The sequence below is a fragment of the Streptomyces marincola genome (genome assembly GCF_020410765.1).
Classification (GTDB): domain Bacteria; phylum Actinomycetota; class Actinomycetes; order Streptomycetales; family Streptomycetaceae; genus Streptomyces; species Streptomyces marincola.
This window is the reverse complement of sequence record NZ_CP084541.1, coordinates 5235784-5292351: the sequence shown is the minus strand read 5'-3', so window position 1 is coordinate 5292351 and position 56568 is coordinate 5235784. Positions and strand designations below refer to the sequence as shown.

The 56568-nt window shown below is 74.1% G+C and carries 47 protein-coding genes, 2 pseudogenes and 1 riboswitch (2 of these 50 cut by a window edge); of the genes and pseudogenes, 21 read left to right on the top strand and 28 right to left on the bottom strand.

The window, feature by feature from the left end; genetic code table 11:
- Positions 1–324, bottom strand: the 5' end (the start) of a protein-coding gene (locus LC193_RS23390) for an SDR family oxidoreductase (protein WP_226077201.1). Its footprint begins 363 nt before the window's first position; only the first 324 of its 687 coding nucleotides appear in the window; it begins with the start codon at positions 322–324; its stop codon lies off the left edge, out of view.
- A gap of 43 nt (positions 325–367) precedes the next feature.
- Here LC193_RS23390 and LC193_RS23385 point away from each other — a divergent pair, with 43 nt between their 5' ends.
- On the top strand, positions 368–1168 hold the full coding sequence (locus tag LC193_RS23385) for a carbon-nitrogen hydrolase family protein (protein WP_226077199.1): 801 nt from the start codon (positions 368–370) through the stop codon (positions 1166–1168).
- Positions 1169–1301: 133 nt separating this feature from the next.
- Here the strand turns inward: LC193_RS23385 and mnmA are convergent, their stop codons facing one another.
- Complete coding sequence (gene mnmA / locus LC193_RS23380) at positions 1302–2459, bottom strand: tRNA 2-thiouridine(34) synthase MnmA (protein WP_226077197.1); 1158 nt, start codon at positions 2457–2459, stop codon at positions 1302–1304.
- A 60-nt stretch (positions 2460–2519) separates the two neighbouring features.
- Positions 2520–3689 (bottom strand): cysteine desulfurase family protein, encoded by a 1170-nt coding sequence (locus LC193_RS23375; RefSeq protein WP_226077195.1) that lies wholly within the window; start codon positions 3687–3689, stop codon positions 2520–2522.
- 79 nt (positions 3690–3768) lie between these two features.
- Here LC193_RS23375 and LC193_RS23370 point away from each other — a divergent pair, with 79 nt between their 5' ends.
- Entirely contained in the window at positions 3769–4434 is a 666-nt protein-coding gene (locus LC193_RS23370; RefSeq protein ID WP_226077193.1) for an N-acetylmuramoyl-L-alanine amidase, read from the top strand.
- 81 nt (positions 4435–4515) lie between these two features.
- Here the strand turns inward: LC193_RS23370 and LC193_RS23365 are convergent.
- Positions 4516–5130, bottom strand: a pseudogene (locus LC193_RS23365) (N-acetylmuramoyl-L-alanine amidase); the annotation flags it as partial.
- A gap of 234 nt (positions 5131–5364) precedes the next feature.
- Between LC193_RS23365 and LC193_RS23360 the strand changes: the two are divergent.
- From LC193_RS23360 to LC193_RS23340, 5 genes are all read left to right on the top strand, one after another.
- Entirely contained in the window at positions 5365–5706 is a 342-nt protein-coding gene (locus LC193_RS23360; protein ID WP_226077191.1) for a small secreted hydrophilic protein, read from the top strand.
- Positions 5666–7171 (top strand): sensor histidine kinase, encoded by a 1506-nt coding sequence (locus LC193_RS23355; RefSeq protein ID WP_226077189.1) that lies wholly within the window; start codon positions 5666–5668, stop codon positions 7169–7171. The genes LC193_RS23360 and LC193_RS23355 overlap by 41 nt, the downstream gene beginning before the upstream one ends.
- The gene (locus LC193_RS23350) at positions 7168–7830 is read left to right on the top strand and encodes a response regulator transcription factor (RefSeq protein WP_226077187.1); all 663 of its coding nucleotides are present in this window, start codon (positions 7168–7170) and stop codon (positions 7828–7830) included. The genes LC193_RS23355 and LC193_RS23350 overlap by 4 nt, the downstream gene beginning before the upstream one ends.
- A 74-nt stretch (positions 7831–7904) precedes the next feature.
- A complete protein-coding gene (locus tag LC193_RS23345) occupies positions 7905–9317 on the top strand; it encodes an SLC13 family permease (protein WP_226077185.1) in 1413 nt (470 codons plus the stop codon).
- Between the two features lie 13 nt (positions 9318–9330).
- A complete protein-coding gene (locus LC193_RS23340) occupies positions 9331–10518 on the top strand; it encodes a glycerate kinase family protein (protein ID WP_226078859.1) in 1188 nt (395 codons plus the stop codon).
- Positions 10519–10655: 137 nt separating this feature from the next.
- Here LC193_RS23340 and LC193_RS23335 read toward each other — a convergent pair whose 3' ends face one another.
- A complete protein-coding gene (locus LC193_RS23335; RefSeq protein WP_226077184.1) occupies positions 10656–10862 on the bottom strand; it encodes a hypothetical protein in 207 nt (68 codons plus the stop codon).
- Between the two features lie 71 nt (positions 10863–10933).
- Positions 10934–11521, bottom strand: coding sequence for a hypothetical protein (locus LC193_RS23330; RefSeq protein WP_226077182.1), 588 nt, complete (start codon positions 11519–11521; stop codon positions 10934–10936).
- 109 nt (positions 11522–11630) lie between these two features.
- Between LC193_RS23330 and LC193_RS23325 the strand changes: the two genes are divergently transcribed.
- Together LC193_RS23325 and LC193_RS23320 are read left to right on the top strand one after the other, a co-directional pair.
- The gene (locus tag LC193_RS23325; protein WP_226077180.1) at positions 11631–11927 is read left to right on the top strand and encodes a hypothetical protein; all 297 of its coding nucleotides are present in this window, start codon (positions 11631–11633) and stop codon (positions 11925–11927) included.
- Positions 11924–12709 carry a sulfite exporter TauE/SafE family protein gene (locus tag LC193_RS23320; protein ID WP_226077178.1) on the top strand — a complete coding sequence of 262 codons (786 nt, stop codon included), beginning with the start codon at positions 11924–11926 and terminating at the stop codon, positions 12707–12709. Before LC193_RS23325 ends, LC193_RS23320 begins: the two co-directional genes overlap by 4 nt.
- Before the next feature lie 17 nt (positions 12710–12726).
- Here LC193_RS23320 and LC193_RS23315 read toward each other — a convergent pair whose 3' ends face one another.
- The 6 genes from LC193_RS23315 to LC193_RS23290 form a co-directional block, all read right to left on the bottom strand.
- The gene (locus tag LC193_RS23315) at positions 12727–14193 is read right to left on the bottom strand and encodes a hypothetical protein (RefSeq protein WP_226077175.1); all 1467 of its coding nucleotides are present in this window, start codon (positions 14191–14193) and stop codon (positions 12727–12729) included.
- A complete protein-coding gene (locus tag LC193_RS23310; RefSeq protein ID WP_226077173.1) occupies positions 14190–15578 on the bottom strand; it encodes a KGGVGR-motif variant AAA ATPase in 1389 nt (462 codons plus the stop codon). Before LC193_RS23310 ends, LC193_RS23315 begins: the two co-directional genes overlap by 4 nt.
- Positions 15575–16054, bottom strand: a complete 480-nt coding sequence (locus LC193_RS23305) for a HEPN domain-containing protein (protein ID WP_226077171.1) — start codon at positions 16052–16054, stop codon at positions 15575–15577. Before LC193_RS23305 ends, LC193_RS23310 begins: the two co-directional genes overlap by 4 nt.
- 295 nt (positions 16055–16349) lie before the next feature.
- Complete coding sequence (locus tag LC193_RS23300; protein ID WP_226077169.1) at positions 16350–16823, bottom strand: Dps family protein; 474 nt, start codon at positions 16821–16823, stop codon at positions 16350–16352.
- A 128-nt stretch (positions 16824–16951) separates the two neighbouring features.
- Complete coding sequence (locus LC193_RS23295; protein WP_226077167.1) at positions 16952–17731, bottom strand: enhanced serine sensitivity protein SseB C-terminal domain-containing protein; 780 nt, start codon at positions 17729–17731, stop codon at positions 16952–16954.
- A gap of 146 nt (positions 17732–17877) precedes the next feature.
- Positions 17878–18645 carry an enhanced serine sensitivity protein SseB gene (locus LC193_RS23290; protein ID WP_226077165.1) on the bottom strand — a complete coding sequence of 256 codons (768 nt, stop codon included), beginning with the start codon at positions 18643–18645 and terminating at the stop codon, positions 17878–17880.
- 156 nt (positions 18646–18801) lie between these two features.
- Positions 18802–18891: riboswitch (glycine riboswitch) on the top strand.
- A 161-nt stretch (positions 18892–19052) separates the two neighbouring features.
- Between LC193_RS23290 and gcvT the strand changes: the two genes are divergently transcribed.
- The 6 genes from gcvT to LC193_RS23260 all read left to right on the top strand — a co-directional run bounded on the left by gcvT (position 19053) and on the right by LC193_RS23260 (position 26831).
- The gene (gene gcvT / locus LC193_RS23285; RefSeq protein ID WP_226077163.1) at positions 19053–20195 is read left to right on the top strand and encodes a glycine cleavage system aminomethyltransferase GcvT; all 1143 of its coding nucleotides are present in this window, start codon (positions 19053–19055) and stop codon (positions 20193–20195) included.
- An 86-nt stretch (positions 20196–20281) separates the two neighbouring features.
- Positions 20282–20665, top strand: coding sequence for a glycine cleavage system protein GcvH (gcvH, locus tag LC193_RS23280; RefSeq protein ID WP_226077161.1), 384 nt, complete (start codon positions 20282–20284; stop codon positions 20663–20665).
- 7 nt (positions 20666–20672) lie between these two features.
- Positions 20673–22040, top strand: coding sequence for an L-serine ammonia-lyase (locus LC193_RS23275; RefSeq protein WP_226077160.1), 1368 nt, complete (start codon positions 20673–20675; stop codon positions 22038–22040).
- Entirely contained in the window at positions 22034–23050 is a 1017-nt protein-coding gene (locus LC193_RS23270; protein WP_226077158.1) for a phosphotransferase family protein, read from the top strand. The genes LC193_RS23275 and LC193_RS23270 overlap by 7 nt, the downstream gene beginning before the upstream one ends.
- Positions 23051–23307: 257 nt before the next feature.
- Entirely contained in the window at positions 23308–24999 is a 1692-nt protein-coding gene (locus LC193_RS23265; protein WP_226077156.1) for an AMP-binding protein, read from the top strand.
- Positions 25000–25355: 356 nt separating this feature from the next.
- The gene (locus LC193_RS23260; RefSeq protein ID WP_226077155.1) at positions 25356–26831 is read left to right on the top strand and encodes an RICIN domain-containing protein; all 1476 of its coding nucleotides are present in this window, start codon (positions 25356–25358) and stop codon (positions 26829–26831) included.
- A gap of 64 nt (positions 26832–26895) precedes the next feature.
- On the opposite strand, the gene LC193_RS23255 is transcribed toward LC193_RS23260, so the two are convergent.
- The 8 genes from LC193_RS23255 to glgX form a co-directional block, all read right to left on the bottom strand.
- Complete coding sequence (locus LC193_RS23255) at positions 26896–27666, bottom strand: class I SAM-dependent methyltransferase (protein WP_226077154.1); 771 nt, start codon at positions 27664–27666, stop codon at positions 26896–26898.
- Positions 27667–27814: 148 nt separating this feature from the next.
- On the bottom strand, positions 27815–29200 hold the full coding sequence (locus LC193_RS23250; RefSeq protein ID WP_226077153.1) for an acetamidase/formamidase family protein: 1386 nt from the start codon (positions 29198–29200) through the stop codon (positions 27815–27817).
- Positions 29201–29441: 241 nt separating this feature from the next.
- Positions 29442–30485 (bottom strand): methyltransferase domain-containing protein, encoded by a 1044-nt coding sequence (locus tag LC193_RS23245; RefSeq protein ID WP_226077152.1) that lies wholly within the window; start codon positions 30483–30485, stop codon positions 29442–29444.
- A 360-nt stretch (positions 30486–30845) separates the two neighbouring features.
- Positions 30846–31826 (bottom strand): pectate lyase family protein, encoded by a 981-nt coding sequence (locus LC193_RS23240; protein WP_226077151.1) that lies wholly within the window; start codon positions 31824–31826, stop codon positions 30846–30848.
- Between the two features lie 448 nt (positions 31827–32274).
- Positions 32275–34167, bottom strand: a complete 1893-nt coding sequence (locus tag LC193_RS23235) for a TerD family protein (protein WP_226077149.1) — start codon at positions 34165–34167, stop codon at positions 32275–32277.
- Positions 34168–34303: 136 nt separating this feature from the next.
- Positions 34304–34882 carry a TerD family protein gene (locus LC193_RS23230; RefSeq protein ID WP_226077148.1) on the bottom strand — a complete coding sequence of 193 codons (579 nt, stop codon included), beginning with the start codon at positions 34880–34882 and terminating at the stop codon, positions 34304–34306.
- A 192-nt stretch (positions 34883–35074) separates the two neighbouring features.
- Positions 35075–36781, bottom strand: coding sequence for an AMP-binding protein (locus tag LC193_RS23225; protein WP_226077147.1), 1707 nt, complete (start codon positions 36779–36781; stop codon positions 35075–35077).
- 65 nt (positions 36782–36846) lie between these two features.
- Positions 36847–39072: a glycogen debranching protein GlgX gene (gene glgX / locus LC193_RS23220; protein WP_226078858.1), complete on the bottom strand. Its 2226-nt coding sequence runs from the start codon at positions 39070–39072 to the stop codon at positions 36847–36849.
- Positions 39073–39353: 281 nt separating this feature from the next.
- Between glgX and LC193_RS23215 the strand changes: the two genes are divergently transcribed.
- Positions 39354–40538 (top strand): L,D-transpeptidase, encoded by a 1185-nt coding sequence (locus LC193_RS23215; protein ID WP_226077146.1) that lies wholly within the window; start codon positions 39354–39356, stop codon positions 40536–40538.
- Between the two features lie 122 nt (positions 40539–40660).
- Positions 40661–41140 (top strand): ATP-binding protein, encoded by a 480-nt coding sequence (locus tag LC193_RS23210; protein ID WP_226077145.1) that lies wholly within the window; start codon positions 40661–40663, stop codon positions 41138–41140.
- A 39-nt stretch (positions 41141–41179) separates the two neighbouring features.
- On the opposite strand, the pseudogene LC193_RS23205 reads toward LC193_RS23210, so the two are convergent.
- Positions 41180–42115, bottom strand: a pseudogene (locus tag LC193_RS23205) (cupin domain-containing protein); the annotation flags it as partial.
- 136 nt (positions 42116–42251) lie between these two features.
- Here LC193_RS23205 and LC193_RS23200 point away from each other — a divergent pair.
- Entirely contained in the window at positions 42252–43154 is a 903-nt protein-coding gene (locus LC193_RS23200; protein WP_226077144.1) for an NAD(P)H-binding protein, read from the top strand.
- 60 nt (positions 43155–43214) lie between these two features.
- Here LC193_RS23200 and LC193_RS23195 read toward each other — a convergent pair whose 3' ends face one another.
- Positions 43215–43562 (bottom strand): hypothetical protein, encoded by a 348-nt coding sequence (locus LC193_RS23195; protein WP_226077143.1) that lies wholly within the window; start codon positions 43560–43562, stop codon positions 43215–43217.
- A 57-nt stretch (positions 43563–43619) separates the two neighbouring features.
- On the opposite strand from LC193_RS23195, the gene LC193_RS23190 reads away from it, so the two are divergent.
- The 3 genes from LC193_RS23190 to LC193_RS23180 all read left to right on the top strand — a co-directional run bounded on the left by LC193_RS23190 (position 43620) and on the right by LC193_RS23180 (position 47986).
- Positions 43620–44156: a GNAT family N-acetyltransferase gene (locus LC193_RS23190; RefSeq protein ID WP_226077141.1), complete on the top strand. Its 537-nt coding sequence runs from the start codon at positions 43620–43622 to the stop codon at positions 44154–44156.
- A gap of 150 nt (positions 44157–44306) precedes the next feature.
- Positions 44307–46139 carry an ABC transporter ATP-binding protein gene (locus LC193_RS23185; RefSeq protein WP_226077139.1) on the top strand — a complete coding sequence of 611 codons (1833 nt, stop codon included), beginning with the start codon at positions 44307–44309 and terminating at the stop codon, positions 46137–46139.
- Positions 46136–47986: an ABC transporter ATP-binding protein gene (locus tag LC193_RS23180; protein ID WP_226077137.1), complete on the top strand. Its 1851-nt coding sequence runs from the start codon at positions 46136–46138 to the stop codon at positions 47984–47986. Before LC193_RS23185 ends, LC193_RS23180 begins: the two co-directional genes overlap by 4 nt.
- A gap of 56 nt (positions 47987–48042) precedes the next feature.
- Here LC193_RS23180 and glgP read toward each other — a convergent pair whose 3' ends face one another.
- The 6 genes from glgP to LC193_RS23150 form a co-directional block, all read right to left on the bottom strand.
- The gene (gene glgP, locus LC193_RS23175; protein ID WP_226077136.1) at positions 48043–50607 is read right to left on the bottom strand and encodes an alpha-glucan family phosphorylase; all 2565 of its coding nucleotides are present in this window, start codon (positions 50605–50607) and stop codon (positions 48043–48045) included.
- 101 nt (positions 50608–50708) lie between these two features.
- Complete coding sequence (locus LC193_RS23170) at positions 50709–51833, bottom strand: ABC transporter ATP-binding protein (RefSeq protein WP_226077135.1); 1125 nt, start codon at positions 51831–51833, stop codon at positions 50709–50711.
- On the bottom strand, positions 51830–52888 hold the full coding sequence (locus LC193_RS23165; RefSeq protein ID WP_226077134.1) for an ABC transporter ATP-binding protein: 1059 nt from the start codon (positions 52886–52888) through the stop codon (positions 51830–51832). Before LC193_RS23165 ends, LC193_RS23170 begins: the two co-directional genes overlap by 4 nt.
- Before the next feature lie 6 nt (positions 52889–52894).
- Complete coding sequence (locus LC193_RS23160; protein WP_226077133.1) at positions 52895–53848, bottom strand: ABC transporter permease; 954 nt, start codon at positions 53846–53848, stop codon at positions 52895–52897.
- Between the two features lies 1 nt (position 53849).
- Positions 53850–54854 (bottom strand): ABC transporter permease, encoded by a 1005-nt coding sequence (locus LC193_RS23155; RefSeq protein WP_226077132.1) that lies wholly within the window; start codon positions 54852–54854, stop codon positions 53850–53852.
- Between the two features lie 104 nt (positions 54855–54958).
- Positions 54959–56568, bottom strand: partial view of an ABC transporter substrate-binding protein gene (locus LC193_RS23150; protein ID WP_226077131.1) — the 3' portion only. It continues 61 nt past the right edge of the window; only the last 1610 of its 1671 coding nucleotides appear in the window; its start codon lies beyond the right edge, outside the window; the stop codon is at positions 54959–54961.

The window sequence follows — 56568 nt, the reverse complement described above, 5'->3', positions numbered from 1 at the left end:
GGGGGCCACGAGGTTGGTCGCGAGCGTGGCCAGCCAGATCTTCGGGGTCAGCTCCCCGACGCCGCCGAGGTCGACGACGCCCGCGCTGTGCACGAGCGAGTCGATGCGGTCGGGCGGCGACTGGTGGCCCAGCGCCCAGGACAGGCGCTCGGGCTCGCCCAGGTCCCCCACCAGCGTTCGCGCGCCGGGGAACTGCTTTTCGAGCTCCCGCGCGCGTGCCGCGTCGCGCGCCCACAGCCACACCTCGTCGCCGCGCTCCGCGAGCCGGCGCGCGACCGCCGCGCCAATACCCGAGCCCGCACCTGTGATCACATGTGTTGCCATACGACCATGGTCTCCCACACCCGGGAACGAAGGAGATCTCCCCGTGCGCATCGCAGTGAGTCAACTGGCGTCCGGCGTCTCGCCGGAGGAGAACCTGGCGGCCGTCGCCGAGCAGACGGCGCGGGCGGCGGCGGAAGGCGCCGACGTGGTGGTGTTCCCCGAGGCGGCGATGGCGAGGTTCGGCATCCCGCTGGGGCCGCTGGCCGAGCCGCTCGACGGTCCCTGGGCGACGCGGGTGCGCGCCGCCGCCGAGGCCGCCGGGGTGCTGGTGGTGGCCGGGATGTTCACGCCGTCGGGCGACGGGCGGGTGCGCAACACGCTGCTGATCACCGGCCGGGGCGTGGACACGCACTACGACAAGCTGCACGTGTTCGACGCGTTCGGCTTCACCGAGTCGGCGACCGTCGCGCCGGGCGACCGCGCGGTGACGGCCGCGCTCGACGGCGTGGTGCTCGGCTTCGCGACGTGCTACGACGTGCGGTTCCCCGGCCTGTTCACGCGCCTCGCGGACGAGGGGGCACGGGTGGTGCTGCTGCCCGCGTCCTGGGGCTCGGGCCCGGGCAAGGCGGAGCAGTGGGAACTCCTCGTCAGGGCCAGGGCCCTGGACAGCACGTGCTGGGTGGTCGCGGCGGGGCAGGCGGACCCGGCGACCGTGGGCGAGGTGCCCGCGACGACCGCGCCCACGGGGATCGGGCACAGCATGGTGGTGTCCCCGTTCGGCGAGGTGCGCGGGCGCCTGGGCGCCGAACCCGGCCTGCTTCTGGTCGACGTGGACCCGGCCGAGGCCGACGAGGTGCGGCGCACGCTGCCGGTGCTCGCCAACCGCAGGCGCGACGTCGTGTGAGCCGGCGCGGGCCCACCGCGCCGGCGCGCGGGCGAGCGGCGCGCCGGGCGGCGTGACAACGCGCCGCGTGCCCGAGGAACGCGCCGCACACGCGCCGAACGCACCGGCGTGAACGGCGCCGGAGCGGGCGCGGTCAGCCCACGGGCGCGCCCGCGCGCTCCGTCGCGGCGATGGTCGCGGAGCCCACGACGCGCGTTCCGTCGTAGAGCACGATCGCCTGGCCGGGCGCGACCCCGCGCACCGGCTCGGCGAAGGCGACCCGCAGCGTGTCGCCCTCCGGCTCCGCCGTGACCGGCGTCTCGCCGCCGTGCGCGCGCAACTGCGCGGTGTAGCGTCCTGGCCCGGTCGGCGCCGCGCCGCACCAGCGCGGCCTGATGGCGGTCAGGGCCACGACGTCGAGTGCCTCGGCGGGGCCGACGGTCACGGTGTTGGCGACGGGCGAGATGTCCAGCACGTAGCGCGGCTTGCCGTCCGGGGCCGGGTGGCCGATGCGCAGGCCGCGCCGCTGCCCGATGGTGAAGCCGTGCGCACCGCTGTGGGTGCCGACCTTCCGGCCCTCCTCGTCGAGGATGTCGCCCTCGGCCGAGCCGAGGTGCCCGGCGAGGAAGCCCTGGGTGTCGCCGTCGGCGATGAAGCAGATGTCGTGGCTGTCGGGCTTGCGCGCCACGGCCAGGCCGCGCCGTTCCGCCTCGGCCCGGATCTCCTCCTTGGTGGCCCGCGTGTCGCCGAGCGGGAACATCGCGTGCGCCAGCTGCCGTTCGTCCAGGACGCCGAGCACGTAGCTCTGGTCCTTGCCCAGGTCGGCGGAGCGGTGCAGCTCCCGGTGCCCCTCCGGCGTGCGCACGACGGTCGCGTAGTGGCCGGTGCAGACGGCGTCGAAGCCCAGCGCGAGCGCCTTGTCGAGGAGCGCGGCGAACTTGATCTTCTCGTTGCAGCGCAGGCACGGGTTGGGGGTGCGGCCCTCGCGGTACTCGGCGATGAAGTCCTCGACGACGTCCTGGCGGAAGCGTTCGGCCAGGTCCCACACATAGAACGGGATGCCGATCACGTCGGCCGCGCGGCGGGCGTCGCGCGAGTCCTCGACGGTGCAGCAGCCGCGCGCTCCGGTGCGGAACGATTGGGGATTCGCCGAGAGGGCGAGGTGGACGCCGGTCACCTCGTGGCCGGCGTCGACGGCGCGGGCGGCGGCGACGGCGGAGTCCACGCCGCCCGACATCGCGGCCAGCACGCGCAGGCGGCGCCCGGGTCCGCCGGCGGGGCCGGAGGGGGAGCCGGGGAGGGAGTCAGTCATCACTCCACCAGGGTAGTCCCAGGGCGGCGCGTGGCGCGCGGGCCCCGCGCGCCTGGCGGGCTACGTGAGCCCGGCCGTCCTGGCCCGCAGGACCGCGGGGCCGATCGCCTCGGCGACGGCCGCCACGTCCGCCCGGGTCGAGGTGTGCCCGAGGGTGAAGCGGAGCGTGCCCCGGGCGAGTTCGCGGTCCGCGCCGGTGGCCAGCAGCACGTGGCTCGGCTGGGCCACGCCCGCGGTGCACGCCGAGCCGGTGGAGCACTCGATGCCCTGGGCGTCGAGCAGCAGCAGCAGGGAGTCGCCCTCGCAGCCGGGGAACGCGAAGTGGGCGTTCCCCGGCAGCCGCCCGGCCGGGTCGGGGTCGCCGCCGAGCACGGCGTCGGGCACGGCCGCGCGCACCGCGGCGATCAGCTCGTCGCGCAGCGCGGCGATGCGGGCGGCGCTGTCCGCGCGGCGCTGCGCGGCCAGCTCCGCGGCGACGGCGAAGGCGGCGACGGCCGGGACGTCGAGCGTTCCGGAACGGATCTCGCGCTCCTGGCCGCCGCCGTGCAGCACGGGCGTCGGGGTCACGTCCCGGCCGAGCAGCAGGGCGCCGATGCCGTAGGGGCCGCCGATCTTGTGGGCGGAGACGGAGAGCGCGGCCAGGCCCGAGGCGCCGAAGTCGACGTCGAGCTGCCCGACGGCCTGCACCGCGTCCGCGTGCATCGGGATGCCGAACTCCGCGCAGACGGCGGCGAGCGCGGCGACCGGGAGCACGGTGCCGATCTCGTTGTTCGCCCACATCACGGTGACCAGGGCGACGTCGTCGGGGTCGCGTTCGATCGCCTCGCGCAGCGCGTCGGGGGCGACGCGGCCGTACGCGTCGACGGGCAGCCACTCGACGCGGGCGCCCTCGTGGTCGGCGAGCCACTGCACCACGTCGAGCACGGCGTGGTGCTCCACCGGGCTGGACAGGACGCGCGTGCGGCGCGGGTCGGCGGCCCTGCGGGCCCAGAAGAGTCCCTTGACGGCCAGGTTGTCGGCCTCGGTGCCGCCCGAGGTGAACACGACCTCGCTGGGGCGCGCGCCCAGCGCGGCGGCCAGCACCTCGCGCCCCTCCTCGACCGTGCGCCTGGCCCGCCGCCCCGAGCCGTGCAGTGCGGACGCGTTCCCCGTGGCGGCGAGGTGGGTGGTCATCGCCGCGATGGCCTCGGGGAGCATGGGAGTGGTGGCGGCGTGGTCGAGATAGGGCATGGTGAGCCGATTCTACGAGCCGGTCAGGAACCGGTGATGGGCGCTCGCGCGTTCGGTCGGGGACCGGAGGAGTTGGGTGATGGGTGAGCATTCCGCAACGGGCGGCCCTCGGGGGCCGGGGCGGCGGCTGCTGCTCGCGGGTGGTGCGGCCGGTGCGCTGGGCGTGGGCGCGTACGCGACGCGGGACACGCTCGCGCGGTGGTGGTGGCGGTACTCGGGGTCCGAGACGCCGCGCGAGGAGGGTGAGGTCGATCACACAGGGGCGGAGTGGATACCGGCCTCCCCGGCGAACTACCGGCGCGCCAGCCGGCCGAGGGACTACACCATCGACCGGGTGGTGATCCACATGCCGGAGGCCACGTACCCGATCACGCTGCGGGTCTTCCAGGACGCGGGGCACGGGGCGGCGACGCACTACGTGGTGCGCTCCTCCGACGGGCACGTGGCGCAGCTGGCCAGGGAACTGGACGTGGCCTACCACGCCGGGCACCGCGGCTTCAACGAGCGCAGCATCGGCATCGAGCACGAGGGGTGGGCGGACCGGCCCGAGTTCCTGACGGACGCGATGTACGAGTCGTCGGCGCTGCTGGTCGCCGGGATCTGCGGCCGGTACGGCATCCCCGTGGACCGCGAGCACATCGTGGGGCACAACGAGGTGCCGGACGTGGTGCGGGTGTGCCCGGGGCCGCACTGGGACTGGGAGCGCTACCTGGAGCTGGTGCGGCGGGCCGCGGGCGCCGCGTGACGGCGGGGCGCGCCCCGCTCCGGCCGGGTCCGCCCGTCCGGAGCGGGGTCGCGGGAGTCCTCACGCGCCGCGCGGGGTCCAGTCGGCGGCGTGGCCGAGGCGGTCGGTGACGCGCTCGCGGATGTCGCCGATGGACATGCCGGGCCCGCGGGGGTCCACCTTGCCCGGCTGCCACTCGCAGTGGCCGATCACGGACGTCCCGCCGTTCTTGCCCCAGCCGTGCGCGCGGCACAGGGCGGCGCAGGCCCTGACCACCGCCTCGATCTGCTCCTCGGGCCAGGCGTCGTCGCCGTCGCCGAGGTTGACGCACTCGAAGCCGTAGAAGTGGGGGTTGCCGTCGGTGTCCGCGTTCCTGTCCTTCGGGAGGGAGCGTTCGGCGATGACGGCGTCGAGGACCGCGCCGTCGCCCGGTCCCGCGTGGTTGGCGCGCCCGTGGCCGACGAGGTGGACCGTGCCGCTCTTGTCGATGACGCCGTGGCACAGCGGCCCCGGCAGGTCGGAGCGCCCCTTGTAGCACAGGTCGACCGAGCTGTCCGTGCCCGAGGTCGCGGTGTGGTGGATCATCACGCCGTGCACCGGGCCCCAGGCGCCGGCTCCGTCGCGGTTGTTGTCGCGCCAGTCGCGGTGCTCGACGACGTCGAGCCCCTCGTCCTTGAGCGCCTTCAGCAGTGCGTTCGCGGAAAGTGGTGTAGCCATATACGACTTGTACGATGAGTCCGAACTGAGACACAAGTGCCTCGGGCGCGCCGTGCCCCCCGCAGCGGCCCCCGGCGCGACTTTTGCGGCCCAACGCCCCACACAACGCGCGTAGTTGACGGTTTCGCCGGGAACCTGATGAATCTTCCCGCCCGAGCGACCGCTTTCAACAATTAAGATTCCTTCATCCTGCTTTCATGAAGGCCACCACCGTCCGGCCGCAGCCTTGTCCGCATGGCTTTCTCGCACCGCATGGCAGCACTCGCCGCCGTCGTCCTGATACCCGTGGGCATCGCCGGGACGAGTTACCTGCTCAGCGACGACCCGGCACCGCCCGCGGTCCCCTCGGACGTGGAGCTTGAGGAACCGTCGCCGCCCAGCACGCCGCCTCGCGAAGAGGTGGCGCCCCGGCCCGACCCGACCGAGGGACCCATCGATGAGAACCACCCGCAGAATCCGGATTCCGCGACGGGCGGCGGGCAGCACGGCGGCGACGACGACTTCGACGACGACGGCCCGGACGACGACGGTCCTGATGACGACGACGGCGAGGGAGGGGACGACCTCGACGACTGACCGCGGCGCGACGGCCGCGGACGGCGCCCGGGCGCCGTCCCGCGTCTCCGCCCGGTTCCGCATCCTGCTGTGGCTCGTGGTCGTCATGGCCGTCGCGCTGGCCGCCGTCGTGGTCACCACCCGGTCGATCCTGCTGCGCGACGTCGAGGAACGCACCTCGCAGATACTGAGCCAGGAGAGCTCCGAGTTCCGCAACTTCGTGGCCCGTGGCCGCGACCCGGAGACCGGGGAACGCTTCTCCGACGCGCGCCGGCTGCTCAATGTCTACCTGGAGCGCCAGTATCCGGAACCCGCCGAGGAGCTGCTCGGTTACATAGTGGAGTCGCCGTCGCCCATCGTCATCAGGCAGCAGCGCGACATCCCCTCCCGGCTGCCGCTGCACCGCGACGCGGGCTCGCTGGAGCGGATCGCCGCCGCCCCCGAGCGCGCCGGCACGCTCGACCGCGCGGAAGGCGAGGTCAGGTGGGCGAAGGTCCCCATCATGCCGAACGGCGACGACCCGCAGGCCATGTTCGTCGTCGCCTTCCACGCCGACCGGGCGCAGTCCTCGGCGCACAACGTGGTCGGCATCCTGCTCGCCATCTCCGGCGTCGCGCTGCTGCTGACCTGCGCGGTCGGGTGGGCGGTCGCGGGCAGCATCCTGGCTCCGGTCCGCCTGGTGCGCGCCACCGCGGCCCAGCTGACCGAGCAGGACCTCACCCGGCGCATCCCGATCAGGGGCCGCGACGACATCTCGGCCCTCGCGGAGACGTTCAACGCGATGCTCGACCGGCTGGAGCGGGCGTTCGGGGCGCAACGGCGCTTCGTGGACGACGCGGGCCACGAGCTGCGCACCCCCATCACCATCGTCCGCGGCCACCTTGAGCTGATGAGCGAGGGCGAGGGCCCCGAGGCCGTCGCGGAACGGCGGGAGACGATACGGCTGGTCACCGACGAACTCGACCGCATGAGCCGCATCGTCGAGGACCTGCTGCTGCTCGCCAAGGCGGAGCGGCCCGACTTCGTGCAGCCGGCGCCCGTTCAGCTGGCGGAGCTGACCGCAGACGTGTTCGTCAAGGCGCGGGCGCTGGGCGACCGGCGCTGGGAGCTGCCCGAGGTGGCCGAGTGCGAGGCCGAGCTCGACGCGCAGCGCATCACCCAGGCCATGGTGCAGCTGGCGCAGAACGCCGTCGAGCACACCAGGCCGGGCCAGGCCGTGCGCATCGGCTCCCGGGTCGCCGAGGGCCGGGTGGAACTGTACGTCGCCGACTCGGGACCCGGGGTGCGCCCGGACGAGGCCGACGTGATCTTCGAACGCTTCCGCCGCGGCGACGCGCGCCGCGGCGGCAGGACCGGCGGGAGCAGCGGCGCCGGACTCGGCCTCTCCATCGTCAAGGCCATAGCCGAGGGCCACCACGGCCGCGTGGATCTGCGCCCCACCTCCGGCGGGGGCGCCACCTTCGTACTCGTACTGGAGACCCCATGAACCGCATCCTCATCGCCGAGGACGAGGAGCGCATCGCCTCCTTCGTCGAGAAGGGCCTGCGGGCCAACGGCTTCACCACCACCGTGGCCGCCGACGGCGACGCGGCGCTCGACTACGTCCACACCGGCGGCTACGACCTGGTGCTGCTCGACATCGGCCTGCCGGGCCGGGACGGCTTCACGGTGCTGCGCGAGATGCGCGAGGCGCGCGTCAGCGTGCCCGTCATCGTCCTCACCGCGCGGGACTCGGTGCGCGACACCGTCGCGGGACTCGAAGGCGGCGCGGACGACTGGATGACCAAGCCGTTCCGCTTCGAGGAACTGCTCGCCCGCGTGCGGCTGCGCCTGCGCACCGCGGCGCGCGCGCCCGAGGTCACGGTGCTGCGCAGCGGCGACCTGAGCCTCGACCTGCGCACGCGCCGGGCGCGCGCCGGCGAGGATCTGGTGGATCTGACGGCGCGCGAGTTCGTCCTGCTCGAACTGTTCCTGCGCCACCCGGGACAGGTGCTGTCCCGTGAGCAGATCCTCTCCCACGTCTGGGGGTACGACTTCGACCCCGGTTCGAACATCGTGGACGTGTACGTGCGCGCCCTGCGCAAGAAGCTGGGCGCCCGCCGCGTCGAGACCGTGCGCGGCATGGGGTACCGGCTGCCGCAGTGAGACCGGCTCCCTCCATGAAGCCTCCCTCATAATCGGTTCATCGAACGCTCACCCGACGTTCGGACACTGGCTGGGTGACACTCACCCTCCGTCAGACCGTCGCGTTGTGCGTGACGCTGAGCTTCTGCGGGCTGCTGCTCGTTCCGCGCAACTTCCCGGAACTGTCCGGCGACGCACGCGTGACCCTCATCGTCTTCGCCCTCGCGACCTGTGCGTGGATCGCCTCGCCGATCGACGACACCTACGTGGCGCTCGGCGCCGGTCTCGCGTTGACGGTGACCGGTGTCACCAGCGCGGACGCCCTGTTCGGCACCCTGGGCGACGCGACGATATGGCTGCTGATCTGCGCTTTCGTGCTGGCCGCCGCGGTCGGGGCGAGCGGCCTCGCGGGCCGGGCCGCCGTGTTCCTGGTCAGCGGCGCGCGAACGGTGCGGCAGCTGGTGCACCTGACGACGGCCGCCCTGGTCGTCTCGGCCTTCGCGGTGCCCGCCACCTCGGGCCGCGCGGCGCTCGCGCTCCCGGTGTTCCTGGCCCTGGCCAAAGCCCTGGCCGACCGCAAACGGCTGGTCGTGGCCATGGCCCTGCTCTTCCCCACCGTCATCCTGCTCTCCGCGGTCGCCACGCTCATCGGCGCCGGCGCCCACCTGATCACCGTGTCCGTGCTGTGGGAGACCACGGGGGAACGCGTCGGGTTCCACGACTGGCTGCTGCTCGGCCTGCCGCTCGCCGTGGTGTCCTCGCACCTGGCCGCCGAGGCCGTGCTGCTCACCACCACCCGCAGGGCCGACCGGCGCGGCCCAGTCCACGTCGACGCCGAGGAGATCCAGCGGCACTCCGACCGGCCCGTGACCGGCCGGCTCTCGCAGACCGAGATGCGCGTGGCCGCGCTGCTGGCGACCGTGGTCGCCCTGTGGTGCAGTGAACCGCTGCACGGCGCGTCCCCCGCCGTCGTCGCCCTGATCGGCGCCGTGGTCGTCACCGCCCCCGCGGTGGGCACGATACGGCTCAAGGACGCGCTGGCCACGGTGCCGTGGTCGCTCCTGCTGTTCATGGCCGCGACCATGGCGATGGGGGTGGCGCTCGCCGACTCGGGCGCCGCCGCCTGGCTCATCTCCGGGCTGCCGCAGGACGCCGTGCCCGCGTGGGCGTTCCTCGGCGTCGTCGTCGCCGTCAGCACCGCGGCCCACCTGGTGCTCCAGTCCCGCTCCGCGCGCTCCAGCGTACTGGTGCCGCTCGTGGTGGCCGCCGCCCTGGCCACCGGGGTCGACCCGGTCGCCGCCGCGCTGGCCTCGACTGCGGCGGCCGGCTTCTGCCACACGCTGCCCGCCTCCGCCAAACCGGTCGCCCTGTTCGCCGACGTGCCGGGCACGCCGACGTACACCCCGGGTGACCTGCTGCGCCTGTCCGCGGTGCTCGCGCCGCTGACGGCCGCTCTCGTCCTGCTGTTCGCCCTGGCCGTCTGGCCGGTCTTCGGCGTCACCCCCTGAGGAGTAGCCCGTGATCCCCCCTTACCGTTTCGCCGTGGCGCCGAGCGGCCTCAAGGAGTCGCTGTCCGCGTCGGCCGCCGCCGACGCCATCGCCGAGGGGCTGCTGCGCGCCGCGCCGGGCGCCGAGATCGACCTGCTGCCGCTCGTGGACGGCGGCGAGGGAACCGCCGAGGCCCTGGCGGCCGCGTCGGGCGGCCGGCTCGTGCCGCGCGTGGCGACCGGGCCCGTCGGCGTGCCGGTCGCCAGCCACTTCGCCCTGCTGGACGGAACGGCCGTGGTCGAGATGGCCGCGGTCGCGGGCCTCTCCCTGGTGCCCCGGGAGCAGCGGGACCCCGGCGCGACCACGACCTACGGCGTCGGTGAACTCATCGCCGCCGCGCTCGACACGGGCGTGCGGCGCATCCTCATCGGCTGCGGCGACTCCGGCACCTCCGACGGCGGCGCGGGCGCGCTCCAGGCGCTCGGCGCGCGGCTGCTCGACGCGCAGGGGCGTGAACTGCCGCGCGGCGGGAGCGCGTTGCGGCGCCTGCACCGCATCGACGCCCGGGGGCTCGACCCCCGGCTGGCCGAGGCCGAGATCCTGGTCGCGTGCAACCCGTTCAACGTGCTGTGCGGCCCGCGCGGCGTCGCCCGCGTCTTCGGGCCGCAGAAGGGCGCGGGCCCCGCCCTGGTCGAGCAGTTGTCCGAGGCCCTCGACCACTGGGCCGACGTCCTCGCGCGCGACCTGGGGCCCGTGGGCATCGACCTGCGCACGGGCGCGGGGACCGGCGCGTCCGGCGGGCTGGGCGCCGGCCTGGCCGCCGTGGGCGCCCGCCTGCTGCCGCGTTTCGACGTCCTGCTCGACCACGTCGACCTCGACGCGCGCCTGGCCCGCGCGGACCTCGTGGTCACGGCGGAGGGAGCGCTCGACCGGCAGTCCTCGCGGGGGAAGATCCCCGGTGAGGTGGCCCGCCGCGCGAAGGCCCTGGGCACACCGGTGCTCGCCCTGGCCGGAACCATCGGCGAGGGCGTCCACGAGGCGCGGCTGATCGGCGTGGACGCGTGGAGCGGCATCCTGCCCGCGCCGGTCGCGCTGCCGGAAGCCCTCGCGCGCGGCGGCGAGTTCCTGGCCGACGCGGCGGAACGGGCCCTGCGCATGGTGCTGCTCGGCAGCCGCCTGGCCCGCGCCGCGGGCCCCGCCCCCTCGCCCGCGCACCCCTGAGGCACGGGCGGGACCAGCGGGGCCGCCGGGGCCGCGACCGGGCGCACGGCGGCTCGGGACGGCGCGCGGGCGCGGGACGGTCGGGACGGCTCGGGACGGCGCGCGGGCGCGGGAGGCTCGGGGGTGGCGCGCGGGCGCTACTCCCAGATGTCGGGACCGCCCCCGCGCCACTCGAACAGCTCGGGGTCGCGCAGGTCCACGTCCTCCGGGTCGAGCCCGGCGCGGCGCAGGAATTCGAGCAGTTCGCCCAGTGACCTGGCCCGGCCGAGGATCTCGCCGTTCGCGCGCACCCGGCGGCCCCCGCCTCCGGTGAGGGGGTAGACGATGATGCGCACCCTGGTCATGCGCCCAGCGTGCACCCCCGCGCGCGCCCGCGCAGCCCCGACGACGCAGCCGAGTGGGGGCGCGAGGCGGCTCAGGGCCTCCTGGGGCCCTGTCGCCGAGCACGGTCCTGGGCGGCCCGGGGCCAGACCGGGCTCAGTTCCACGTCTGCGCCGAGCAGCGTGGCCAGGCGTTCGGCCATCGGGCCGTTCCAGTACACGACGCACGGGGACTGCGGAACGCGGAACGCCGGCAACCCCGCCGGCAGCGCCTCGGGCCGGAACGCGGCCCGGTGGATCACGCGCGGCTGCTCCCGCGACAGCAGGGACGCCGACACGTCGAGGCAGTCCGCCACCCGGTCCACGACATACAGCACGTACCCCTCGGCGTCCGTGCCGTTGATCACCACCGGCCTGAGGCTGCCGGCGGCCAGCAGGTCCTCGCCCACCGCGTCCGCCACCCGAGGCCCGAGCACCGGGGCGCCGGGGTCCCCCGAGGGGAACGCGGACGGGCGCGCCCCCGGGTCGCCCCGCCACTCGCCCTCGAAGACGGCGGGCAGCGGTCCCGCCTCGCGCCAGCCGTAGTACTGCCAGGTCATCAGGCGGTCGAGCGAGGGCCCGAGGGAGAGGTGCCGGGCGCCGGTCGGGCGCGGCAGCAGGCGGTACACCGCGGCAGGGGACACCCGTTCAGGCTACGCAGGCGCGTCCCCTGCGGCAGCCGTCCAGCCCGGACCGGCGCGCGCAGCTCGTCATCCTCTGCTGGTCCTGCCGCGGCGCGGATAGCCTGGCGCCATGGAACGAGACGCACCGGCGAGTGCCCGGCGATCCGCGCCACCGGCCGCCGACCTGCCCGTGCTCGCCCAGCTGCGCGGGCAGCTCGCGGGAACGCCCCGGCCGGGACAGCGCACCCACATGCGCTACCCGACGGCGCTCTCCCGGCTGCGCGGCTCCGAGACCGTCGACTCGGGGACCGCGTCGCCGCCCGACGGCACACCCGTGGCCACCGTCACCAGTGCGGTCATGACCCTGCGCGGCGACCGCGCCACCTGGCGGTGGCGGCCGGTACGGCGGAGGCGGGTGAGGCGTTGACCGCCTGGTGGGAGGCGCCGGCCGTCCTGGGCGCCGGCTTCTGGGCCGGGATGATCAACGTGGTGGTGGGCTCGGGCACGCTGGTGTCCTTCCCCGTCCTCCTCCTGTGCGGGTACTCGCCCCTGGTCGCCAACATCTCCAACACGATCGGTCTTGTCGGCGGCAGCCTCTCGGGCACCATCGGCTACCGGCGCGAACTGCGCGAGAGCCGCACGGCCGCCCGCGCCCTCCTGCCGGCGTCGATCGCGGGCGGCATCACCGGCGCGCTGCTGCTGCTCGCCCTGCCGTCCGAGGCGTTCGACACGATCGTGCCCGCCCTGATCGGCGCGGGACTGCTCATGGTCGTCGCCGGGCCCTTCGTGCAACGCGGGCAGGCGCGCCGCGCGGGCACCGCCGGTTGGGCCGAGGGGCTGTCCTCCCGCCGGCTGGCGGGCATCGCGGCCGGCGTGTTCCTGCTGGGCGTCTACGGCGGCTACTTCGGTGCCGCGCAGGGCATCCTGATCGTCGGCCTGCTCGGCCTCGTGACGACCGCGTCCGTGCAGTCGCTCAACGCGCTCAAGAACCTGCTGGTGATGACCGTCAACCTGATCGCCGCGATCGTCTTCATGATCGTGGCGTGGGACTCGATCGACTGGACGGCCGTGCTGCTCATCGCGGCCGGCGCCACGGCGGGCGGAGTCGTGGGCGCCCGCGTCGGCCGCCGGCTCCGGCCGGCCCTGCTGCGCGCCCTGATCGTGGTCATCGGGCTCGCGGCGATCGGCCACATGCTGTTCGTCCGCTGAGCGGCCGGGGGCGAAGGCTAGTCCACGACGCGGAGAACGCCTCCCTTACGGCCGATGTTGAAGGCGATGCGGTACACATCGGGCAGGTCGATGCGGCCGTCACGGCGTCGGCGCATCACGCCGAGACTCATCAGCTCCTCGATGAGGCTCTCCGGGTCCCCCGGGTACCGCGGTCCGGAGCGCACAACGGTCTCCTCGTCCTCGGTCCCGTACCGTTCCGCCTCCCGCCGCAGCTCGTCGGACAATTTGGCTTCCTGCCACAGTTCGAGGACCGCGCTCTGATCGATGGGCACCTGTTTGCCCACGAGTGGGCGGACGGCCAATTGGACCCAGGGCATGTCTTCACCGACCTCGCGCACCCGTGTCTCGGACGCCGTCTGCACACCTCGGCGAATGCCCTCGTGATGAATCGCGAACTCGTGGCCCGCATACTTGCCGCGCGTTTCCGCGACCGCCTTGTCCAAAGCGCTCAGGAAACTTCGCGGGCTTACTTGCTCCACGCCGTCCATCAGGTGGTTGGGCAGCCAGGTATAGGTGTTTCCCTTGCGGTAGTTGGCCCCCATGTACGGCCCGGCGATGCGCGTGAAATGTTCGCCCTGGAAACGCTCGTCGCCGCGCAGCAAGGCAGGCGGAGTGTACCGCTGCCCATCGATCTCCGTCTGCCAGTCACCGCTGATGCGACGAAACCGAGCCGCGTATTCGTTGTCCATGTTGCCGAGGTAGTGGAAAAGGAGACCGTACAGATTGGCGCGGGACCAGGTGAGGGCCGCCGCGTTGGCGGTCAGCTTCGAGGCGTCGGGGAAGTGGAGCAGCGCACCGTCGAACATGTCAGGGCGAATGAAGACCTTGCACCGGATGTTGCGTGTCCCCAGGCGCATCGCGAGGGCCAGTTCCAGGATGCCCCCGACGAGGCGATCGGCCTGGGAACGGACGCGGTGCAGGTGTTCCAGGGCGTCGAAGAGGACCAGATGGATGACGCCCTCCTCCTGTGCCTGCCGGTCGGCCCGCTGGATCGTGCGTTCCGCGGCACCGGGATTGGCGCGGACCCAGGCGGCACGGTCGTGCCATTCCCTGTCCCGGAGTTCGGGCTGACCGAGAGCCGAGAGCAGCACGGCGTGCCACAGGTCGTAGGGCCTTACCCCCTCCTCCGTCAATTGCCGGAGGACGCCGGGCCCCGGGTACAACTCGGGCTGGATCGACGCCCCGTAGCCTTGGTGGACGATGAGACGGCGCAATCGCTCGATGCCGTATTCCTCGGCTGCGACGCGGCGCAAGGTGTCGTCGAGAAGCGAGCGGTACCAAAAGGTCTTGCCGACCCCTCGCCCACCGCGCACCACGGTGCTGTCCACGTACAGCGCCGCGCGGTGGCTGTCCGGAGTGAACAGTGTGTGCAGATCGGGCAGGATGGTGTCGGCGTCCGTGGCTTGCGGCAGGGCTGCCGCGAAGAGCTCACGGTACTCCTCGGCCGTCAGTGCGGTGGTCATCGTTCTCCTCCGCCCTCGGGGATCGCAGTGATCAGACGGGTCGTCTTCGCAAGGAATTCCTGATAAGCCGCCTGCACAAAAGCGCGTTCCTGCCAGCCCGGCGCACCATCGGCATCCAGGCCGACAAGGCCGGGCTCGAAGAGAATAGGGATCGGGTAGTGCGGGGCCGAATCGTCCTCCGGCGTGGGGAAGAAGGCTCCGGGAATGAGCTCCCCCGTGTCCGGTTCGGGCGCATCATCATCGTAGAGAATGGAGAACGCTTCCCAGGAGTGTTCACGGAACGAGTCCAGATACGTTCTCAGTGGCTGTTGCGGAGAATCCGGCACCATGGAGGCCACCATGCGCAACTTCTCCCTGATCGCCCGGGCCTGTCCTGAAGCGTGCCAGGCCGCGAACAGATCCCCGTACCCACTCCATGTCTGCCGGTTGTCCGCGCCGAACAGCAGGGCGAGGTCGCACAGCCGGGAGATCGCGACGGCGGCGATGTCGTGGATTCCTGCCCTGCTGTCCAGGAGGACCACGTCCGGTCTGCGCCCGCTCTCACCGTCACGCTCGACAGCGCGCTCGCACGCGCGCACGGAGTTCTCCAGCCGATCGCCGAAATGCGCACCCGGAGTATCGGCGTAGACCCTGTTGAGCTTGTCCACATAGGAGTACGGGACGCCCTCGGCACGCTGGCGGCCCCTCGCGGGAGCCACCCAGATCTCGCCCCGGCCGGAGGCCGGGGTGTAGCCGGTCATCGCCACCAGGTCCAGACCGTCCGCGTTGTCGACGGCGGATTCGACGAGATGATCGACAAGGCCATGGAAGGGCATGTGGGCTTCCCCCGCGAGGAGCGGGCCCACACCCGGCGATTCGAGGTCGAGGTCCACGACGAGGACGATGTGCCCCTGGTCGGCGAGGTGGCGAGCGAGAACGGCGGTGGCTGTCGTGCGCCCCACACCGCCCTTGAAACCGTAGAGAGCGGTGCGGTGCGTCAGTGAGCCGTCGGCGCTGGGAGCGGGCGCGGAGACCCGCGCCCAATCCTCCCCGACCACGGTGTTGTCCAGAAGTCGGACGCTTCCCACGCCACCGCGTGGCCGTGGGACCGGGTCGGGGAAGGCCCGAGCGGAACGCAGCAAGTCCTCCGCCGAGAAGAGGCCGGAGGCGAGAACTACTGGCCGGTCGCCGACGTACTGCCGAAGTTCCTCGGCCAGGTGACGCCCCCATGCGTCCTCCCGGCCGACAGGAACCGCCCGTTCGCGATCGTCGATGAGAAGGGTGAACCGGCCCGTCACATCGCGCACGAGCAGCACGTCCAGTCCCTCCGCCGCCACCTCGCGTGCGACGGCCATGGCTCGGGGGCGGGCGTCATCGAAGCGAACGGGGTCGGAGCTGAGGGTCACGGAGACCTTCCGGTGATCAGGGCGTGTTCATGCACGGAGATGATCTCTCCGGCTACGGTACGCCGACGCGCCACATCCTGTACCACCACGTCGGAAGCGTCGAGGTAGCGATCGTGGACCGACCAGGAGTCGAACGCGGAGAGCTGTCCGAGCGCGGCGCCGAGACGGGTCGCCGACCTGCCATGGGTCAGGAGTGACACATCGGTCGCGACCCACGGAAGATGGCTGTAGGTATGCACTTTTCCTGTGACCGGGTCCTGCGCCCAGGGCATCGTCGCGGGCTTCGCGCTGGCCTGCCTGGGACGCATGCTGACGGCTGTGAACCTGATGAGCAGGCTCTTCAAGGCGCACTCGACGGCTATGCCGAAGTGGTGGTCGGCATTCGCCAGACGTCCGTCCTGGTGGAGATAGAGGGCGTCCCGGTAGTGCCGCTCGGCGGCGCGGGCAAAGTGGTGCTCCGGTGGCTTCCCCGACATGACGGGGATCTTAGAGGGGTGATCGGTTCGACCGCCCGGCCGGAAGGCGGCTCGTCCGCCCGTTCGATGAGTCTTCCGGGAGTTCCGTACCCACGGCGGCCGTACGCACGCGCGCGCGGGCCCCGGCCGCCCCCTCCGGGAGGGGCGGGCCGGGGCCTGCCGCTTTCCGGAATCCTTCCGGTCGGGCGGCGAATTCCGGCGTTCTTCCGTCGCGTTCCGGGTAAACGACGGCACGCCACGTCACGTGGCGTGACGGCTGTCTTCCCAGGCCGGACAGTGTTTCAGGGCTCTGACCTCAGCCCTCGTTCTCGGCCTGGAACATCCAGTGGTGCTTCTCCAGGTCCTTGGTGATCTGGATCAGCACGTCCTCGCTCACCGAGTCGACCGGGCCGACCTCGTCCAGGCGTTCCCGCATCCGGACGATGACCGCGCCGAGCGCGTCGACCAGGGTGCGGACGGCGTCGGTGTCCTTCTGCCAGCCCTCGGGCACCGCGCCGATGCCGGTGCCGGAGGCGACCGTGGCCGCGCGGCCGTCGGGCGAGAGGCCGAGGGCCGCCGCGCGCTCGGCCACCGTGTCGGAGTGCGAGCGCGCGATGTCCACGACCTCGTCGAGCTGGAGGTGGACCGAGCGGAACCTGGGACCGAGAACGTTCCAGTGGGTCTGCTTGGCGATCAGGGAGAGGTCGATCAAGTCCACCAGCGCGCCCTGAAGCGCCTCCCCCACCGTCTTCAGCGTGGCGTCCGGCAGCGTGCTCTTGATGGCGTACATGCAGCGTCCCCTCTCGGAGCTTCTCGGGGCTGTAGGACTTTCGGGTACCCAGGGTGCCCGGCCGAAACCCCCCGGCCTCCGGTGTCCGCCGGGCCGCCGACCCCGGCCGCGGGCCACGCGGCGTGACGTCAGTAGGGCCGCGGGTAGCCGTAGCCGTGCGGCCGGGGCCCGTCCTGGCCGGGCCCGTCACCGCGGGCCGGCGCGTCGCGGTCGTAGAACGGCCGCGCGTTGGCCCGCAGCCACATCGCGACCGGGTCGAACGCGTCCGCCATCGCCACCGTGCCGACCGGCAGCCCGTCCGGCACCGCCGCCACGGCCTGCCGCATCATGTCCCGCACCGTTTCGGCCGTGCGCTCCCCCGCGTCGTCCACGTCCAGGCCGATCACCAGGTACGCGGGCCCGACCGCCGGGCGCACCCAGGCGCGGCGCAGGCTGCGCAGCACCGGCGTGCGCCGGGCGTGCGCCGTGAGCCGCGCGTAGAACGCGTCCGCGCGGACGCTGGGCTCGCTGATCCGCAGCGGTCCCGCGGGCAGCCGGTCGAGGCCGCCTGCGACCCGGCGCAGGTCGAGCCAGGGGATGCCGAGGCCGCCGCCCGGGGCGTGCGGATTGAGCCACAGGCCCCAGTGCTCCGGGTACAGGGCGGCGGCGATGTCCCGGCCGCCGACCACCTCGTGCGCGCGCGTCCAGCCGCTCGCCGCCAGCTCGCGGCCGGACGTCACGCACGGCGCGTAGCCGTGCCCCGCCACCTCGACGCTGCCGTACTGCGCCCCGGGCTCCCCCGGCCGCCCGTGCCACAGGAGCATCAGCACCTCGCTCGCGGCGAGGGCGGCGAGCAGCCGCTCGTAGACGTCCGGGCGGTCGGGTGTGATCCGGGGCAGGAGTTCCTCGACGCCCTCTTCCGCACTCATGTGGCCCGGACCTCCTCGCGCCTCGAAGAGCACTGTGCCCGGTTGGTGCCCGCCACATGCCGGTCGCCGCCCACTTCGCGCCCCCGCCGTCCCGCCGGGACCGCGCGGGAGCACGGCGAACGAGGCGGACAAGACGAACGAGGCGCCTACGCGTCGCGGCTGTAGAACGGCTGCACGCATTCGCGCAGCCAGTCCACCACCGGGTCCTCGGCCGCGTCGAGCATGACGAGTTGCACCGGCCAGACGATCGGGCGCACCGCGAGCGCACGCCCCAGCGCGTCGCCCGCGGCCACGCGCCCCTCGTCGTCCGGCAGGTCGAGTTCGACGCCGACGAACAGACTCGGGGCGCCGCCCTCGGCGCTGGCCAGGCCGCGGCGCGCGGTCCTGACGTTCGGCAGCCGGGACAGCTCGGCAGCCGCCGCGTTCAGGAAGTCGACCGGGTCGTCCTGCCAGTCCGGCTGGAACAGGCGCATGCGCGCGCCGGAGGGCACGCCCGGCGTGCGCCGGCCCGGGTTGGCGCGGCACAGCTCGGCGACCGCCGCCGGCGGCACCGGGACCCCGACGGTGCCGCCGGGGTTGAGCGCGATCCCGACCTGCGGCGGAAGGCCGCGGGCGAACTGCCACATGGGAGCCACGCTGAACGCCATGTGCGAGGCCCCGCCGCGGTGCAGCTGCTCCGCGGAGCTGAACACCGGGACGTACACGCCGCCGTTGAGGTCGATGGTGGGCAGATCGAGCGTGCGGCTCTCCGGGCCACCGCCCTCGGGCAGCGGAATCCACACCGCGCTGCGCGCGAGCGTCTCCAGCAGGCGCGGCGCCGCGTCGTTCACGCCGAGCGCGCCGGCGAGCGTCTCCTCCAGCTCGTTGCTCGGCCAGCCACCGCCGTACCCGGGGCCCTGCCGGGAACCACTCATCTCGTTCGACCACCATCTCATCGCGTCCGGAATCGGCAGCCCAGACCCTAGTACGAGGCGCCCTGGGGGCGGCCCGCGGCGGCTGTCCGTGCGATGATGTGCGGGCACGGGAGCCGCGTCGCGGTGCCCGCGCCCGACAACCGCATACCGGCCGTTCGACCACGCGCGGGAGAGTCCCCGGTCGCCGGGGCGCCGAAGGAGCAAGTCCTCCCTTGAATCTCTCAGGCCCCGTACCGCGCGCGGGATGGCGAATCTGAAAAGCGGGCCCGCCCAGGCGCGGCCCCACCCACGGTGCAAGCCGCGCCCGAGCCCGGGTCGTGGCGAACCTCTCAGGTGCCGATGACAGATGGGGAGGGCCCGAAGGCCGCCCTGCCCACGTGCCCCTGTCGTCAATCCCTGGAGTTCCCATGACGGACCCCGCTCCCCGGACGACCGCGCTCGACGCCGTCCACCGCGCCCTCGGCGCCACCCTCACCGACTTCGCGGGCTGGTCCATGCCGCTGCGCTACGGCAGCGAGCGGGCCGAGCACACGGCGGTGCGCGAGGCGGCCGGGCTGTTCGACCTGTCGCACATGGGCGAGCTGACCGTGATGGGCGCGGAGGCGGGCGCGTTCCTCGACCACGCGCTGGTCGGCCGCCTCGGCACGCTCGCCGTCGGCCGCGCCCGGTACACGATGATCTGCGACGCGGCCGGCGGCATCCTCGACGACCTGATCGTCTACCGGCTCGCGGACGACACGTTCCTCGTCGTCGCGAACGCCGCCAACACCCCGACCGTCCTCGACGCGCTGCGCGCACGGCTCGGCGGTCCCGCGCCGGCCGGCGGCGCGTTCGACGCCGAGGTGCGCGACGACCGGGACGCCTACGCGCTGATCGCCGTGCAGGGCCCGGCCTCCCCCGCGGTCCTCGGCCGGCTCACCGACGCCGACCTGGCCGGCCTGAAGTACTACGCGGGCCTGCCCGGCACCGTCGCCGGCCGCCCGGCGCTGATCGCGCGCACCGGGTACACCGGCGAGGACGGCTTCGAGCTGTTCTGCGCCCCCGCGGACGCCGAGGCGCTGTGGCACGCGCTGACGGAGGCGGGGCGGGAGGACGGGCTCGTGCCCTGCGGCCTCGCCTGCCGCGACACGCTCCGCCTCGAAGCGGGCATGCCGCTGTACGGGAACGAACTGTCCACCTCGACCACGCCGTTCGACGCCGGCCTCGGCCGCGTGGTGAAGTTCGACAAGCCCGGCGACTTCGTCGGCCGGGACGCCCTGGCCGCCGCGGCCGAACGGGCGGAAGCCGAGGCGCCGCGCGTCCTGGTCGGCCTGACCGGGCGCGGGCGGCGCGTGCCGCGCGCCGGATACCCGGTCGTGGACGCCTCGGGGACGCCCATCGGCCTGGTCACCTCGGGCGCGCCCTCGCCCACCCTGGGCCGGCCGATCGCCATGGCGTACGTCGACCCGGCGTCCGCCGCGCCGGGTACCGAGGGCGTCGCCGTCGACATCCGCGGCGCGCACGAGCCGCACGACGTCGTCGCGCTGCCGTTCTACCGTCGTCAGAAGTGACCGCGGCCACCCGGCCCGCACCCCCATGAACGGTCGCCGCCCCGCGCGACCGGCACCCCGCACCGACGAACCCCAGGAGAGCCACCATGAGCACCCCCGAGCACCTGCGCTACACCAAGGAGCACGAGTGGCTGACCGTCGCCGAGAACGGCGTGGCCACGGTCGGCATCACCGCCTACGCGGCCACCGCGCTCGGTGACGTCGTGTACGTCCAGCTCCCCGAGACCGGCGCGGCCGTCACCGCCGGGGAACCGTGCGGCGAGCTGGAGTCGACCAAGTCCGTCAGCGACCTGTACGCGCCGGTGTCCGGCGAGGTCACGGAGGTCAACCAGGAGGTCGTGGACGACCCCGCCCTGGTGAACTCGGCGCCCTTCGCCGACGGCTGGCTGTTCCGCGTGCGCGTGGACGCCGCGGGCGAGCCGGACGACCTGATGTCGGCGGCCGAGTACACCGCGTTCACCAGCGAGTGAGCGCGCCGTGGCCCTCTCCGCCTTCGACCTGTTCTCCATCGGCATCGGCCCGTCGAGCTCGCACACCGTCGGCCCGATGCGCGCGGCCGGGATGTTCGCGCGCAGGCTGAGGAACGAGGGGCTGCTCGGCCGCACCGCGGCCGTGCGCGCCGAGCTGTTCGGCTCGCTCGGCGCCACCGGCCACGGCCACGGCACGCCGAAGGCGGTCGTGCTCGGCCTCCTCGGCCACGCGCCGGACACCGTGGACCCGGGCAGCGCCGACGAGGAGGCGGAACGCGTGCGCGGCGAGGGCTCGTTGCCGCTGCTCGGCACCCACCCGGTGCCGTTCGCCCCGGACACCGACCTGGTGCTGCACCGGCGGCGCGCCCTGCCCGGCCACGCGAACGGCATGACGCTGCGCGCGGCCGACGAGGGCGGCCGGACGCTGCTGCACAAGACGTACTACTCGGTGGGCGGCGGGTTCGTCGTCGACGAGGACGCCGTCGGCTCCGACCGCATCAGGCTCGACGACACGGAGCTGCCGCACCCGTTCCGCACCGGGGACGAACTGCTGCGCCTCACCCGCGAGACGGGCCTGTCGGTCTCCGGTCTGATGCTGGAGAACGAACGCGCCTGGCGGCCCGAGCCCGAGATCCGCGCCGGGCTGCTGCGCGTGTGGCGGGTCATGGCGGACTGCGTCGACCGGGGCCTGCGCACCGAGGGCATCCTGCCCGGCGGCCTGAAGGTGCGCCGCCGGGCCGCGGCCTCCGCGCGGCGCCTGCGCGGCGAGGGCCAGGGGGCGGGGCTCGCGATGGAGTGGGTCACGCTGTACGCGATGGCGGTCAACGAGGAGAACGCGGCCGGCGGCCGGGTCGTGACCGCCCCGACGAACGGCGCGGCCGGCATCATCCCGGCCGTGCTGCGCTACTACCTGGACTTCGTGCCGGGGGCCGACGAGGACGGCGTGGTCCGCTTCCTGCTGGCCGCGTCGGCGATCGGCATGCTGTTCAAGGAGAACGCGTCGATCTCCGGCGCCGAGGTCGGCTGCCAGGGCGAGGTCGGCTCGGCCTGCTCGATGGCGGCCGGCGGCCTCGCCGAGGTCCTGGGCGGCAGTCCTGAACAGGTCGAGAACGCCGCCGAGATCGGCATCGAGCACAACCTGGGCCTGACCTGCGACCCCGTGGGCGGCCTCGTGCAGATCCCCTGCATCGAGCGCAACGGCATGGCGGCCGTCAAGGCCATCACCGCCGCCCGCATGGCGCTGCGCGGCGACGGCAGGCACCACGTGTCGCTGGACAAGGCCATCAAGACGATGAAGGACACCGGCGCCGACATGAGCGTGAAGTACAAGGAGACGGCGCGCGGCGGCCTCGCGGTGAACATCGTCGAATGCTGAACGGGCCAGGTGCCGGTGGTGGCCGCGGCCCGGGGCGGCCACCCCTCTCCCCCGGCGGCATCGGTTCCGACGACGCGTACGCGCGCATCAGGAACGACGCGGGATTCTGGGAGCCCTGGGTCCGCCCGGCTTTGGAGCGGCTCGGCTTCTCCTCGGTCGGCGACCTGCGCGTTCCCGGCGCGAGCACCTCTCCCGTCCTGGTGAGTTCCACCGGTCTCGTCGTCAAGCTCTACGGCGCGCACTGGTACGGACCCGAGAGTTTCGCCGTCGAATCCGAGGCGTACCGGCTGCTCGAAGGAACGGGCCTGCCCGTCCCGAACGTGCTGGCCAGGGGCGAGCTGTACCCGCGGTCGGACGACTGGACGTGGCCGTTCATGGTGCTGGAGGCCGTTCCCGGGCGCACCTGGCGGGAGGCCACCGAGGACATGGCGACGCCGGGGAGGCTCGCGCTGGCGCGCCGGCTCGGCACGGTGCTGCGGCAGGTGCACGAGGTGCCGCTGTCCGCGGCTACGGGGCCGCTGCGCCCGGAGTCGACCAGGTTCGCGGACGTGCTGCGCGAACGCCGCGCGGCGACCGTGGCGGACCACCGGGAGTGGGGCCATCTGCCGCCGGCGCTGCTGGACGGCGTTCCCGGCTTCCTCCCCGAAATCGACGCCCTGCTCGGTGACCGCCCGCCCGTGTTCGTGCACGGCGATCTGCACGGCACCAACCTGTTCGTCGGTACCGGTCCCGAGCGCGTCAGCGGGCTGATCGACTTCGCGGACAGCTACGCGGGAGACCCGAGGTACAGCCTGGTCCAGCTGCATCTCAACGCCTTCGGGGCCGACCGGTCCCTGCTCCGCGCGGCGCTCGAAGGAGCCGACTGGCCCGTGCCCGGCGATTTCCCCCGCCAGATGCTCGCCTTCACCTTCCTGCACGACTTCGACGTCCTGGAGAACGTGCCGCTCGATCTCACCGGCGTCTCCTCCCTCGACGACCTGGCAGGACTCCTGTGGGACGTCGGCTCGTGAAGGCGTCGACCGCGCCCCGCCGACGCCCCCGCGCCGTGCCCGTTCCGGGTGGGCGGGTGGCCGCGGTCCGCGGCGCGGCTCGGCGGGATCGCACGCGCGGGCGGTCGCACCACCGTCCCTAGGAACGCGAGACCTACCCGCGCCGCGGGGCGCGGCGGCAGACTGGGCGCGTGGCTTCCGGCCACTCGTTCGCGCGTGCACACGCGCGGAGGAGGCAGCGGAACCGAAGGGCCGAGGGAATGACCTTGCAGCGACGCATGCGACTCGCTCTCCTGGACGGCGAAACGCTCGGGGAGAGCCTGGACCGCATCGCACGGGCCGCACCGCGCTCCCGGGCGACCTTCCCCACCGCGGGCGACAGCATCACCACCGCGGAACTCGCCGCCGCGTCCGCCGCTTCCGCGCACGCGTTCCTGCGCGCCGGCGTGCGGCCCGGCGACGTGGTCGGCGTGCTGGTGCCCACCGCCGCCCGGTTCCTCACCACCGTCTTCGGGCTCTGGCGGGCCGGGGCGGCGATCGGCGTGCTGCCGGTGCAGGCCGGCTTCACCGACGCGCGCGCCGCCGCGCGCCGCATCGCGCGCCTGGCGGGCGCCGCGGGCATGCGCCGCGTCGTGCTCGACCACGACTACGTCGACATCGGTCGGCACCTCGCCGCCGCGCGGCCAGGACTTGGGCTGCTGCCGCCGCCGGCGCCCGGCGGCACAGGCGACGCGCGCTCCCTGCCCGCCGTGGACCCCGACGCGCTCGCCATCGTCCAGTTCACCTCGGGCAGCACCCGTCCGCCCAGGGGGGTCGCGCTGCCGCACCGCACCGTCATGGCCGGCCTGCGCGCCCGCGTGGCCTCGGGCGCGTTCAGCCCCGACGACGTGCTCGTGCAGTGGGTGCCCACCCATCACGACACGGGCCTCCTCGGACTCGCCGCGCACTGGCTCAACGGCGCCGACGTGCACGTCTTCGCCCCGGCCGCCTTCCTCCGCCGGCCGAGTACCGTGCTCGAACACCTCGCGGCCCACCGCGGCACGGTGGTCGCGGGCCCCAACTTCTCCTACGACCACCTGCTCGACAGCGTCCCGCCCGCGCGCCTGGCCGCGCTCGACCTGTCCCACTGGCGGCTGGCGTTCAACGGCGCCGAGCCCGTGGGCGCCGCCACCGTCAGGCGGTTCACCGCGGCGCTGGCGGCGAGCGGCGTCGGCCCTTCGGTGATGTGCCCGGTGTACGGCATGGCCGAGGCCACCCTGTCGATCAGCCACCCCGCCCCGGGCGAGCCCGCGGCGATCCGCGCGGTGGACCGCGACGAACTCGGCAGGAACGGCGTCGCGCGCCCCGTCGAGCCGACCGCGCCCGCGGCCAAGCCCGTCGTCTCGCTCGGCCGCGTGGCGCGCGGCGTCGACGTGCGCGTCGTCGGCGCGGACGGCGCGGCGGCGGGCGACGGCGTGCTCGGGGAGATCCGGATCGCCGGCCCCGCGGTGGCCCCCGGTTACTGGCTCGACCCCGCGGCGACGGAGGCGGCGTTCACCGGTGGCCGGCTGCGCACCGGCGATCTCGGGTTCCTGCTCGACGGCGAGTTGTACGTCACCGGGCGGCGCGACGAGCTGATCGCGGTGCAGAGCCGCACCTGGTTCCCCGACGACGTCGAGCAGGTCGCGCGCACGGCGCCCGGCGTCCACCGCCGCCACTGCGTCGCGTTCCGCGACGAGTCGGCGGGGGGCGGGGAGCGGATCGGGGTCGTCGTGGAGGCGCGCGAGGACCCGGCGGCCGTGCACCGGGAGGTCAGCAGGCGGGTGGCCGCGGAACTCGACCTGTCCGCGGTGCGGGTCTACGTGGTCGCCCCGCGCTGGATTCCCCGTACCACCAGCGGGACATGGCAGCGCGTGCTGGCCGCGCGGCGCATCGCCGCCGGCCGCGACGCGCGCATCCTCATCGGCACCCGCGGCGGCAAGAGCCGGTAGCGGCGGCACGCGACGGGGGCGGGCGCCGGGCCGCCGGGTGTTCGTTGCTGAACGATTGCGTTCCTTGTGGACTGATTCACCGACGCTCGGGGTGAACGGCGCGCGTCTGAGCGCATACTGACCGGCAGTCGGTCACATGTTTGCGCAAACAACAGCCGCCGGTGCCGGACCGGCGCGCGGAACGCCGACCGGGACGCACCGTGACGAGCCGCGCCCCCGGCACCGGGCCGACCGCGCGCGTGCGCTCGTTCCGCGCGGGACGAGCGCACGCACGCCGCACGACACCGCTCGCACAACCCCACGGGGACACCCCCGCGGGGACACCCCCCACGGAGCCCGACGGACAAGGAGCCCCCATGCCCGCAACGACCGCGCCCGGGCCACGCACCGGGACCGCGCGCCGCCTCTGGCTGCTGGTGGCAGCCGTGTGCCTGAGCCTCACCGCCGCCGTGCTCGCCGCTCCCCCCGCCCAGGCCGCACCGGTCACCGTCCCCAACGGCACGCAGTTCACGACCCCCGACGGGCAGCCGGTGCACGCGCACGGCGGCTCGATGATCAAGGTCGGCGCGCACTACTACTGGTTCGGCGAGAACCGGCAGAACGACAGCAACGCCTTCCGCTACGTGTCGGTCCACCGGTCGACCGACCTGAGGACCTGGGAGTTCCGCAACCACGTGCTCACCCAGGCGTCCGACCCCGAACTCCAGTCGGCCAACATCGAACGCCCGAAGGTCATGTACAACGAGGCCACCGGCCAGTTCGTGATGTGGATGCACAAGGAGAACGCCCAGGACTACAGCGAGGCCAGGGCCGCCGTGGCCGTGTCCGACACGGTGGACGGCGACTACGAGTGGCGCGGCAGCTTCCGGCCGCTCGGCCACATGTCGCGCGACATCACGGTCTTCGTCGACGACGACGGGGCCGGGTACATGGTCTCGGCCGCGCGCGAGAACTACGACCTGCACATCTACCAGCTCACCGACGACTACACGGACGTGGAGCGCCTGGTGGCCAACCCGTGGCCGGGCGGCCACCGCGAGGCGCCCGCGCTGTTCAAGCGCGACGGGGTCTACTTCATGCTCACCTCGGGCGCCACCGGCTGGTCCCCCAACCAGCAGCGGTACGCGACCTCGACCAGCATCTCCAGCGGCTGGAGCGCCATGCGGAACGTGGGCGACTCCACCGCCTACGGCTCCCAGACCGCGTTCGTGCTGCCGCTCCAGGGCACGTCCGGCACCTCCTACCTCTACCTGGGCGACCGGTGGGGCAACTCCTTCGGCGGGCGCGTCAACGACTCGCGCTACGTGTGGCTGCCCCTGACCTTCCCCGACAGCCGCACGATGGCGATGTCCTGGGCGCCCGAACTCGTCATCGACACCGCCGCCGGCACCGTGCGCGCCTCGGGCGGCCCCTACCAGACGCTGACCGCGCGGCACTCGGGCAAGTGCCTCGACATCCCCAGCCAGTCCCAGGCCGCCGGACAGCAGCTCGCGCAGTACCCCTGCAACGGCGGCGGCAACCAGCGGTTCTGGCCCCGCGCCACCGCGGACGGCCACGTTCAGCTGGTGACACGGCACAGCTCCCTGTGCCTCGCGGTGGCGGACGGGTCGACCGCCAGGGGCGCCGCCGTCGTCCAGCAGGCGTGCGACGCGGGCAGCGCCGCGCAGCAGTGGCGGACGGCCGACACCGGGGGCGGCCACGTGACCCTGACCGCCCGGCACAGCGGCCTGTGCCTCGACGTCTCCGACGAGTCGACGGCCGACGGCGCCCGGCTGATCCAGTGGACCTGCTCGGGCGCGGCGCACCAGCAGTTCCACCGCGCCACCGTCTGATCCGGCGGCCCGGGCCGTCCCGGTGCCGAACGCGCGGGCACCGGAACGGCCCGGCGGCCGACGGTCAGCGGCCGGCGGGCGGCCCTGCGGCCCCCGGGCGCGTGCCCGCGAACATCGTGCGGCCCATCCCGCCCTCCTCGCGCGCCGTCGAGACCGCGAACCCGGCCCCGGCGAGCAGCCGTTCCCACTCCGCCACCGCGAACAGGCCCGTCACGTGCGTCTCGTGCACGGTCCGCACCGCACCGTCCGCGTCCCTGAGGGTGAACGTGTACTCGGTGCGCACCGTCGTGTCGCCGGGCCGCGGCGGCAGGCTCCACTCCAGGTACCTGACGCCGCTGCCGTCGTCCGCGTCGCTGCCGCCGCAGTCGGTGAGCGGTTCGAACGTGTCGCTGACGTGGTCGGGGAAGAACACGGCCACGCCACCGGGCCGCAGGTGCGCGAACGCGGTGCGGAAGGCGGCGGACAGGTCCTGCCGCGTCGTCATGTAGTCGATCGCGTCGTGGACCAGCACCGCGTCGAACGTGCGGCCCAGACGCACGTCGCGCATGTCGCCGCCGAGGTGCTCGACGCCCGGGTTCAGTTCACGCGAGACGGCGAGCATGTCGGGCGAGAGGTCGACGAGGGTCAGCTCGTACCGCGACCTGAGGTGGTACGCCAGGTGCCCGCCGCCGCTGCCCAGTTCGAGCACCTGCCGCACGGGCCGGCCGGCCAGGCCGAGGAGTTCGGTGGCCAGGCCGGCGTCCTCCGCGTAGACGTCGACCGGTGAGATCAGCGGCCACCAGCGGGCGAGTTCGCCGTAGAGCCGCCCGGCGGGCTCCGGAGCCGTCGTCGTCATGTCCTGGTCCTGCTCTCCCGCCGCCGGACGCGTCGCCGCCCCCGCGGGCGCCGCCGGCGACGAACCCGGCGCCCCGCCAGGATCGTAGGCGCACCGGCGGCGGGGCGGCGCACCCGCCCGGGCCGCGGGGGGGCGGCGGTCCGCGGCGTCAGCCGCGGAAGTGCTCCTTGGCGATGACCCCGTGCACGCCGACCGTGCGGTCCACGACCTGCGAGACGTGGAAGTCGGCCGCGGCCGACAGATAGGCGTAGGCGACCGCGCGGTCCATCCCCTGATCGTGTTCGAGGAAATCAAGCGCGTTGACGACGGCCCGGCGCATCGCCACGTCGAGATCGCCGCCCTGGCCGTTCCTGCCGCCGTCCGGGTCGGACAGCCCGACCGGCAGCCACGCCTCGTCGGTCTCCCCGAAGGGGTAGCGGAACGCGACGGACGGGGCGTCCCCCGAGCCCGGCTTGCACACCGTCAGCCGGAACGTCGTGCGCAGCGAGCCCTCAAGCGCCGTCAGCGCCACCTCGCCGTCCCCCATCGCGAAGTGCGGGTCGCCCGCGTAGAAGAGGGCGCCCTCGGCGAACACCGGCAGGTAGAGGGCCGAGCCGCGGCCGAGGAGCCTGATGTCGATGTTGCCGCCGCCCAGGGTGGGCGGAATCGAGTTGAGCGCCGGGTCGTTCAGGGACCGGCCCTCGGCGAACGCGACGCCCATGGTGCCCATGTGCGGCGCGAGCGGGAACGCCACCTCGCGCCGGCGCCCCAGCGGCAGCACTCCGTGCGCCTCGCGCCCGCGCCCGCGGCGCACGGGCGTGAACACCGACACGTTGCCGTACGCGCCCGGTTCGCCCGACGGGCGGCCGTCGGAGCCCACCGGCGGCATGACCTCGGACAGGTCGACGCCCGCGGGGGCTGAGCCGTCGGCCTGCCGGGCCAGGGCGCCCTTGCCGTGCCGGCTGGAGATCACGCCGTAGGGCACGCGGGGCAGCAGCGACAGCGGCTCCACTTTCAGCACGTCCCCGGGCTCCGCGCCCCGGACGGCTATCGGCCCGGTGATGACGTGCGGTCCGTCGGCGTCGAAGTCGCGTTCGGTGCGCCGGTAGTCGCGCGCGATGGCGACGGCGTCATCGAGCACGTCGCGCCGCCGGACGCCGTGCGCCCCGAACCACGCGGCCGGATCGCGCCCCTGGTCCTCAAGCAGCCCCTCGTGCGAAACGGAGTCGACGGTGACCGTGTCGCCCGATCTGACGCGCAGCACCGGCTCCGCGCCCGGCGCGGGCACGTAGCCCCAGCGGACCTGCTCGGGCAGCGAGGGCAGGTAGTGGTCGCCGTCGATGCGGCCCCGGCGCGGCTGGAGCGTCTCGCGCGGGTGGTGCTCGCCGCGGCCCCGGTGCGCGGGGGCGTGGGCGTGCGCGGTGCCGCCGCCTGCCGCGGCCAGGCCGGCGGCACCGCCCGCCACCGTCACGGCGGACGCGGCCCGGAGGAACCCGCGGCGTCCCAGCGCCTCGATGAGCAGGTCGCGTGCGTGCTCGGCCGAAGGGTGGTTCATGAGGGTTCTCCCGTGCTGGAACGTTCGCGTCGTCCGCACCGTAAGGGCCGATCCCCGGTCCGCCGACCGGCGGACCGAAGACGTTGCACGCTTCTCACCGGGGCGAAACGCCCACCCGGCAACGGGCCCGCCGGCGTCACACGGGCGAAACACGCCGCCCGGGCGGTCCGGCGCACTCCGGCGCACGCGCGGGAACGGCCGCACCCCGCCCCGCGCGCTCACGCCGGGCCCGGTCGGCGGCTCACACGGCGGCGAGCGGGTGCCGGAACGCCGGATCGGTGGCCGACCACAACTCGTGCCTGCCGTCGGGCGCGACGGTCAGGCCGTACGCCTCCTGCCCCGGGCCGCCCGCGCGCGCCCAGTGGGAGAGCACCGGCGCGAACTCGGCGAACAGGTCGCGCGGCCCCGCGTGGTCGACGTGCGCGAAACCGCCGGTGCGCGGCACGATCCGCGCCCACGACCCGGTGGCCCTGTGGGTCAGCACGTGCAGCGCGGCGGGTCCCGTGGCCGCCTCGCGGAGCGTGACCTGCGTGACGTCGGGCTGCACGAGGTGCCGCAGCAGGCGCGGCACGGCGCCGCACAGGTCGGGCAGCACCGCCACCCGGCTGCGCCCGCGCAGCGACAGCACCATGCCCACGTCGTAGCCGACGCCGCCCTCGGCCCCGGCCCGGACGAGGGCCGGCGGCGAGCCGCCGCACGCCGCCGTCGCGGGCAGCAGGGGCCCCGAGGCGCTGCCGTCCGCCGCGACCGTGAGCGCGGTCAGCGCGCAGCCGAGCGCGGCCACGACCGTGCCGCCCGCGCGCACCTGCGCGGGCCAGGCGGCGGGGATGCGGGGCACGCACGCGGTCGCGACCAGCGCGTCGTACGGCGCGCCGCCCGGATGCCCCGAGGCGGCCTCGCCGGCGATCAGGGTGGGCGCATACCCGGCGCGGGCGAGCGCCGCCCTGGCCCGCGCGGCCAGGCCGTGCCCGGGCGCGAGCGAGGTGACCGAGCCCTCGCCCGCCCGGTGGCACAGCAGCGCGGTGCCGAAGCCGTTGCCCGTGCCGATTTCGAGCACGCGGGTGCCGCGCCCCACGGGCCCGAGTGCCCCGAGCAGCGTCGCGGTCGCGCCCGCGGGCCCGGCTCCCGTCTCGGCCGCGGCCCGCAGGTCGGGCACGAAGTGTTCGTACGGGACCCGCAGGAACGCCTCCCGCCACTGCCCGTCGAGCTGACCGCCGGCCGCGAGCCGGTCGACGAGCGTCCTGCGGAGGGATTCTGCGGAGGCGGCGCTGATCGCGGAGGTCATGGGCGGCGGGTGTTTCCTTCCCGGTGGGGGCGGCGCGCTGTGGTGCGTCCTGCCTTCACCAACGAGGCAAACGGGACGACGTGGCGCGTCCCGGGACCACTGGTGCGGACCGGGGGCGCGGGTCGCGAGCCGGGCGCTGGGGGCGCTCGGCGACGCCGTCGCGCCGGTGGGCCAACCCTGCGCCGGCGTACGGCCCGACGGCACGGGAGACGCCGGCCCCGGGGCGCGGCTCGGGACCGAACTCCGGGCCCCGCGCCGGGCGTTCGCCTGCCGGCCCGGCGCGAGCGCGCGTCGGCCGAGGGCACGCGTGCCTCCCCGCCCGTGACGCGGGGAGGCACGCGGGATCGGGGGTCGGCGCGGTCAGCGCGCCCCGGCGCCGCCGGTGACGATGGCCTTGACGCTGGTGGCGCTGTCGAGCGTGTAGGCGTAGGGGATGGCGGCCACGGAGCCCGCGGTCTCGATCGCGCCGGAGCCGACGAGGTGGTTGCCGCGGGCGACGATGTCCCCTTCGTCGGACCCCGCGTAGCCGACGAGCGCCGGGTCCTCGCAGTCCTCGAAGTAGTTGTTCTCGACCAGGACGCCGGCGCCCTCCGTGGAGGCCACGCCGTACTCGTTGCCGTAGTAGTAGTTGTTGAAGACGTGGACCGGGTCGCCGAAGCGGACGCGCGGGTGCCGCGTCTCGCTGCCGTCGAACCAGTTGTGGTGGTAGGTCACCCGCAGGTGGCCGCGGTCGGCGGTGTGGTTGTCGGAGTGGCCGAGCAGCATGGCCTTGCCGCTGCCGTCGAGGTGGTTCCAGGAGACGGTGATGAAGTCCGACTCGCGCTTGATGTCGACCGCGCCGTCGCCGCCCGTGGTGAACGTGTTGTGGTCGATCCAGATGTTCGTCGACCCCTCCTGGACGTTGATGGCGTCGTCGTCCCAGTCGTCGAACGTCAGGTTCTGGATGATGACGTTGCTCTGGCCGTTGATGTCGAGGCCGCCGCCGGTGATCGTGGCGCCGTCGCGGCCGACGATCGTCTTGTCGCTGCCGACGTCGTTCATGCCGGAAAGGTTGATGGTGCCGCTGACCTCGATGGTCAGCGGGCCCGACTCGGTGAGGGCGTCGGTCAGTTCACCGGCGGAGTCGACCTGGACGGTGCCGCCGCCGGCGCCCCCGGTCGTGCCGCCGTTCTCGGTGGCCCAGCCGATGAGGCCGTCGGCCGAGGGCGCCGGGGCGGCGCCGCCGGCGGGGGCCATGCCCGTGCCGGCCGTGACGGCGGCGAGGACACCGGCCAGGACCAGGGCCTTGCGGGGGCGTGCGCCATGGGCGCGCACGCGGCCTTGTGCGGTGCGACGGAACATCGCGGTCTTCCTTTCGTCGCTGCCGGGCCGGCCGGCGAAGCCCGCCGGGCCCGCGCAGGTGGGGGGTGACCTTTCCGGGAAGGAGACGATCCGCTGCTCTGCCGGAATTGACCGGCGTCAGCGAATTCCGTGGCGTCGGCGCGCGAGGCGTTCCCCGGTTCCGCGCACGGCGTCCCACCGGCTGGGGGAACGCGCTCTGCCCCGATCCCTTCCATGGCCGGGGCAGGGCGCGTTCGCCCCTCACGAAGGGCTGGACGTGCGGTGTTTCCCGGTTCGCGCCGCGCGGACTCCGCCACAGCAAGCGCTTTCTCAATTCCGGAAATTATCCGCGCCGCAAAACCCTGTCAAGGGATTCGGCACGGACGCATTTCCGTCCGCGGCACCCACCCGTTCCCCTGTGGAAAATAGCGCCGACCCTGTGGACTATTCCGCTGGAATTCCCCGCGCCTCACTGCCCGGCCGCGGCGCGGGCGGCGGCGACGAGGCGCAGCACGCGGGTCGGCACCGGGCTGCCCTGCGGGGCGAGCGGCGGCTCGTAGGTCCACGCGTGCCCGACCCACGGGTCGGCCAGGTGGTTGTCCGGGACCGGGGCGAGGCGCAGCAGGGCGCGGAACAGCGGGTCGAGCACAGGGCCGTACCCCCGCGTGTCCTCGCGGGCCGCGATCATCATCAGGTGCACCCCGACCGAGGGCCCCTCGTCGGCGAGGTAGCGCAGCTGCGTGACCGCCCTGTCGTCGAAGCCGTGCGGGAAGTCATGCACGATCAGCAGCTGTTCCGCCAGGTCGAGGTCGGGCGGCAGGGCGTCCCCCGCCCCGCTGCGGACGGCCATCTGGACCAGGTCGACGCGCTGCGTCAGCCGGGCGAGCACCGCGCGCACGCCCTCGGCCCCCGCGGCGGGCGGGCCGGCCAGGACCCCCGAGCCGGTCAGCGGGGCGAACGGCTCCGCGGCGGCCCCCGCGGGGTCGATGACATGCACGCTCAGACCGCCGGCCGGGTGCGCGGCGAGCAGGCGCGTGGTGAGGTCGGTGGCGGTGTGGGCGGCGAGCCGCCGCAGCTCCCCCGGGTCGACGAGGGCCGACTCGACGGAACGGCCGCCGCGCCCGCTGTCGATCCACAGCCCGCGCTGGAGCGGCAGCCGCAGCAGCATGGGGATGCGCAGGTCGACGCGTTCGGGAAGGCTGAGGTCACCCAGGCGCAGCGCAGCCGAGGTCTCGGCCGGCACCCGGTAGCCGGACCACGCGGGGCTGTCCCAGCGGGCGTAGACGGCGGGCAGCGCGGGCTCGACCACCGCGGCCTCCGCGACCAGTTGCGCGACATCGCGGTCGAACGCCTCGCGCGCGCGGTCGACGAGCCGGTCGCGCTCGGCGCGGGCCCGCGTGCGGGCCTCGTCCGCGGCCGGGCCGACGCGGGTCCTGGGGTCCGCGAGCACGTCGTCCAAGGCCCGGTCCATGCGGGAGTCGGCGAAGCCGACGGCGCTGCGGTAGGCGGCGGTCGTGCGCGCCAGGTCCTCGAACATGCCCCAGACCTGGTTGTACAGCCGCTCGTCCGGTGTCGAGCCGGGCGCGTCGCCGGCCACGGGGCGCGGCGCGGCGGCGGACGCCTGTGCGGGCACCGGCGCCTGGGCCGGTGCCGGTGCCGGTGCCGGGGCGGAGGACGGCGCGGGGTGCCGGTCCGGGTGCCGGTAGTCGATGCGCGCGGGCGCGGCCTGCGCGCCCTGCCCCGCGACGGGCTCGGCCCGGCGCGCCCGCCCGGCGTCCGCCGGGCGCGGCGGCGGCGCGACGGAACGCGCCATGCCGCCCGCGACCGCCTCGTCGATGGCGGCGGCCAACCGGTCGGCCTCGGGCAGCCCTTGGTCGCGCAGCAGCGCGGCGAGCCCGCCCGCCCAGCCCTGGCCGACGGCCCGCACCTTCCAGGCGCCGTTCCTCCGGTACAGCTCGACGGCGACGACGGCCGACTCGGTGTCCAGGTCGAGCAGCGTGTAGCTGGCGACCTCCCTGCCGTCCAGCGCGGTGACGGCGACGAACGGCGCGGGGAGCGCGCCGAAGCGGGTCGCCCCGCCCACGCCGGACGGCAGGGCGAGGAGCACGTTCACGCGGTGGACCGCGGCGGGCAGCGCGTCGAGGTCGACGGCGAGCCTGTGGCGCGCCGCCGCCTGCCTCGGCACCTCGACCCCGGGCAGCCGGGGCGAGGCGGGGTGGGCGATCCACCCGGTGTCCCGCAGCCGCCCCTGCTCGTCGTTGAGCGTCACCCCGGCCACGACCGGGCCGCCCGCCGAGACGCGGACTTCGAGCCGGGTCTCGGGCAGCGGGTGGTTCTGGCCGCGGATCAGCTCGGCCGTCATGCTCGTGTCCCCCTGTCGGTCGGGCGCCCGTCCTGTCGGCGGCGGGCATGCCCCGTGTGTCGTGCGCCGGGCGGTCCCGGCGCGGTCGCGCGCCGTGCCGGTGCCGGACGGTGCGGCGGCACGCGCGCCGCCGTGCTCACAGGTGCGGGATCAGCGCGGGCATCAGGTCCTGGAAGGTGCGGCCGTTGGCGGGTTCGCCGATGGCGGTCATCTGCCAGCCCTCGCCCCGGCGGTGCACCTTGGCCATGAGCTGCGCGGTGTACTGGCCGCCGCCCGTGAGGGTGTAGCGCGCCAGCTCCTGGCCGTTCGTCTCGTCGACAAGACGGCAGAAGGCGTTCTGCACCTCCGTGAAGGTCTGTCCTGTGAAGGAGTTGACCGTGAAGAGGATCTGGTCGACGTGCACCGGGACGCGCTGGAGGTCGACGAGGATCGCCTCGTCGTCGCCGCCCTGCCCCGCGCCCCCGACGAGGTTGTCCCCGGTGTGCCGCACCGAGCCGTCGTCGGAGACCAGGTGCTGGAAGAAGACGACGTCGACCGGCTGCCGGTCGGCGAACAGCACGGCGGAGGCGTCGAGGTCGACCTCCCGCGAGCGGGAGCCGAACAGGCCGCGGCGCGGCGCCGCCTGCCAGCCGAGCCCCATGCGCACCGCGGAGAGGCTGCCACCGTCGGACTTGGCCAGGCTGATGGCCTGGCCCTTGGACAAGTTGAGACTCACGTGCTGCCCTCTCTCGGTCGCGTCGCCGGTGGTGGCGGGTTGTGCGCCACCCTACGCAGTGCCACCGACAGTCAGGCCCTGTCGCCGGCGCTTTGTGGCAGTCCTGCAATGTTCAGGCCGCGCGCCCGTGCCCGCCGCGGCCTGCCGGGCGGCGCGCCGCGGCACGGCCAACGGGCCGGCGGGGGACGGCCGTTAACCCGCCTCGTCGCGGAACTCGCCGGGCGGCGGCGTGGCGGACCCGTCGCGCGCGGCGCGTTCCGCCTCGCGCAGGTCGACGCGGCGGATCTTGCCCGAGACGGTCTTGGGCAGTGCGGCGAACGCGATGCGCCGCACGCGCTGGAACGGCGCGAGCCGCGCGCGGCTGTGCGCGAACAGCGCGCGGGCCGTGGCGGCGTCCGGCTCCCAGCCCTCGGCGAGCACGACGTACGCCTTGGGCACGGCGAGCCGCACCGGGTCGGGCGAGGGCACCACGGCCGCCTCGGCCACCGCCGGGTGCTCGATCAGGACGCTCTCCAGCTCGAACGGGGAGATGCGGTAGTCCGACGCCTTGAACACGTCGTCCGCGCGGCCCACGTAGGTCAGGTGGCCGTCGGCGTCCCTGCGCGCGATGTCGCCGGTGCGGTAGTAGCCGCCGGCCATGGCCTCGGCGGTGCGTTCCGGGTCGCCGCGGTACCCGGCCATCAGGCCGACGGGCCGCGCGGACAGGTCGAGGCACAGCTCGCCCTCGTCCGCCTCGCGGCCGGTGGCCGGGTCGATCAGCGCCACCCGGAAGCCGGGCGCCGGCCGGCCCATGGAGCCGGGCCGCACCGGCTGGCCCGGCGTGTTGGCCACCTGGACCGTGGTCTCGCTCTGCCCGAACCCGTCGCGGACGGTGACGCCCCACGCGGCGCGCACCCGCTCGATCACCTCGGGGTTCAGCGGCTCCCCCGCGGCCGCGGCGGTCCTCGGCGGGCGGCGCAGCCGCCGCAGGTCGGACTGGATCAGCATGCGCCACACGGTGGGTGGCGCGCACAGGCTGGTGACGCCGCAGCGGTCCATGTGCCGCATGAGGGCGGCGGCGTCGAACCGCGTGTAGTTGTGGACGAACACGCAGGCCTCCGCGTTCCACGGCGCGAACACGTTGCTCCAGGCGTGCTTGGCCCAGCCGGGCGAGGAGATGTTGAGGTGCACGTCCCCCGGCCGCAGGCCGAGCCAGTACATCGTGGAGAGGTGGCCGACGGGGTAGGACAGGTGGGTGTGCTCGACGAGCTTGGGGCGGGCGGTGGTGCCCGAGGTGAAGTAGAGCAGCAGCGGGTCGCCGCCCGCGGTCGGCCCGTCCGGCTCGAACGCGTCGGCCGGCGCCGGCTCCTCCTCCGCCCCTTCGGCCGGGTAGGCGAGCCAGCCGGGCACGGGCGGGCCCACGGCGACGCGCGTCCTGTCGGCCGGCACCTCGCCGAACTTCCCCGCGTGCTCCGCGCCCGCGACGATGTGCCGCGCCCCGCCGCGCAGGACGCGGTCGGCCACGTCGCCGGGGCCGAACAGCGGCGTCGCCGGGATCACGACGGCCCCCAGCTTCATCGCCGCGAGCAGGGTCTCCCACAACTCGACCTGGTTGCCCAGCATCAGCAGCAGCCGGTCGCCGCGGCGGACGCCGTGCCCGCGCAGCCACGCCGCGACGCGGTCGGAGCGGGCCGAGAGCCGCGCGAAGGACCTGACCTGCTCGGAGCCGTCCTCCTCGACGATCCACAGGGCGGGCGCGTCGTTGTCCCTGGCGATGACGTCGAACCAGTCGAGCGCCCAGTTGAACGGGTCGGGCCTGGGCCAGTCGAACGTGGCGTACGCGGTGTCGTAGTCGTCCCGGTGGGCCAGCAGGTGGTCGCGGGCCGCGCGGAAGGTCTCGGTGCCGGAAGTCGCGGTCATGACGGAACGGTGCCCGCCCCGGGCCCGCTCGCGCCACCCCCCGGGGCCCGGGTGCCGGTCCGGGCTCAGGCCCCCGGCGAGGCCGCGGGCGGCACGGTGGCCGCGACCGGCAGGGCGCGCAGCAGCAGCACGGACCGCGCGGGAACGGTGACGCGCGCGCCGCCGTGGTGCACGGTGCCGGGCGCCGCGGCCTGCTCATCGAGGGAGGTGTCGACCAGCACCGCGTACGCGTCGGCCCACGGCTGGGCCGGCAGCGGGAACTCCACCGGCTCGGGTCCCGCGTGCAGGATCACCAGGAAGCTGTCGTCGGTCACCGGCCGGCCCTTGGGGTCGCGCTGGGGGATGTCGCGCCCGGACAGGAACATGCCGAGGGTGGCGCCCGGCTCGTACCAGTCGGCCTCGGTCATCTCCTTGCCCGCGGCCGTGAACCAGCCCAGATCCCTTATGCCCTCGGGCCCCTGGCGGCGGCCCGAGAAGAAGGCGCGGCGGCGCAGCACGGGGTGCTCGCGGCGGGTGCGGATCAGGCGGCGGGTCAGGTCGAGCAGGGGGCGCCAGGCGGGGTCGGTCCGCAGCGACCAGTCGACCCAGCCGATCTCGTTGTCCTGGCAGTAGCCGTTGTTGTTGCCCGCCTGGGTGCGGCCCATCTCGTCGCCCGCCACCAGCATCGGCACGCCGGTGGACAGCAGCAGGGTGGTCAGCAGGTTGCGCAGCTGGCGGCGGCGCAGCGCGTTCACGTCCGGGTCTTCGCTCTCGCCCTCGGTGCCGCAGTTCCACGAGCGGTTGTCCGAGGTGCCGTCGCGGTTGTCCTCGCCGTTGGCCTCGTTGTGCTTGCGCTCGTAGGTGACCAGGTCGCGCAGCGTGAACCCGTCGTGGGCGGTGACGAAGTTGACGGAGGCGTAGGGCCGCCGCCCGCCCCACGCGTACAGGTCGCTCGATCCGGACAGCCGGTAGCCGAGGTCGCGCACATCGGGCAGGGCGCCGCGCCAGTAGTCGCGCACGGTGTCGCGGTAGCGGTCGTTCCACTCGGTCCACAACGGCGGGAACGCGCCGACCTGGTAGCCGCCGTCCCCCACGTCCCAGGGCTCCGCGATGAGCTTGACGCGCCGCAGCACGGGGTCCTGGGCGATGACGGCGAGGAACGGCGAGAGCATGTCCACGTCGTGGAACGAGCGGGCGAGCGCGGCGGCCAGGTCGAAGCGGAAGCCGTCGACGCCCATCTCCTGCACCCAGTAGCGCAGCGAGTCGGTGATCAGCCGCAGCACCTGCGGCTGGACGACGTGCAGCGTGTTGCCGCAGCCCGAGTAGTCGGCGTAGTGCCGCGGCTCGTCCGCGAGCCGGTAGTAGCCGCCGTTGGCGATGCCGCGCAGTGAGAGGGTGGGCCCGAACGCGTCGGCCTCCGCGGTGTGGTTGTAGACGACGTCGAGGATCACCTCGATGCCGGCCTGGTGCAGGGCGCGGACCATGGCCTTGAACTCGCCGACCTGCTGGCCTCGCGTGCCCGAGGCGCTGTAGGCGGCGTGCGGCGCGAAGTAGCCGATGGAGTTGTAGCCCCAGTAGTTGCGCAGGCCCCGCCGCAGCAGGTGGTCCTCGTGCGCGAACTGGTGCACGGGCAGCAGTTCGACGGCGGTCACGCCCAGCGAGACGAGGTGGTCGACGGCCGCGGGGTGGCCGAGACCTGCGAAGGTGCCGCGCAGCTCCCTCGGCACGCCGGGGTGGCGCATGGTGAAGCCGCGCACGTGCAGCTCGTAGATGACGGAGTCGGCCCACGGGGTCTTGGGGCGCACGTCGTCGACCCAGGTCTCGGTGTCGTGGACGACGACGCCCTTGGGCACGAACGGCGCGGAGTCCCGGTCGTCGCGCACGGTGTCGGCGATGTCCTGCCGCCTGTGGTCCCGCTGGTGCCCGTAGACCTCCGCGGGCAGCCGGCCGAAGTCGCCGTCGACGGCCCGGGCGTAGGGGTCGAGCAGCAGCTTCGCCGCGTTCCAGCGCGCCCCGGCGGCCGGGTTCCACGGCCCGTGCACGCGGTAGCCGTAGCGCTGCCCCGGGCGGACGCCGGGCACGAACCCGTGGAAGATCTCGTGCGTCAGCTCTTCGAGCGGGCAGCGGCTCTCGCGGCCCGCGTCGTCGAACAGGCACAGCTCCACGGCCTCGGCCCCGCCCGCCCACAGCGCGAAGTTGGTGCCCTCGACGCCGTCGGGGCCCGTGCCGAAGCGGGCGCCGAGCGGTGCCGGGCGGCCGGGCCAGACGTCGATCGGCGCGCGCTCGGATGCCTGGGACACGGGGCCCTCCAGTTTTTCTCGATGGCCAGTTCCTTCCCGCCGGGCGGGCCGCCCTCACGTACCGCGGCGTGTGCGCCTCGGTACGTGGGCCAGGAGACCAGTGTGCGGTGGCGGAGGCCGCGCGCGGCGCGGCTCGCCGCCCGTGTCCGCGAGGAGCCGGGCCCGGGTGCGGGCGCCTGAACTGCGACGGAACGGTGACATGCGGCTGTCCGACCCGTGAGCACGATGTGATTTCCTGGCTGCTGACGTGAGGACGTGGGGGTTTCCAACTCCCAGGGGAGAGGGGTGCATTCGTGAAAACGGGGCCGGTCGCGGCGTTGCTCGGTCTGCTGCTGCTCGTGCTGACGGCGTGCAGTGGGCGGAGCGAGGCGGATGAACGCGGCGGCGAGGAGGGGCAGCCGGCCGGGAACGCGGCGGTGGAGATAACCATCGCGCCCGGGGACGGCGCCACGGACGTGGCGACCTCGGGCGCGCTTGAGGTCACGGCGGCGCACGGCACGCTGACGGAGGTGACCGTCGCCGGGCCCGAGGGCGAGTCGGTGCCGGGTGAGCTGTCGGAGGACGGGACGGTGTGGCGGCCGGGCGAGCACCTGGCGAACGACGCCGAGTACACCGTGACGGCCGTCGGGCGGAACGGGGAGGGGCAGGAGGAGGAGCGCAGCGCCTCGTTCACGACCGTGCCGGCGGACGCGACGTTCACCTCCAACTGGAACATCGCGGACGGGGCGACGGTCGGCGTCGGCATGGTGCTGTCGATGACGTTCGACACGCCGATCGAGGACATGGCGGCCGTGCGGGACGCGGTGCACATCAGCACGGAGCCCGCGGTCGAGGTCAGGGGGCACTGGTTCGGCAACCAGCGGCTGGACTTCAGGCCGGAGGACTACTGGCCGGCGGGCACCGAGGTGACGGTCGGGTTCCGTGTCCGCGGCGTGGAGGGCGCGCCGGGGGTCTACGGGACGCTGCACCAGGACATGAGCTTCACGGTCGGCCGCAGCCAGGTCACGACCGTGGACGCCGACGCGAAGACCATGGAGGTCGTGCGGGACGGCGAGACGCTGCGGACGATCCCGGTGACGACGGGTGCGGACAGCACGCCGACGTGGAACGGCAAGATGGTCATCACCGAGAAGTACGAGGAGACCCGGATGGACGGCGCCACCGTCGGGTTCGGCGGTGAGTACGACATCCCGGACGTGCCGCACGCGATGCGGCTGAGCACGTCGGGCACGTTCATCCACGGCAACTACTGGGCGAGCGCGGGCACGTTCGGCAGCGAGAACGTGAGCCACGGCTGCGTCGGCCTCCAGGACACGCAGGGTGCGAACGACCCTTCGACGCCCGGATCCTGGTTCTTCGAGAACTCGCTCATCGGTGACGTGGTCGAGGTGGTCAACTCCAACGACGACGTGATCGCGCCCGACAACGGGATCAACGGCTGGAACATGCCCTGGGAGGAGTGGGGCGCCGGCCAGTGACGCGCGGCGGGCGATCCTGCCGAGGGCATATGTGGGACGCCTCGGCAGGATCACCCGCCTCAGACGGGTCAGTTCCCACGGAACGGCCCGCGCGCCCGGCATATGCGGTCCATGATGGGGGCATGGCAGCAGCGGCGGACAGTCCCATGCTCTGTGTCGGGGCGGACGAGGCGGCGGACATCACGTTCGGACTGGCACTCGATCCCGCGGCCGGCGAGGTCCGCCTTCCCTCCAAGGCGAGTTCGGCGCGGATCGCCAGAGCACTGACGCGGCGCCAGTTCCAGCAGCGGTGGGCGCTGCCCGCCGAGCTGACCGACGACGCGGTGCTGCTCGTCGCGGAGCTGGTGGGCAACGCGGTGCAGCACGCGGGCGCGACCGAGTTCGGTCTGCGGCTGCGCCGCAGGCGCGGCTGGGTGCGCGCCGAGGTGCGCGACCCGTCACGGGCGCTGCCGTGCCTGCTGCCGGTCCGCGAGATGGACGTGGTCAGCGGCCGGGGGCTGTTCCTCGTGGACACGCTCGCCGACCGCTGGGGCGTGGATCTGCTGGCCAACGGCAAGTGCACCTGGTTCGAGATGCGCGTCGGCCCCCGGCCGCCCGGGTGAGGGCCGCAAAGCCGTCCCGGCCGCGGGGCCGCCCGCCGCGGCGGCCCCGCCGGCCCGGTGCTCGGTCGGGGTGAGGCCGCGGCGCCGTTTGAACGCCACGCTCAGCGCGAAGGCGTTGGCGTAGCCGACGCGCCGCGCGATGGCCGCCACGGTGGCGTCGGTGTCCCGGAGCAGGTCGGCGGCCAGCGCGAGCCGGTGCCCGGCGAGGTAGCGCATCGGCGGCTCCCCGACCCGCGCCGTGAAGCGGCGCACGAACGCGGCCCTGGACAGGCCCGCGCCCGCCGCGAGTTCCGCGAGCGTCCATGGCCTGGCCGGCTCGTCGTGCAGCAGCCGCAGCGCCCGGCCGACGACCGGGTCGCCGCCGGCCCGGTACCAGGACGGGCGGGCCGCCTCGGGCCGGTCGAACCACACCCGCAGCGCCGAGGTGAGCGTCAGGTCGAGCAGCCGGTCGAGCACCGCCTGCTGGCCGGGGCCCTCGCCGGTGACCTCGGCCGCCAGCAGGTCGAGCGCGGGACGGCGGACGCCGGCCGCGGGCACCACGGCCGCGCCGGGCAGCTCGCGCAGCAGCCGGTCGCCGATCTCCTCGGGCCGTTCGAAGGCGCCGACGAGCATCAGCGCCGAGCCGTCGCCCCGCATGGCGCAGGTGCGCAGGTGCCGTTCCAGCTCGTCGCCCACCGCCGTGCCGTCGGCCCGCGCGCACGCCTCCGGGCCCGTGACGAGGTAACGCGGCGGCGTGTCCCGGTCGTCGGCGACCGTGTACGGCTCGGGCCCGCGCACGATGACGACGTCCCGCTCCCCCGCCCGCACCGGCCCGCCCCGGCCCGGGGTGACCCAGGCCGTGCCGCGCAGCATCGTGATGACGGTCAGCGGGGCGCCGGTGGCGAACCGCAGCGACCACGGCGGCGTCATGACCAGCTGCCGGACGAGGGCGCCGCGCGCCCGCACCCCGCCCAGCACGTCGGCGAACACGTCCACGCCCCCGACTGTAGCCAAGCGCTCGCCCACCGTGCCCATGACGGCGGGGTCCGGCGGCCCGCCGGGTGGACGCGCGGACATGGCCGCGAGCAGAACGGCCATGGCCACCGGCCCCGGCGGCGCGTTGACTCGGGGCATGACCAGTACTTCTTCCCCACAGCCCATCCTCGTCGTCGGCGGTACCGGAACAGTCGGCCGCCGGGTGGTGTCCCAGCTGCGCGCCAAGGGGCACGCGGTGCGCGTGGCCTCACGGTCCGCCGGGCGGCACGAGGACGGGCACCCCTTCGACTGGCAGGACCGCGAGACGTGGGACTCCGCGCTGGCCGGGGTGCGCACCGCGTTCGTGGTGCCGCTGGACGGCACCACGCTCACCAGCCCGTTCGTGGACCGCGCGGTGGAACTCGGCGTCGAACGCATCGTGCTGCTCTCGGCGCGCGGCATCGACGTGCCGGGCTACGCGGACGAGAGCGGAGGCGCCGGGTACGCGGGCACGACGCACCGGGACGGCGAGGAGGCGCTGCGCCGCAGCGGCGCCGCGTGGACGATCGTGCGCCCCGGCTGGTTCAACCAGAACTTCAGCGAGACCTTCTTCCGCGACGCGGTGCTCGCGGGCGAGCTGCGGCTGCCCTGCGGGGACGGGGCCGCCACGTTCGTCGACAGCGAGGACATCGCGGCGGTGGGCGTCGCGGCCCTCACCGAGGACGGGCACGCGGGGCAGGTGTACGAGGTGTCGGGGGCGCGCGCCCTCACGTTCACCGAGGTCGCCGCCGAGATCTCCGCGGCGGCCGGGCGCGAGGTGCGCTACGTGCCGCTCACGCACGAGGAGTTCGCGGCGGAGCTGGTCGCGGACGGCTGGGACGAGACCGACGCGCAGACCTGGGCGGAGGCGCTGTCCCCGCTCAGGCGCGGTCTCGACGAGCACGTCTCGGACGGCGTGCGGCGGGCCCTGGGCCGCGAGCCGCTGGACTTCGCCGACTTCGCGCGCCGGGCCGCCGCCCAGGGCGCGTTCACCCCCGAGCCGGCCAGGGCCGGGGGCTGAGGCGGCCCCGGGCCGCCGCGCCGGGCCGCCGCACGCGGCCCGGCGCGGCCCGTCCGCCGCTCAGGGCGGGCCGAAGCGGCCCGCGGGGCGGCGCGGCGGCGCGGCCGGCGCCCCGCGGCCCCGGGTCGCGCGCCTGCGCCTGTCGTTGCACAGCAGGCACTTGCCCCAGCCGGGCGGCAGCGGGTCGTCCTTGTCCCCGTAGAGCGGGTCGATCGCGCCGCGCGGGTGCTCCCTGCACCCCGTCTCGCCCGGCCCCTCGGCGTAGGCGCGGGCCGCGGTCAACGCGCGGCGCAGCGCGTCGACCAGCACCTCGGCCTGCTCCCCCGCCGGCGCCTCGTGGTCGAACGCGATGTCGGACGCGGTCCGCAGCGCCGCCTGTAGCTCGCGCAGCTCCATCTGCTGACTCATGGGCGCCAGCGTAGGCGCTGCCACCGACAGCCGGCCCCGCGCCTATAGTCCTGCGCCATGCCCGCACTCCAGCTGCTCAGGACAGACCACGCGCCCGCGCTCCTCGCGTTCGAGCGGGAGAACCGCGAGTGGTTCGCCGCCTCAGTACCGGACCGGGGGGAGGAGTACTTCGCCCGCTTCGACGAGCGGCACCGCGCCCTGCTCGCCGAGCAGGAGGCGGGGACCTGCTGGTTCCACGTGCTGGTCGACGCGGCGGGCGGGATCGTGGGGCGGGTCAACCTCGTGGACGCCGCGGACGGCGGCGCGGACCTCGGCTACCGGATCGCGCGGCGGGCGGCGGGCCGCGGGCTCGCCACCCGGGCCGTGCGGGACGTGTGCGGCCTCGCCGCCCGGCGGTACGGGCTGCGCACGCTGCGGGCCGCGACAACCCTGGACAACCCGGACAACACGGCTTCGCGCGCGGTGCTGGCCCGCGCGGGGTTCACCGTGACCGGGGAGACGCTGCTGGGCGGGAGCCCGGGCCTGACGTTCCGCCGCGACCTGCACGACCTCGGCGCCGCGGCGGACCGGAACGGCCCGGCCGCCGCCGGCTGAGGCCGCCGACGCCCGTCCGGCCGAAGGCCCGCGGGGACGGTGACCCGCCTCACACTCCCGGCCCTGTCGCATGATTGTGCCCCAAGACAGACATCGGGCCCCAAAAACCCATGGGAAGCTGTCAGTGGCTGCTCGTAGGCTCAGGTCTTGATGTCTGCCACTGCCGAAGCCCCCGCGTCCCCTGCCAGAAAACGCTCCGTCGTCCGCTCCCTCCTTCGGCTGTGGCCGTACGTGCGCCCGGTGCGGGTTCGGGTGTTCAGCGCCGCGGTGGTGGCGATCGTCGCCGCCTCCATGGCGCTGATCATGCCGCTGGTCCTGAAGTGGATCGTCGACGGGCCGGTCGCCGACGGCGACACGGGCGGCGTGTGGCTCGGCGGCGCCGTGCTGCTCGGCGTCGGGGTGGCCGAGGCGCTGCTGTTCGGCCTGCGGCGGTGGCTGGTCGCCCGGCCGCTGGCCGGGGTCGAGGCGTCGATGCGCTCCGCGCTGTACCGGCACGTGCAGCGGCTGCCCGTCTCCTTCCACGACCGGTGGGCCACGGGGCAGCTGCTCTCCCGGGGCACGGGCGACCTCCAGCTGCTGCGGATGTTCCTCGCGTTCGGCCTGACGTTCCTCATCGTCAACACCGCCACGATCCTCATCGGCTTCGGCATCCTCATGGCCCAGGGCTGGCAGCTCGGCCTGCTGCTCCTCATCCCCGTGCCGCCGCTCATCTGGTTGTGCATCCTGTTCGAGATGCGGTTCTCCGTCGTCGCGCGCCGGGCGCAGGACCAGATGGGCGACCTCACCACCGTGATCGAGGAGTCGATCCTCGGCATCCGCATCATCAAGGGCTTCGGCCGGCACCGCAGCCAGGCCCGCGCCTTCCACGCGCTGTCCGGCCGGCTGATGGGCACCGAGCTGGCCAAGGCGCGGCTGCTGGCCGCGATCTGGCTGGTCATCCTGTCCCTGCCGGAGATCTTCCTCGGCGCGGCCCTGGTGCTCGGCGTCACGCAGGTGGCCGACGGCGACCTGACGGCGGGCACGCTGGTGGCGTTCATGACCACCGCCATGGCGCTGCGCTGGCCGGTGGAGTCCATCGGCTTCCTGCTGGCCCTGTGCAACGAGGCGGCCACCGCGACCGACCGGTTCTTCGATGTCATGGACGCGCGGATACCCCCGGAGGCCGCGCCGCGCGACCCGGCTCCGGCCGCGCCGCGCCCCGCCGCCCCGGCGGCGCGGGCGAACGGCGCGGCGGACGGCCTCCGCTTCGAGAACGTCACCTTCCGCTTCCCCGACAGCCCGCCGGACGGCGAGCCCGTGCTGAACGGGGTGAACCTGCACGTGCGGCCGGGCGAGACCGTCGCGCTGGTCGGCGGCACGGGCAGCGGCAAGACCACCCTCATCGGCCTGGTGCCGCGCCTGCACGAGGTGACCTCCGGGCGCATCACGCTCGACGGCCAGGACATCGCCGCCATGACGCGCGCGGAGGTGCGCGGGCGGGTCGCGGTGGCGTTCGAGGAGCCGACGCTGTTCTCCGCGACCGTCAGGGAGAACGTGCTGATGGGCGCCGACGGCGCGGACGAACGCGACCTGGAGCGCGCGCTGCGCATCGGCCAGGCCGACGGATTCGTCGCCGCGCTGCCCGAGGGCGCGGGGACCGAGGTCGGCGAGCAGGGCCTGAGCCTGTCCGGGGGGCAGCGGCAGCGGCTCGCGCTGGCCCGCGCGGTCGTGGGCCGCCCCCCGTTCCTCGTGCTCGACGACCCGCTCTCCGCGCTCGACGTGCACACCGAGGCCCGCGTCGAGGCCGCGTTGCGCGAGGTGCTCGCGGAGACCACCGCGCTCGTCGTCGCCCACCGGCCCTCGACCGTGCAGCTCGCCGACCGGGTCGCGCTGCTGTCCCGGGGCCGGATCGCCGCCGTCGGCACCCACGCCGAGCTGCTGCGCACCAGTCCCGAGTACCGGCACCTGATGACCGGCGAGCACCCCGAGGTGTCCGTGCGATGACCACGACCGTTCCCCCCAAGGCCACCGGGCAGCCGGCCGGCGTCCCCGAGCCCGCGCCCGACCCGTTCGGCCAGGACACCCTGCCCGCGCCGCCCGGCGCCTCCCGCCGCCTGCTCGGCTCGCTGATCCGCCCGCACCGGGCGCGCATCGTGCTGGCCGCCTTCCTGCTGCTGGCCCAGCAGGCGGCGGTGCAGGCCGTGCCGCTGCTCGTGGCCTACGCGATCGACAACGGCGTGCCCGCCGTGCGCGAGGACGACAACGGGCCGCTCATCGCGGTCGCCGTGGCCTACCTGGTGTGCGCGCTGGGCGCCGGGCTGCTCAACTACACGTTCATCCGCGTCTCCGCCCGCGTGAACCAGGGCATCCTGCTCGACCTGCGCGGCCGGATCTACCGCCACGCGCAGGCCCTCAGCCTGGACTTCCACGACCGCTACACCTCGGGCCGGCTGATCTCGCGCTCGACGAGCGACGTGCAGTCGCTGCGCGAGCTGCTGGACGAGGGGCTCCAGGAGATGCTGGTCATCCTGGTGTCGCTGGCGTACATCGGCGGGCTGCTGCTCTACCTGGACATCGGGCTCGGCGGCGCGGCGCTGCTGTCGTTCGTCCCGCTGTACCTGCTGGTGCGCAACTACCGGCGGCGCTCGGCGGAACGATTCAGCAGGCGGTCGACGGCGATCGCCGCGGTCATCGTGAAGTTCTCCGAGACGCTGAACGGCATCAGGCCGGTGCAGGCGTTCCGCCGCGAGCGGGCCAACGACGCGGCCTTCGCCGAGCTGAACCACCGCCACGAGCGCGTCAACGGCGACACGATCCTGGAGATGGCGCGGTTCGTGACGCTGTCCCGGCTGATCGCCGCCTTCGCGATCGCCGGGGTCGTGATGTGGGGGGCGCACCGGGTGACCTCGGGCGATCTGGAGCTCGGCGTGCTCGCCGCGGGCGCGCTGTACGTGCGGCGGCTGTACGACCCGCTGGACCGCTTCGCGATGATCCTCAACAACTACCAGTCCGCGGTGGCCTCGCTGGAGAAGATCTCCGGGCTGCTGGCGCAGCGCCCCGACGTGCCCGAGCCCGAGCACCCGGTGCGGCTGCCGGAGCGGGCCGCGGGCCGGCCGGGGCGCGAGGTCGTCTTCGACGACGTGCGGTTCGCGTACCGGACGGGCGGCGAGGTGCTGCCGCGGTTCCGGCTCACGGTGCCCGCGGGGCAGACCGTGGCCCTGGTGGGCGCGACGGGCGCGGGCAAGTCGACCCTGGCCAAGCTGCTGGCGCGCTTCTACGACGCGACGGAGGGCCGGGTGCTGCTCGACGGCACGGACCTGCGCGAGCTGAGCATGCCGGAGCTGCGGCGCGGGGTGGTGATGGTGACGCAGGAGGCGTTCCTGTTCTCCGGGACCGTCGCGGAGAACATCGCGCTCGGCAAGCCGGACGCCACGCGCGAGGAGGTCGAGCAGGCGGCGCGGGCGATCGGCGCGCACGACTTCATCGCGGCCCTACCTGAGGGCTACGACACGGACGTGCGCAAGCGCGGCGGCCGGATCTCGGCGGGGCAGCGGCAGCTGGTGGCGTTCGCCCGGCTGCTGCTCGCCGACCCGTCGGTGGTGATCCTCGACGAGGCGACGTCCTCGCTCGACATCCCCGGCGAGAAGGCGGTGCAGGAGGCGATGGTGACGGTGCTGCGGGGGCGGACGGCGCTGGTCATCGCGCACCGGCTGTCCACCGTGGAGATCGCGGACCGGGTGCTGGTGATGGAGAGCGGGCGCATCGTCGAGGACGGCCCGCCCGCCGAACTGATCGCGGGCACCGGCCAGTTCTCCGACCTGCACCGCGCGTGGCGGGACAGCCTGGTCTGAGGCCGCGGGCGGCGGCGCGCGCGGGGGCGCGCGCCGCCGGTCCCGGCACGGCCGGCTCAGCGCAGGAGCGTGCCGTGCGCCTCGGCCGACTCCTCCTGCGGGAGCGCGACGAGGCCGAGTTCCGCGCGGTGGGCCAGCAGCCGGTGCGCGGGCAGGACGCGGACGGTGTAGCCGAACGGCCCGGACCGGTGCAGGGTCAGCTCGCCGGAGAACGTCCAGCGGCCCGCCAGGTCCGCGCCGCCCTCGGGCTTGAGCTGCACGTACATCGGGTCGGCGAGCCGGTCGTCGCCGTCCACGCGGCCGGTGACGGCCTGCACCTCGACCGCGGAGGGTTCGAGGTCGCCCAGGGTGACGCGCACCCGCAGCGACACGGTGCCGCCCAGCGTGGGCGCCTCGCTGCCCGGCTCGACGTGGTCCACGGCCACCCGCGGCCACGCCTGCCTGACCCGGTCGGCGTACGCGGCCAGTTCCGCCGCGGCCTCCGGGGTCATCGCGCGGTGCGCGGCGGCGGCCGGGGCGTAGAACCCGGTGACGTACTCGCGCAGCATCCGGTCCGCGAGCACCCGGGGCCCGAGCCGTTCGAGGGTGGCGCGCACCATTTCGAGCCAGCGGACGGGCAGCCCGCCGCGGCTCACGCCGCGGTCGTAGAAACACGGGGTGACCTGCTCGTCCAGCAGCCGGTAGAGCGCGGCGGCCTCGATGGCGTCGCGCCGGTCGGGGTCGGCCGCGGCCTGGCCGTCGGCGGTGGGGATCTCCCAGCCGAAGTCGGGGTCGAACCACTCGTCCCACCAGCCGTCGCGCACCGACAGGTTGAGGCAGCCGTTGAGGGCCGCCTTCATACCCGAGGTGCCGCACGCCTCCAGCGGGCGCAGCGGGTTGTTCAGCCACACGTCGCACCCGGCGTACAGGGAGCGGGCCATCGCCATGCCGTAGTCGGGCAGGAACACGATGCGGTGGCGGATCTCCGGGTCGTCGGCGAAGCGCACCAGTTCCTGGATGAGCCGCTTGCCCCCGTCGTCGGCCGGGTGGGCCTTGCCCGCCACCACGATCTGCACGGGCCGCTCGGGGTGCAGCAGCAGGGAGGTGAGGCGTTCGCGGTCCCGCAGCATCAGGGTCAGCCGCTTGTAGGAGGGGACGCGGCGGGCGAAGCCGATGGTGAGGACGTCGGGGTCGAGGACGTTGTCGATCCAGCCGAGTTCGGCCTCGCCCGCGCCGCGCTGCCGCCACGAGGCCCGCAGGCGCGCGCGGACCTCGTGCACCAGTTGTTCGCGCAGGGTGCGGCGCAGCTCCCACAGCTCGGCGTTGCCGAGCGCGGTCGCGTGGGCGCGCCGTACGGCGTCCGCGGTCCAGGTGGGGGCGTGCACGCCGTTGGTGACGGCGCCGATGGGGGCCTCGTCGGCGTCGAACCCCGGCCAGAGCCCGGCGAACATGCCGCGGCTGACGTTCCCGTGCAGCGCGGAGACGCCGTTGGCCCGCTGCGCGGTGCGCAGGCCGAGCACCGCCATGTTGAACTGCGGCGGGTCGCCGTCCGGCGTGCTCTCGCGGCCCAGGCGCAGCAGGGCCTCGGTGCCGAGCCTGGCCAGCTCGCCGCCCTCCCCGAAGTGCCGGGCGACCAGTTCCTCGGGGAAGCGGTCGATGCCCGCGGGCACCGGGGTGTGGGTGGTGAACACGGTGCCGGCGCGCACGGACCACAGGGCGGCGTCGAAGTCGACGCCTGCCTCGCCCAGCTCGCGGATGCGCTCGGGGCCGAGGAAGCCGGCGTGTCCCTCGTTCATGTGGCACACCTCGGGCTCGGGGTGGCCGGTGATGCGGCACCAGGCGCGCACGGCGCGCATGCCGCCGATGCCGAGCAGCATCTCCTGGAGCAGGCGGTGCTCGCCGCCGCCGCCGTAGAGCCGGTCGGTGACCTCGCGTTCCGCCGGGCCGTTCTCGGCGACGGAGGAGTCGAGCAGCAGCAGGGGAACGCGGCCGACCGCCACGGTCCAGACCCGGGCGGCCAGGGTGCGCCCGCCCGGCAGGTCGAGCGTCACCCGGGCGGGTGAGCCGTCGGGTTCGGTCAGCGGAACGAGGGGCAGCTCGTGGGGGTCGATGACCGGGTAGTGCTCCTGCTGCCACCCGTCGGGCGACAGGCTCTGCCGGAAGTAGCCGTGCCGGTAGAGGAGGCCGACGCCGATGAGGGGGGCGCCCAGGTCGCTCGCGGCCTTGAGGTGGTCGCCGGCCAGGATGCCGAGGCCGCCCGAGTACTGCGGCAGGGCGGCGGTGATGCCGAACTCCGGGGAGAAGTAGGCGATGGAGCGCGGCAGTTCGCCGCCCGCGCGGGCGTCGGCCCGCTGGTACCAGCGCGGCTCGGTCAGGTAGTCGCGCAGGTCGCCGATGGCGACGCCGAGGCGGCGCAGGAAGCCGCGGTCGGCGGAGAGTGCGGCCAGCCGGTCGGCGGACACCGTGCCGAGCAGCCGCACCGGGTCCTCGTGGGCCGCCTGCCAGCTGTCGGGAGCCACCGAGCGCAGCAGCTCGCGGGTCTCGGGGTGCCAGGACCAGCGCAGGTTGAACGCCAGTTCCTGAAGGGGTCGGAGGGGTTCGGGAAGGACGGGGCGAACGGAAAAGCGACGGATGGCCTTCACGTTTCCGACCGTAGCCGGGCCCCGGGGGCGGCACCGGTGGATTCCGGTCCATTCGGCTGGAATGGTGCCGGTAAACCACCCCCGGGGACCACCGGAGGCGGTCAGGCCCCCCGCGCCGCGCCCGGGTCCTGGCCGTCGGGCGCCGCGTCCCCGGCCGGGGCGGCGGCGGGCGGCTCGGTGCCCTCCGCCGTGTCGTGCAGCACCCGGGGCGCGAGCTCGGTGGTCGGCCGGATGGTCCCGGCGGCGATCTCGGCCGCGTAGTGGCAGGCCACGCGGTGCCCGCCGCCCATGTCGGTCAGCTCGGGGCGTTCGGTGTCGCAGCGCTCCGGCTGCCGCCAGGGGCAGCGGGTGTGGAAACGGCAGCCGGCCGGCGGGGCGGCCGGGGACGGCAGGTCGCCGCGCAGCAGGATGCGCTCGCGGTTGTCCTCCAGGTCGGGGTCGGGAACGGGCACGGCCGACATCAGCGCGCGGGTGTAGGGGTGCCGCGGCTCGGCGTAGAGCGCGTCGCTCGGGGCCTCCTCGACGAGGGCCCCCAGGTACATGACGCCGATGACGTCGGAGATGTGCCGCACCACGGCCAGGTCGTGGGCGATGACGACGTAGGTCAGGCCCAGGGAGTCCTGGAGCTCTTCGAGCAGGTTGAGCACCTGGGCCTGGATGGACACGTCGAGCGCGGAGACCGGCTCGTCGCAGATGATGAGGTCGGGTTCGAGGACGAGGGCGCGCGCGATGCCGATGCGCTGGCGCTGCCCGCCGGAGAACTCGTGCGGGTAGCGCGACAGGGCGCCGGCGGGCAGGCCGACGCGCTCCAGGATCTCGCTGATCCGCGCCCTGCGCTCGTCCCGGTCGGCGCCGATGCCGTGCGCGGCCATGCCCTCGGCGAGGATGGACTCGATGTTCTGCCGCGGGTTGAGGCTGCCCAGCGGGTCCTGGAAGATCATCTGGAGGCGGCGGCGCGAGCGCCGCATCTCCTCCGCCGGGAGCTGGGCCAGGTCCGTGCCGTCGAAGACGACGCGGCCCGAGGTGATGTCGTTCAGCCGCAGGATGGCGCGGCCGAGCGTCGTCTTGCCGCAGCCCGACTCGCCGACCAGGCCGTAGGTCTGGCCGGCGGTCACGGACAGCGATATCCCGTCGACGGCGTACACGTGGCCGACCGTCCGGTCGAAGAACACCCCGCGTTTGACGGGGAAGTGGACCTTGACGTCGTCCAGTTCGAGCAGGCTCATACGGATGCCTCCGTCTCGGGGTCCGTCCCGGCGCCGGGGGCGCCCCCGCCGGTGCCGGGGACGGCGTTCAGCACGGGATTGACGCACCGCACGTCGTGGCCCTCGGCGCGCGGCAGGGGCGCGAGCCGCGGCGTGCCCTCAAGGCACTCCTCGGTGTAGAAGTCGCACCGGGGCGCGAAGGCGCAGCCGTCCCGCCAGGCGATGGTGTCGTTGATCGAGCCGCGGATCGGGTTCAGCCGTTCGCCGCGCGGCGCGTCGAGGCGCGGGATGGAGCCGAGCAGCCCGTGGGCGTAGGGGTGCGCGGGCGCGGCGAACAGCGGGCGCCGCCCGGCGGCCTCCACCACCTTGCCCGCGTAGAGCACGTTGACCGAGTCGCACAGCCCGGCGACGACCCCGAGGTCGTGCGTGATCATGAGCAGCGCGGTGCCCTGGTCGTCGACCAGCTCCCGCAGGAGTTCGAGGATCTGCGCCTGGATGGTCACGTCCAGGGCGGTCGTCGGCTCGTCGGCGATCAGCAGGCGCGGCGCGCAGGCCACGGCCATGGCGATGAGCGCGCGCTGGCGCATGCCGCCCGACAGCTGGTGCGGGTACTCCTTGAGGCGGCGCGTCGGGTCGGGGATGCCGACCCGTTCCAGCAGAACGGCCGCCTCCTTGCGCGCCGCCTGGCCGCGCAGGCCGCGGTGCCGGGTCAGGATCTCGGTGACCTGGACGCCGATGGGCACGACCGGGTTCAGGGAGGACAGCGGGTCCTGGAAGATCATCGCCAGCTGGGTGCCGCGCAGGTCGCGCAGCGCCGACTGCCCGAGCGAGAGCAGGTCGGTGGTGCGGCCTTCGCCGGTGCGGAAGTCGGCCCGGCCGCCCACGCGCACCCCCTTGCGCGGCAGCAGGCCCATCAGCGCGAGCGAGGTGACGCTCTTGCCGCAGCCGGACTCGCCGACCAGGCCGACGACCTGGCCCTCGTCCACGGAGAAGGACACGCCGGACACGGCGGTCACGTCACGCGTGCCGCGTCCGCCGAAGGTGACCGTCAGTTCGTCCACGGTGAGCAGGGACATGGGGCGTCAGCTCCGCAGTTTCGGGTCGAGGGCTTCCCGCATGGCCTCGCCCAGCAGGGTGAAGCCGAGGGCGGTGATGATGATGCCGAGCGCGGGATAGACGGCCATCATGGGCGCCTGGTCGAAGAAGGCCTGGGCCTGCGCCAGCATCACGCCCCACTCGGGCTGGGCCGCGTCCGGGTTGCCGAGGCCGAGGAAGGAGAGCGCCGCGGCCTCGATGATCGCGGTGGCCAGGGCCAGGGTGGTCTGGACGATGACCGGGCCGAGGGAGTTCGGCAGCACGTGCCCGAGGACGACGCGCCGGCGGCGCACGCCCAGGGCGCGGGCGGCCAGGACGTAGTCGGCGCCCGCCTGGGCGAGCATCGAGCCGCGCAGCAGCCGCGCGAACACGGGGATCTGCACGACGCCGACGGCGATCATGACGGTGGTGAGGCTCTGCCCCATCACCGCCGCGATGCTGACCGCGAGCAGCAGCGAGGGCAGCGCGAGCATCATGTCGATGACGCGCATCAGCACGGTGTCCAGCCGCCGGCCCCACGCGCCGCCGAAGGACAGCGCGGCGCCCGCGACGCCGCCGATGAGGGCGCCGACGGCCAGGCCGAGGAGCGTGGAGACGACGCCGACGAGCAGCGTCTGCCGGGCGCCGACGAGCATGCGGGACAGCTCGTCGCGGGCGAGGTGGTCGAGGCCGAGCCAGTTCTCGGCGCGCGGGCCGACGAACTCGGCGGCGTTGACGCGGACTTCGCCGCGCCAGAGCTGCGCCGTCGGGTCGTAGGGCGCGATCCACGGGCCGATGATGGCGATGATGACGAACACCGCCATGATGCCGCCGCCGATCATGGCCATCTTGCTGCCGCGCAGGCGGCGCAGGGCCTCGGTCCACAGGCTGCCGCCGGCGGCGGTCTCGCGCTGCGCGGTGAGTTCGGCGAGCCGGTCGATCTTCGCGAACTTGGTGGCCATCTCAGTTCACCCGCACTCTCGGGTCGATGACGCTGTACGCGAGGTCGACCACCAGGTTGATGAGGACATAGGTGAGCGCGATGAAGAGGATGAAGCCCATCAGCACGGGATAGTCGCGGCCGTCGATCGCGGTCTGGATGAACGAGCCGATGCCGCCGAACGAGAACACGGACTCGGTGAGCACCGCGCCGGACAGCAGGCTGCCGGTGGCCAGGCCCACGGTGGTGACGACCGGAAGCAGCGCGTTGCGCATGACGTGCCGGCCGCGCACGACGCGCTGGCGCAGGCCCTTGGACTCGGCGGTGCGCACGTAGTCCTCGCTGAGCACTTCGAGCACGCTGGCGCGCGTGATGCGCACGATGAGGGCCAGCGGGATCGAGGCCAGGGCGATGCCGGGCAGCGCCAGGTGCTGGAGGGCGTCCCAGGAGGCGTCCCACTCGCCGGTGAGGAGGCCGTCGAGGACGAAGAACCCGGTGACCTCCGTGGCGTCGATGCCGGCGGACTGCCGGCCGACGCTCGGCAGCCAGCCCAGGTTGACGGCGAACACCGAGCGCAGCAGGAATGCCAGGAAGAAGACGGGGATGCACACGCCGATCAGCGAGCTCGACACCGCGGTGACGTCGAGCCAGCTGCCGCGCCTGCGGGCGGCGAAGTAGCCGAGCGGTATGCCGATGAGCACGGCGATGAGGATCGCGGTCAGCGCGAGTTCGACCGTGGCGGGGAACCGCGTGGTGAACTCCTCCCACACCGGCTGCCCGGTCTGCACGGAGGTGCCCAGGTCGAGCTGGAACAGCCGCTCGATCCAGCGGCTGTACTGGACCCACACCGGTTCGTCGAGGCCGAGGGCCGCCTCGATCTGCCGCCGGTCGGCCTCGGTGGCGCGTTCGCCGAGCAGCGCGGAGGCCGGCCCGCCGGGCAATCGGTGGATCCACAGGAACAGGAGGACCGTCAGGCCGAACAGCGTCGGTATCAGTTGCAGCAGCCTGCGGACGATGAGACGGAGCACCGAAGGGCTCCCCTTTCTGCGTGAGCCTGGTGGGCCCGGGTTCCACAGGTCCGCCCGGCCACGTGGTGGTGGCCGGGCGGATCGTTCCTGGGCCTGCGGCTGAGCTACTTGAAGGAGACCTCGGCGAAGTTCTCCTGCGTCAGCGGCGAGACCGTCGGCGGGTTGACGTCGGCGGAGAACGCGATGGAGGGCGGCGAGCTGGAGATCGGCACGCCGGGCAGGAACTCCATCACCATCTCGTTGATCTGCTCGTAGATGGCGACGCGGGCGGCCTCGTCGGGCTCGGCCTGGGCCTGGTCCATCAGGGCGAACAGCTCCTCGTTCTCGAAGCCCCACTCCTTGCTGTACCCGGCGAACCAGGTGCCGAGGAAGTTGTAGCCGTCGTTGAAGTCACCGGTCCAGCCCAGCAGGTAGATGTTGCAGCCGCCGTCGCGCGTGGTCTCGGTGTAGTCCGGGTTCCACTTCAGCGGCACCGGGTTGACGGTGATGCCGACGGCTTCGAGGTCCGCCTTCAGCAGCTCGTAGATGTCGGCGGGGGCCGGCATGTACGGGCGGGTGACCTCGGTCGGGTAGCAGAAGTCGACCGCCAGGTCCTCCGCACCGGCGTCCGCGAGCAACTGCTGGGCGCGCTCGGGGTCGTAGTCGTAGGTGGTGACGTCGGGCGAGAAGCCCGCGACCGTGTCCGGCATGAACTGGCTGGCCACCACGCCGCCCTCGGGCAGCTGGGTGCTGACGATGTTCTCGCGGTCCATCGCGTGCGCCAGCGCCTGCCTGACCTCGAGCTGCTGGAGCGCCTCGTTGCTGTCCTGGGTGATGCCCAGGTAGAGGATGTTGAAGACATCGCGCGTGGGCACCTGGAAGCCCTCGCCCGCGAGCGTCGCCACGTCGGCGGGCGCGACCAGGTCGTAGCCGTGGATGTCGCCGGCCTGGAGCGCCTGCCGCCTGGCGTCCTCCTCGGGGATCGTGCGGAAGATCAGCTCCTGAACGCCCGCGGCGTCGCCCCAGTACTCGTCGAACCGGGTCAGGCTGACCTCGCCGTTCCCCTTGTTCCACTCGGAGATCTGGAACGGCCCTGTGCCCGCGGCCGTGCCGGCCTCCTGGCTGTAGCCGGGGAAGGTGAGGTTCTCGCCCTCGCCGCTCGCCTCGTCCTCGGCGTACGCCTCAAGGGAGTCGGGCGAGTGGATGGAGAACGCCTGGAGGGAGAAGCCGCCCGGGTAGTTGGCGGAGGGCTCCGCGACCTCGATGACGGCCGTCAGCTCGTCGGGCGCGGTGCAGCCGACGTAGTTCGGCTCGGGCGTCTCCGGGCTCTCGTTCTCGGCGAAGCCGCCGAACACGGTCTGCCAGTAGTACGACATGGTCGTGTTCTGGTAGGTGCCCGACCAGTTGTACCAGCGGTCGAAGTTGGCGCAGACGACCTCGCCGGTGAGTTCGGCGCCGTCGTGGAAGGTGACCCCCTCGCGGAGGGTGAACGTCCACTCGGTGCCCGTCTCGTTGCCGCTCCACTCCTCGGCGAGCCCGCCGACCAGTTCGGTGCCGCCCGGCTCGTGGTCGAGCAGCGTCTCGAATGCCTGGCGCGTGACGCGGAAGGTCTCGCCGTCGCTGGCAAGCGAGGGGTCCAGGGAGGCGGGGTCGCCCGCCGCGCCGAAGACGAACGGCTGGGAGTCGTCGCCCGAGTCGCCGTCGTCGTCGCGCTCGCTGGCGCAACCGGTCGCGA

Excerpts from the sequence above, each read along its gene's own strand:
- LC193_RS23335 (WP_226077184.1), bottom strand. The coding sequence starts at position 10,862 with ATGACCAGGGTGCGCATCATCGTCTACCCCCTCACCGGAGGCGGGGGC.
- gcvT (WP_226077163.1), top strand. The coding sequence starts at position 19,053 with ATGACGGACCCCGCTCCCCGGACGACCGCGCTCGACGCCGTCCACCGC.
- LC193_RS23295 (WP_226077167.1), bottom strand. The coding sequence starts at position 17,731 with ATGAGTGCGGAAGAGGGCGTCGAGGAACTCCTGCCCCGGATCACACCC.
- LC193_RS23225 (WP_226077147.1), bottom strand. The coding sequence starts at position 36,781 with ATGACCGCGACTTCCGGCACCGAGACCTTCCGCGCGGCCCGCGACCAC.
- LC193_RS23185 (WP_226077139.1), top strand. The coding sequence starts at position 44,307 with ATGTCTGCCACTGCCGAAGCCCCCGCGTCCCCTGCCAGAAAACGCTCC.
- LC193_RS23370 (WP_226077193.1), top strand. The coding sequence starts at position 3,769 with ATGGGTGAGCATTCCGCAACGGGCGGCCCTCGGGGGCCGGGGCGGCGG.
- LC193_RS23375 (WP_226077195.1), bottom strand. The coding sequence starts at position 3,689 with ATGCCCTATCTCGACCACGCCGCCACCACTCCCATGCTCCCCGAGGCC.
- LC193_RS23325 (WP_226077180.1), top strand. The coding sequence starts at position 11,631 with ATGGAACGAGACGCACCGGCGAGTGCCCGGCGATCCGCGCCACCGGCC.
- LC193_RS23355 (WP_226077189.1), top strand. The coding sequence starts at position 5,666 with ATGACGACGACGGCGAGGGAGGGGACGACCTCGACGACTGACCGCGGC.
- LC193_RS23315 (WP_226077175.1), bottom strand. The coding sequence starts at position 14,193 with ATGACCACCGCACTGACGGCCGAGGAGTACCGTGAGCTCTTCGCGGCA.
- LC193_RS23250 (WP_226077153.1), bottom strand. The coding sequence starts at position 29,200 with ATGAACCACCCTTCGGCCGAGCACGCACGCGACCTGCTCATCGAGGCG.
- LC193_RS23195 (WP_226077143.1), bottom strand. The coding sequence starts at position 43,562 with ATGAGTCAGCAGATGGAGCTGCGCGAGCTACAGGCGGCGCTGCGGACC.
- LC193_RS23290 (WP_226077165.1), bottom strand. The coding sequence starts at position 18,645 with ATGAGTGGTTCCCGGCAGGGCCCCGGGTACGGCGGTGGCTGGCCGAGC.
- LC193_RS23245 (WP_226077152.1), bottom strand. The coding sequence starts at position 30,485 with ATGACCTCCGCGATCAGCGCCGCCTCCGCAGAATCCCTCCGCAGGACG.
- LC193_RS23305 (WP_226077171.1), bottom strand. The coding sequence starts at position 16,054 with ATGTCGGGGAAGCCACCGGAGCACCACTTTGCCCGCGCCGCCGAGCGG.
- LC193_RS23190 (WP_226077141.1), top strand. The coding sequence starts at position 43,620 with ATGCCCGCACTCCAGCTGCTCAGGACAGACCACGCGCCCGCGCTCCTC.
- LC193_RS23270 (WP_226077158.1), top strand. The coding sequence starts at position 22,034 with ATGCTGAACGGGCCAGGTGCCGGTGGTGGCCGCGGCCCGGGGCGGCCA.
- LC193_RS23255 (WP_226077154.1), bottom strand. The coding sequence starts at position 27,666 with ATGACGACGACGGCTCCGGAGCCCGCCGGGCGGCTCTACGGCGAACTC.
- LC193_RS23260 (WP_226077155.1), top strand. The coding sequence starts at position 25,356 with ATGCCCGCAACGACCGCGCCCGGGCCACGCACCGGGACCGCGCGCCGC.
- LC193_RS23300 (WP_226077169.1), bottom strand. The coding sequence starts at position 16,823 with ATGTACGCCATCAAGAGCACGCTGCCGGACGCCACGCTGAAGACGGTG.
- mnmA (WP_226077197.1), bottom strand. The coding sequence starts at position 2,459 with ATGACTGACTCCCTCCCCGGCTCCCCCTCCGGCCCCGCCGGCGGACCC.
- LC193_RS23210 (WP_226077145.1), top strand. The coding sequence starts at position 40,661 with ATGGCAGCAGCGGCGGACAGTCCCATGCTCTGTGTCGGGGCGGACGAG.
- gcvH (WP_226077161.1), top strand. The coding sequence starts at position 20,282 with ATGAGCACCCCCGAGCACCTGCGCTACACCAAGGAGCACGAGTGGCTG.
- LC193_RS23165 (WP_226077134.1), bottom strand. The coding sequence starts at position 52,888 with ATGTCCCTGCTCACCGTGGACGAACTGACGGTCACCTTCGGCGGACGC.
- LC193_RS23240 (WP_226077151.1), bottom strand. The coding sequence starts at position 31,826 with ATGTTCCGTCGCACCGCACAAGGCCGCGTGCGCGCCCATGGCGCACGC.
- LC193_RS23265 (WP_226077156.1), top strand. The coding sequence starts at position 23,308 with ATGCGACTCGCTCTCCTGGACGGCGAAACGCTCGGGGAGAGCCTGGAC.
- LC193_RS23350 (WP_226077187.1), top strand. The coding sequence starts at position 7,168 with ATGAACCGCATCCTCATCGCCGAGGACGAGGAGCGCATCGCCTCCTTC.
- LC193_RS23170 (WP_226077135.1), bottom strand. The coding sequence starts at position 51,833 with ATGAGCCTGCTCGAACTGGACGACGTCAAGGTCCACTTCCCCGTCAAA.
- LC193_RS23200 (WP_226077144.1), top strand. The coding sequence starts at position 42,252 with ATGACCAGTACTTCTTCCCCACAGCCCATCCTCGTCGTCGGCGGTACC.
- LC193_RS23360 (WP_226077191.1), top strand. The coding sequence starts at position 5,365 with ATGGCTTTCTCGCACCGCATGGCAGCACTCGCCGCCGTCGTCCTGATA.
- LC193_RS23160 (WP_226077133.1), bottom strand. The coding sequence starts at position 53,848 with ATGGCCACCAAGTTCGCGAAGATCGACCGGCTCGCCGAACTCACCGCG.
- LC193_RS23235 (WP_226077149.1), bottom strand. The coding sequence starts at position 34,167 with ATGACGGCCGAGCTGATCCGCGGCCAGAACCACCCGCTGCCCGAGACC.
- LC193_RS23180 (WP_226077137.1), top strand. The coding sequence starts at position 46,136 with ATGACCACGACCGTTCCCCCCAAGGCCACCGGGCAGCCGGCCGGCGTC.